The organism is Micromonospora luteifusca, assembly GCF_016907275.1.
Classification (GTDB): Bacteria; Actinomycetota; Actinomycetes; order Mycobacteriales; family Micromonosporaceae; genus Micromonospora; species Micromonospora luteifusca.
Window position 1 is genome coordinate 4,633,920 of record NZ_JAFBBP010000001.1, and the last position, 57,671, is coordinate 4,691,590.

Annotated in this window: 49 protein-coding genes (2 of these 49 cut by a window edge); 33 read left to right on the top strand and 16 right to left on the bottom strand. The window is 72.0% G+C overall.

Annotation, left to right across the window (positions count from 1 at the left end; all coding sequences use genetic code 11):
• Positions 1 to 1,052 carry the 3' portion of an MFS transporter gene (locus JOD64_RS21190; RefSeq protein ID WP_204943801.1) on the top strand. Its footprint begins 172 nt before the window's first position, so 1,052 of the gene's 1,224 nt are visible here — the last part of the coding sequence; the start codon falls outside the window, past its left edge; its stop codon occupies positions 1,050 to 1,052.
• Between the two features lie 57 nt (positions 1,053 to 1,109).
• Positions 1,110 to 1,949, top strand: coding sequence for a GNAT family N-acetyltransferase (locus tag JOD64_RS21195; RefSeq protein WP_204943802.1), 840 nt, complete (start codon positions 1,110 to 1,112; stop codon positions 1,947 to 1,949).
• A 184-nt stretch (positions 1,950 to 2,133) separates the two neighbouring features.
• On the opposite strand, the gene JOD64_RS21200 is transcribed toward JOD64_RS21195, so the two are convergent.
• Complete coding sequence (locus tag JOD64_RS21200; protein ID WP_204943803.1) at positions 2,134 to 2,721, bottom strand: hypothetical protein; 588 nt, start codon at positions 2,719 to 2,721, stop codon at positions 2,134 to 2,136.
• Positions 2,722 to 3,840: 1,119 nt separating this feature from the next.
• Here JOD64_RS21200 and JOD64_RS21205 point away from each other — a divergent pair.
• Positions 3,841 to 7,356 carry an ATP-binding cassette domain-containing protein gene (locus JOD64_RS21205; protein ID WP_204943804.1) on the top strand — a complete coding sequence of 1,172 codons (3,516 nt, stop codon included), beginning with the start codon at positions 3,841 to 3,843 and terminating at the stop codon, positions 7,354 to 7,356.
• A 47-nt stretch (positions 7,357 to 7,403) separates the two neighbouring features.
• Here the strand turns inward: JOD64_RS21205 and JOD64_RS21210 are convergent, their stop codons facing one another.
• The 4 genes from JOD64_RS21210 to JOD64_RS21225 all read right to left on the bottom strand — a co-directional run bounded on the left by JOD64_RS21210 (position 7,404) and on the right by JOD64_RS21225 (position 11,682).
• Entirely contained in the window at positions 7,404 to 8,471 is a 1,068-nt protein-coding gene (locus tag JOD64_RS21210) for an NADH:flavin oxidoreductase/NADH oxidase (RefSeq protein ID WP_204943805.1), read from the bottom strand.
• Between the two features lie 72 nt (positions 8,472 to 8,543).
• A complete protein-coding gene (locus JOD64_RS21215) occupies positions 8,544 to 9,836 on the bottom strand; it encodes a dicarboxylate/amino acid:cation symporter (protein ID WP_204946171.1) in 1,293 nt (430 codons plus the stop codon).
• Between the two features lie 198 nt (positions 9,837 to 10,034).
• On the bottom strand, positions 10,035 to 10,724 hold the full coding sequence (locus JOD64_RS21220; protein ID WP_204943806.1) for a DUF998 domain-containing protein: 690 nt from the start codon (positions 10,722 to 10,724) through the stop codon (positions 10,035 to 10,037).
• Positions 10,717 to 11,682 carry a glutathione S-transferase family protein gene (locus tag JOD64_RS21225; protein WP_204943807.1) on the bottom strand — a complete coding sequence of 322 codons (966 nt, stop codon included), beginning with the start codon at positions 11,680 to 11,682 and terminating at the stop codon, positions 10,717 to 10,719. Before JOD64_RS21225 ends, JOD64_RS21220 begins: the two co-directional genes overlap by 8 nt.
• Positions 11,683 to 11,788: 106 nt before the next feature.
• Between JOD64_RS21225 and pcaF the strand changes: the two genes are divergently transcribed.
• The 11 genes from pcaF (at position 11,789) to JOD64_RS21280 (ending at position 27,658) form a co-directional block, all read left to right on the top strand.
• The gene (pcaF, locus tag JOD64_RS21230) at positions 11,789 to 12,994 is read left to right on the top strand and encodes a 3-oxoadipyl-CoA thiolase (protein ID WP_204943808.1); all 1,206 of its coding nucleotides are present in this window, start codon (positions 11,789 to 11,791) and stop codon (positions 12,992 to 12,994) included.
• A 110-nt stretch (positions 12,995 to 13,104) separates the two neighbouring features.
• The gene (locus JOD64_RS21235; RefSeq protein ID WP_204943809.1) at positions 13,105 to 13,917 is read left to right on the top strand and encodes an SAM-dependent methyltransferase; all 813 of its coding nucleotides are present in this window, start codon (positions 13,105 to 13,107) and stop codon (positions 13,915 to 13,917) included.
• A gap of 5 nt (positions 13,918 to 13,922) precedes the next feature.
• A complete protein-coding gene (locus tag JOD64_RS21240) occupies positions 13,923 to 16,115 on the top strand; it encodes a putative bifunctional diguanylate cyclase/phosphodiesterase (protein ID WP_204943810.1) in 2,193 nt (730 codons plus the stop codon).
• Positions 16,116 to 16,170: 55 nt separating this feature from the next.
• On the top strand, positions 16,171 to 16,671 hold the full coding sequence (locus JOD64_RS21245) for a DUF456 domain-containing protein (RefSeq protein ID WP_204943811.1): 501 nt from the start codon (positions 16,171 to 16,173) through the stop codon (positions 16,669 to 16,671).
• 317 nt (positions 16,672 to 16,988) lie between these two features.
• Positions 16,989 to 18,575, top strand: coding sequence for an amino acid permease (locus JOD64_RS21250; RefSeq protein WP_204943812.1), 1,587 nt, complete (start codon positions 16,989 to 16,991; stop codon positions 18,573 to 18,575).
• A gap of 105 nt (positions 18,576 to 18,680) precedes the next feature.
• Complete coding sequence (locus JOD64_RS21255) at positions 18,681 to 20,045, top strand: glutamine synthetase family protein (protein WP_275581576.1); 1,365 nt, start codon at positions 18,681 to 18,683, stop codon at positions 20,043 to 20,045.
• A 108-nt stretch (positions 20,046 to 20,153) separates the two neighbouring features.
• Positions 20,154 to 21,509 (top strand): aldehyde dehydrogenase family protein, encoded by a 1,356-nt coding sequence (locus JOD64_RS21260; RefSeq protein ID WP_204943813.1) that lies wholly within the window; start codon positions 20,154 to 20,156, stop codon positions 21,507 to 21,509.
• Positions 21,510 to 21,514: 5 nt separating this feature from the next.
• On the top strand, positions 21,515 to 22,282 hold the full coding sequence (locus JOD64_RS21265; RefSeq protein WP_204943814.1) for a 3-oxoacyl-ACP reductase: 768 nt from the start codon (positions 21,515 to 21,517) through the stop codon (positions 22,280 to 22,282).
• Positions 22,283 to 22,444: 162 nt separating this feature from the next.
• The gene (locus tag JOD64_RS21270) at positions 22,445 to 23,206 is read left to right on the top strand and encodes a gamma-glutamyl-gamma-aminobutyrate hydrolase family protein (protein ID WP_307813539.1); all 762 of its coding nucleotides are present in this window, start codon (positions 22,445 to 22,447) and stop codon (positions 23,204 to 23,206) included.
• A gap of 47 nt (positions 23,207 to 23,253) precedes the next feature.
• Positions 23,254 to 23,805: a pyridoxamine 5'-phosphate oxidase family protein gene (locus tag JOD64_RS21275; RefSeq protein WP_204943815.1), complete on the top strand. Its 552-nt coding sequence runs from the start codon at positions 23,254 to 23,256 to the stop codon at positions 23,803 to 23,805.
• A gap of 193 nt (positions 23,806 to 23,998) precedes the next feature.
• On the top strand, positions 23,999 to 27,658 hold the full coding sequence (locus JOD64_RS21280; RefSeq protein ID WP_204943816.1) for a SpoIIE family protein phosphatase: 3,660 nt from the start codon (positions 23,999 to 24,001) through the stop codon (positions 27,656 to 27,658).
• A gap of 27 nt (positions 27,659 to 27,685) precedes the next feature.
• On the opposite strand, the gene JOD64_RS21285 is transcribed toward JOD64_RS21280, so the two are convergent.
• Positions 27,686 to 28,000, bottom strand: a complete 315-nt coding sequence (locus JOD64_RS21285; protein WP_204943817.1) for an STAS domain-containing protein — start codon at positions 27,998 to 28,000, stop codon at positions 27,686 to 27,688.
• 95 nt (positions 28,001 to 28,095) lie between these two features.
• Between JOD64_RS21285 and map the strand changes: the two genes are divergently transcribed.
• Together map and JOD64_RS21295 are read left to right on the top strand one after the other, a co-directional pair.
• Positions 28,096 to 28,953, top strand: a complete 858-nt coding sequence (gene map / locus JOD64_RS21290) for a type I methionyl aminopeptidase (RefSeq protein WP_204943818.1) — start codon at positions 28,096 to 28,098, stop codon at positions 28,951 to 28,953.
• Positions 28,950 to 29,663, top strand: a complete 714-nt coding sequence (locus JOD64_RS21295; protein WP_204943819.1) for a VIT1/CCC1 transporter family protein — start codon at positions 28,950 to 28,952, stop codon at positions 29,661 to 29,663. Before map ends, JOD64_RS21295 begins: the two co-directional genes overlap by 4 nt.
• Before the next feature lie 6 nt (positions 29,664 to 29,669).
• On the opposite strand, the gene JOD64_RS21300 is transcribed toward JOD64_RS21295, so the two are convergent.
• The 7 genes from JOD64_RS21300 to JOD64_RS21330 all read right to left on the bottom strand — a co-directional run bounded on the left by JOD64_RS21300 (position 29,670) and on the right by JOD64_RS21330 (position 36,288).
• Positions 29,670 to 30,350, bottom strand: a complete 681-nt coding sequence (locus JOD64_RS21300) for a nucleotidyltransferase domain-containing protein (protein WP_204946174.1) — start codon at positions 30,348 to 30,350, stop codon at positions 29,670 to 29,672.
• A gap of 270 nt (positions 30,351 to 30,620) precedes the next feature.
• A complete protein-coding gene (locus tag JOD64_RS21305; protein ID WP_204943820.1) occupies positions 30,621 to 31,121 on the bottom strand; it encodes a nitroreductase family deazaflavin-dependent oxidoreductase in 501 nt (166 codons plus the stop codon).
• Between the two features lie 42 nt (positions 31,122 to 31,163).
• A complete protein-coding gene (locus JOD64_RS21310) occupies positions 31,164 to 33,944 on the bottom strand; it encodes an FtsX-like permease family protein (RefSeq protein ID WP_307813541.1) in 2,781 nt (926 codons plus the stop codon).
• A complete protein-coding gene (locus JOD64_RS21315; RefSeq protein WP_372434174.1) occupies positions 33,941 to 34,675 on the bottom strand; it encodes an ABC transporter ATP-binding protein in 735 nt (244 codons plus the stop codon). Before JOD64_RS21315 ends, JOD64_RS21310 begins: the two co-directional genes overlap by 4 nt.
• Positions 34,672 to 35,274 carry a PadR family transcriptional regulator gene (locus tag JOD64_RS21320; RefSeq protein WP_204943822.1) on the bottom strand — a complete coding sequence of 201 codons (603 nt, stop codon included), beginning with the start codon at positions 35,272 to 35,274 and terminating at the stop codon, positions 34,672 to 34,674. Before JOD64_RS21320 ends, JOD64_RS21315 begins: the two co-directional genes overlap by 4 nt.
• A 52-nt stretch (positions 35,275 to 35,326) precedes the next feature.
• Positions 35,327 to 35,764: a ferritin-like domain-containing protein gene (locus JOD64_RS21325; protein WP_204943823.1), complete on the bottom strand. Its 438-nt coding sequence runs from the start codon at positions 35,762 to 35,764 to the stop codon at positions 35,327 to 35,329.
• Positions 35,761 to 36,288, bottom strand: a complete 528-nt coding sequence (locus JOD64_RS21330; RefSeq protein ID WP_239559608.1) for a hypothetical protein — start codon at positions 36,286 to 36,288, stop codon at positions 35,761 to 35,763. Before JOD64_RS21330 ends, JOD64_RS21325 begins: the two co-directional genes overlap by 4 nt.
• A gap of 154 nt (positions 36,289 to 36,442) precedes the next feature.
• Here JOD64_RS21330 and rimP point away from each other — a divergent pair, with 154 nt between their 5' ends.
• The 10 genes from rimP to JOD64_RS21380 all read left to right on the top strand — a co-directional run bounded on the left by rimP (position 36,443) and on the right by JOD64_RS21380 (position 46,293).
• Positions 36,443 to 37,132 (top strand): ribosome maturation factor RimP, encoded by a 690-nt coding sequence (gene rimP, locus JOD64_RS21335; protein WP_204943824.1) that lies wholly within the window; start codon positions 36,443 to 36,445, stop codon positions 37,130 to 37,132.
• Positions 37,129 to 38,172 carry a transcription termination factor NusA gene (gene nusA, locus JOD64_RS21340; RefSeq protein ID WP_110566126.1) on the top strand — a complete coding sequence of 348 codons (1,044 nt, stop codon included), beginning with the start codon at positions 37,129 to 37,131 and terminating at the stop codon, positions 38,170 to 38,172. The genes rimP and nusA overlap by 4 nt, the downstream gene beginning before the upstream one ends.
• A 16-nt stretch (positions 38,173 to 38,188) precedes the next feature.
• The gene (locus tag JOD64_RS21345) at positions 38,189 to 38,521 is read left to right on the top strand and encodes a YlxR family protein (RefSeq protein WP_204943825.1); all 333 of its coding nucleotides are present in this window, start codon (positions 38,189 to 38,191) and stop codon (positions 38,519 to 38,521) included.
• A 93-nt stretch (positions 38,522 to 38,614) separates the two neighbouring features.
• Positions 38,615 to 41,638 carry a translation initiation factor IF-2 gene (gene infB, locus JOD64_RS21350; protein WP_204943826.1) on the top strand — a complete coding sequence of 1,008 codons (3,024 nt, stop codon included), beginning with the start codon at positions 38,615 to 38,617 and terminating at the stop codon, positions 41,636 to 41,638.
• A 90-nt stretch (positions 41,639 to 41,728) separates the two neighbouring features.
• On the top strand, positions 41,729 to 42,025 hold the full coding sequence (locus tag JOD64_RS21355; RefSeq protein WP_110566129.1) for a DUF503 domain-containing protein: 297 nt from the start codon (positions 41,729 to 41,731) through the stop codon (positions 42,023 to 42,025).
• Positions 42,026 to 42,151: 126 nt separating this feature from the next.
• Positions 42,152 to 42,652: a 30S ribosome-binding factor RbfA gene (rbfA, locus tag JOD64_RS21360; RefSeq protein WP_204943827.1), complete on the top strand. Its 501-nt coding sequence runs from the start codon at positions 42,152 to 42,154 to the stop codon at positions 42,650 to 42,652.
• The gene (locus tag JOD64_RS21365) at positions 42,649 to 43,707 is read left to right on the top strand and encodes a DHH family phosphoesterase (RefSeq protein WP_204943828.1); all 1,059 of its coding nucleotides are present in this window, start codon (positions 42,649 to 42,651) and stop codon (positions 43,705 to 43,707) included. The genes rbfA and JOD64_RS21365 overlap by 4 nt, the downstream gene beginning before the upstream one ends.
• A gap of 108 nt (positions 43,708 to 43,815) precedes the next feature.
• Positions 43,816 to 44,223 (top strand): hypothetical protein, encoded by a 408-nt coding sequence (locus JOD64_RS21370; RefSeq protein ID WP_184182526.1) that lies wholly within the window; start codon positions 43,816 to 43,818, stop codon positions 44,221 to 44,223.
• Positions 44,223 to 44,432, top strand: a complete 210-nt coding sequence (locus JOD64_RS21375; protein WP_203151123.1) for a DUF6186 family protein — start codon at positions 44,223 to 44,225, stop codon at positions 44,430 to 44,432. Before JOD64_RS21370 ends, JOD64_RS21375 begins: the two co-directional genes overlap by 1 nt.
• 547 nt (positions 44,433 to 44,979) lie before the next feature.
• On the top strand, positions 44,980 to 46,293 hold the full coding sequence (locus JOD64_RS21380) for an MATE family efflux transporter (RefSeq protein WP_204943829.1): 1,314 nt from the start codon (positions 44,980 to 44,982) through the stop codon (positions 46,291 to 46,293).
• A gap of 17 nt (positions 46,294 to 46,310) precedes the next feature.
• On the opposite strand, the gene JOD64_RS21385 is transcribed toward JOD64_RS21380, so the two are convergent.
• Together JOD64_RS21385 and JOD64_RS21390 are read right to left on the bottom strand one after the other, a co-directional pair.
• Positions 46,311 to 47,315, bottom strand: a complete 1,005-nt coding sequence (locus tag JOD64_RS21385; RefSeq protein WP_204943830.1) for a hypothetical protein — start codon at positions 47,313 to 47,315, stop codon at positions 46,311 to 46,313.
• Positions 47,316 to 47,325: 10 nt separating this feature from the next.
• Positions 47,326 to 47,628 carry a hypothetical protein gene (locus tag JOD64_RS21390; protein WP_204943831.1) on the bottom strand — a complete coding sequence of 101 codons (303 nt, stop codon included), beginning with the start codon at positions 47,626 to 47,628 and terminating at the stop codon, positions 47,326 to 47,328.
• 199 nt (positions 47,629 to 47,827) lie between these two features.
• Between JOD64_RS21390 and truB the strand changes: the two genes are divergently transcribed.
• The 7 genes from truB (at position 47,828) to JOD64_RS21425 (ending at position 55,705) form a co-directional block, all read left to right on the top strand.
• Complete coding sequence (truB, locus tag JOD64_RS21395) at positions 47,828 to 48,712, top strand: tRNA pseudouridine(55) synthase TruB (protein ID WP_204943832.1); 885 nt, start codon at positions 47,828 to 47,830, stop codon at positions 48,710 to 48,712.
• Positions 48,713 to 48,788: 76 nt separating this feature from the next.
• Positions 48,789 to 49,718 (top strand): bifunctional riboflavin kinase/FAD synthetase, encoded by a 930-nt coding sequence (locus tag JOD64_RS21400; RefSeq protein WP_204943833.1) that lies wholly within the window; start codon positions 48,789 to 48,791, stop codon positions 49,716 to 49,718.
• Between the two features lie 199 nt (positions 49,719 to 49,917).
• Complete coding sequence (gene rpsO, locus JOD64_RS21405) at positions 49,918 to 50,187, top strand: 30S ribosomal protein S15 (RefSeq protein WP_204943834.1); 270 nt, start codon at positions 49,918 to 49,920, stop codon at positions 50,185 to 50,187.
• Between the two features lie 226 nt (positions 50,188 to 50,413).
• Positions 50,414 to 52,807 (top strand): polyribonucleotide nucleotidyltransferase, encoded by a 2,394-nt coding sequence (locus tag JOD64_RS21410; protein WP_204943835.1) that lies wholly within the window; start codon positions 50,414 to 50,416, stop codon positions 52,805 to 52,807.
• Between the two features lie 47 nt (positions 52,808 to 52,854).
• Positions 52,855 to 54,249, top strand: a complete 1,395-nt coding sequence (locus JOD64_RS21415; RefSeq protein WP_204943836.1) for a M16 family metallopeptidase — start codon at positions 52,855 to 52,857, stop codon at positions 54,247 to 54,249.
• A gap of 107 nt (positions 54,250 to 54,356) precedes the next feature.
• Positions 54,357 to 55,124 carry a 4-hydroxy-tetrahydrodipicolinate reductase gene (dapB, locus tag JOD64_RS21420; RefSeq protein WP_204943837.1) on the top strand — a complete coding sequence of 256 codons (768 nt, stop codon included), beginning with the start codon at positions 54,357 to 54,359 and terminating at the stop codon, positions 55,122 to 55,124.
• Between the two features lie 110 nt (positions 55,125 to 55,234).
• Positions 55,235 to 55,705: a GNAT family N-acetyltransferase gene (locus tag JOD64_RS21425; RefSeq protein ID WP_204943838.1), complete on the top strand. Its 471-nt coding sequence runs from the start codon at positions 55,235 to 55,237 to the stop codon at positions 55,703 to 55,705.
• 254 nt (positions 55,706 to 55,959) lie between these two features.
• Here the strand turns inward: JOD64_RS21425 and JOD64_RS33535 are convergent, their stop codons facing one another.
• Positions 55,960 to 57,671, bottom strand: partial view of an amylo-alpha-1,6-glucosidase gene (locus JOD64_RS33535; RefSeq protein ID WP_204943839.1) — the 3' portion only. Its footprint extends 391 nt past the window's final position; only the last 1,712 of its 2,103 coding nucleotides appear in the window; the start codon falls outside the window, past its right edge; the stop codon is at positions 55,960 to 55,962.

Genomic DNA, 57,671 nt, shown 5'->3' on the forward strand with positions numbered 1-57,671 from the left:
TCCTGGCCAGCACACCGAGCGGCTACCTGGCCGATCGCGTCGGCCCACGCGGCGTCCAGGTCGGGGCGCTGTTCGCCGCGGGCATGATGACCATCGGTCTGATCGCCGTCCGGTCGTTCCCCACGTTCGTGCTGGTGGGTGCCGTCACCGCGCTCGCCGATGCGATCGAGCGCGGCGCCCGGGGCGCGCTCATCGCCGGAGCGATCCCGGCCGACCAGCGGGTACGCACCCGCGCCTACCTGCGGGCCACCACCAACGTCGGAATCTCCGTCGGTGCTGTCCTCGGCGGCTTCGCCATCGCCGCCGACTCCCGAACCGGGTACGTCGCGCTGATCCTCACCGCGGCGGCGGCGTCACTGACCGCAGCGGCGATCTTCCTCCGACTGCCCACCATCGCCCCGGTCGCCGCCCCCACGCACGGCCCCCGGCTGATCGCCCTGCGGGACCGCCCGTTCCTCGCCTTCACCCTGGTCGACGGGCTGATGTCGATGCACTTCAGCCTGCTCACCATCGCCCTGCCGCTGTGGATCGCCGGTCACACCCGGGCACCCGTCTGGATGATCTCCGCGTTGACCCTGGTCAACACCGTGCTGGTGGTGCTCCTACAGGTCCGCGCCACGCGTACCGCCGCCACCCTGCTCGGAGCCGCCCGCGCCGCCCGTCGAGCGGGAGTGGCCATCGCCCTGGCCTGCGTACTCTTCGCTGCCAGTGGCGCACTACCAACCGCCGGCGCTGTGGGCCTGCTCGGTATCGGGTCGCTCGCCCACGTGATCGGGGAGCTGTGGCACTCTGCTGCTGGCTGGGGGATCTCCTTCGGGCTGGCGCCAGCGGACGCCCAGGGGCAGTACCAGGGGGCGTACGGCATGGGCTACGAACTGGGCAAGATGCTCGCGCCGGTCGTGGTGACCACCCTCGCGCTCGGTTGGGGCGTACCGGGCTGGCTGGTGCTCGGTGCCCTGTTCCTCCTGCTCGGGGCACTGGTGCCCCCGGTTGTCCGCTGGGCCGGGCGGACCCGGCCGGTCAGCGAGCCCGCAGAACCGGTGACCGTCTGACGGCGGCATCGTCACTCGACCGGCGGAGCGGGGGGTCGATCTGGCAGGCTGGTAGTCGTGCTGACGGTGCCGGTACGGCAACTCGGGGAATCGGAGCGCCGCGCGGTCGAGCGACTACTCGACCACGACCCGTTCGCGGGCGCGCAGGTCGCCGAGCGGATCGCCGCGCGCGGACTCTCCTGGTGGCGGGCCGAGGGCAGGGTCCTGGGGTACGGCACCCGGCGCAACCTGGAATCACTCTGCTGGCTCGGCGGCAACCTGACCCCGGTGCTGGCGACCGACGCTGCGGTGGCCGCCTTCGCCGACCTGCTCGCGGGCGAGGAGCGGCTCTGCTCGTCCATCGTCGGCCGGGCGGACGCCGTCCTCGGGCTGTGGGACCGGCTCTCCGACACTTGGGGGCCAGCCCGAGACGTCCGTCCCAACCAGCCACTGCTGGCCGCCGACGCCCTGCCATCCGTACCTGCCGACCCGGAGGTACGCCGGGTCCGCCCCGGCGAGGTCGATCGGCTCTTCCCCGCAGCGGTGGCCATGTACACCGAAGAAGTCGGCGTCTCCCCGTTGGCCGAGGACGCCGGGCGCAGCTACCGCCGACGGGTCAACGACCTGGTCCGGTCCGGCCGGGCGTACGCCCGCTTCGTCGACGGCAAGGTCGTGTTCAAGGCCGAGCTGGCCGTGGTCACCAAACGGACGGCACAGGTCCAGGGCGTCTGGGTGGCACCGGAATGGCGGGGCCGAGGGATCGCCACCGCCGCCATGGCAGCCGTGGTCCGCGACGCGCTGCTGCGAGTAGCCCCCACCGTCAGCCTGTACGTCAACGACTTCAACCTCCCGGCCCGCCGCGTCTACGAGCGCTGCGGCTTCCAACCGATCGGCACTCTCGCCACGGTCCTGTTCTGACCGTTGGTTGTCGGTTCTGGGTCGTTGGTCGTTGGTCGTTGGTCGCTGGTCGCTGGTCGGTTGCCTTGCGCGGGCGGGTCGGGCGGCGCTGGCGCGGTTGCCGGGTGTGGGTATGCCGATGGCCGGCACCCCGGGTTGGGGGTGCCGGCCATCGGTCGGGTTTGCCGTTCGGGTGGTGCGGTGGTCAGCTGTTCCAGTGCTGGCCGACGAGGTCGGCGGCCTGCTGCTCCCACTGGGCGTAGGCGTCCGGGTACGCGGAGACCTGGACGGTCTGCGCGGCCTGGGTCAGGGGCATGTCCTGCCACCCGTCGATCTGCCGCAGGCCCTTGAGGAACGCGGTGGTGGAGTAGGCGGGGTCGGTGATCTGTTCCGGGGTGCCCCAACCCGAGCTGGGGCGCTGCTGGAACAGGCCCAGCGAGTCGTGGTCGTTCATGTCGCCGAGGTGGCCCAGGTTCTCCAGCTTCGACTCCTGCAGGCTGGTGGCGATGGAGATGACCGCGGCGCGCTCCGGGAGACCGGCCTTCTTCGTGGCGGCGATGATCGCCTTGGCGTTGGCGGTCTGCTCGTCGTTGAGGGTGATGCGGGACTGGTCGCCCTGGGTGCCGTGCGGGATCAGCTTGGCGGTGTCGGGCTTGTCGGCCTGCACGGCCACGGCGACGGGCTTGGCATCCACAGCCGGGTTGGCGTGGGCGGCGATCGGACCGGCGAACACACCACCGGCGAACGCGAGACCGGCAACAGACAGGACGCTCTTACGCATGATCGTGTTCATGGGGGTAGCTCCTTCGGGGGTAGGAACACCCGCACACCGATAAGGGGAAGGTGTGCCGGGTGTGAGCACCTCGTCCGGCGCTGCAACAAACGCGGGGAAAGTCTTCAAGGGGGTCGGCGCCTAGCGATGGCGCCGTGATCGGCGGCCTACAAGCGGGGGGCTTGCGGCGCCGGGTCCGGGTGTAACGACCCGGGGTCCGGTGTCATTCCCGGCGGGTGGGCCACGAACGGAGGGGTCTCGTGGCGCTGGGCCGGCGGCTTGCAAGCGAGGGCTTGTGGCGCCGGGTCCATGTGTAACGAGCCGGGGGCCGGGGTCATTCCCGGGGTGGGCCACGAGCGGGAGGCTTGCGGCGGGTCCAGGTGTAACGGCCCGGGGTCCGGGGTCATTCCCGGCGGGTGGGCCACGAACGGAGGGGTCTCGTGGCGCCGGGTCTGTGTGTAACGACCGGGGGTCCGGGGTCATTCCGGGGGCGGCCCGTCCATCGGCACCTCGTCGAGGCGGTGGCCGGGCGGTCGTTCGTGGGGACTGTAACGACCGGGCGGGGGCCGGCATTCCAACCCCGCGGCCAGCACCCCAAACCACGGGGCCAGCCGGTGGTGCTGCGATCGTCAGGGTATGTAACGACCCCGACCCGGCCATGATTCCGGGCCACGGGTGCGCCCGGCCACAGGCCAGAGAGCCCCAGACCGGACAAAGCGCCCACGATCCCATCCGGCTTGGCGTCAGACCGCCCGTTGCGGGGCTGATCGACTCGACATCGCCGATGTGGGGGTATCCGGGCGGCGGGATACCGCCATGTCGGGGATATGGAGTTGATCACGAAAACACCGGATGCATTATTGTGCGCGGAGGCGGGCAAATCGGACTTGGATCCGGATGTCGGGCGTGAGGTGTCGCGGGTCGGGAGGTCGGTCACCGGTCTGCTGCGGGGATCTGGGCGGTCGCTCCCGGGAAGGGTGCGACTGGCTCACCGAGGACGTGCCTACGTGGCCCCAGTGTCGGGGTCCGGGTTGTCTGACGCTGACGGATACCCTGCTCAGGGCCCGGAAAATCGGTTGAGATAACGGGTCGGCGCCGGCAGGCTGAATTCTCCGCCACCCCACGTCCGGAGGACTTTTCATGCGCCTGCTCCGTGACCTGTGGGGCACCTCGCCACGCCGTATGACGGTCGTGGCAATCCTGATCGTGCTCGGTGCCGCCGGCCAGGCGGGCGCGTCGGCGCTGGCCGGTCCCGTGCTGCTGCACCGCTCGACCGGGTTCTTCGCGGTCCTGGCCGCGGCGCTGGTCGCCATGGTGCTCACCGACTTCGCGGTGAGTCTGCTGATGGCCGGCCTGACCGCCGACTGGTCCGCGGCCGTACGGCGGCGGCTCTGCCGGGTGGCCCTCGGGCAGGACCTGCCCACGTTGGAGACCACTCCCGTGGGCGAGTTGCTCGACCGCATCGACGGTGACGTCTACCAGGTGGCCGCCGCGGTCCGAAACCAGGGCACACGGCTCGCCCAGGGGCTCTGCGTGGGCGTGCTGTCGGTGGCCGTCGCGTTGTTCGTCTGGTGGCCGGCGGGGATCGCGATGCTGCTGCTGACCGTGGCCCTCGCGGTGGGTTTGCGCCGGCCGACCGCCCGCATCGTTCCGGCCCGGATGGCCGAGGAGGAGGCCTGGTCGGACCTGGCCGCCGTGATGGAGGAGGCGGTGCACGGTCAGGACGACGTGCGTACCAGCCTGGCCCGGCCGTACGTGCTGCGGCTCTACGCCCGGCGGGCCGCTGCCGTCCTGTCCCGTGGCAAACGGGTCTGGGTGATGTCCGCCCAGGTGACCACGATCGCCGCCGCGACCATCCGGGGCGGCATCGGTGCGGTGGTGCTCGGCGGCGCGTGGGCACTGGTCAACGGCCAGATCGACGCCGCCCGGTTGACCGCGGTTTGGTTGCTCGCGCTGGCCTTCGGCGCCACCGTCGAACACGTGAGCCGGATGGTTCCGGAGCTGCAGTACGCGCTCGGCGCGTGGGGTCGGGTGCTGCTGCTGGAGGACGCCCGGCAGGAACCCACCGGTGGAGCCAGCCCGACCGACGGCGACCTGCGCATCCGCGACCTCACCTTCGACTACCAGGTGAGCGGGCCGGAGAGCGGGCGGGGACACGCGCTGCGCGGGGTCAGCCTCACCTTTGCGCGGGGTCGTTCCTACGCGCTCATCGGGCGGACCGGCTCGGGCAAGTCGACCCTGGCGAAGGTGCTGACCCGGGCCGTCGACGTGCCGGCCGGCTCGGTCTTCCTCGGTGGCACCGACCTGTGCGACCTCGACGTCGAGCAGCTTCGCCGGTGGGTGGCCCTGGTGCCCCAGCGCACCGAGATCCTGGCCGGCACGCTCGCCGAGAACGTCGCCCTCTTCGACCCGGCGCTGCTCGACGCCGCCGAACGGGCGCTGGACGAGTTGGGCCTCGCCGGTTGGATCGCCGAACTGCCCGACGGGCTGGCGACCCGCCTGGGGGAGGGCGGGCACGTGCTCTCCGCCGGTCAGGAGCAGTTGGTGGCGTTCGCCCGCATCCTGGTCCGGGACCCGCACGTGGTGATCCTCGACGAGGCCACCGCACGACTGGACCCGGTCACCGAGGCGCGGGTGCAGCGAGCCACCGAACGGCTGCTGCGCGACCGGATCGGCATCGTCATCGCGCACCGGCTCTCCTCGGTACGCCGCTGCGACGAGGTGGTGGTACTGGCCGACGGCACGGTGGTCGAGGCCGGTCCGCTGGACGCGTCTGCCCGCTTCGCTGAGCTGTTGGCGACCAGCCACGCGGCCGCGTACGCTGCCGTGCCGCAGGCAGCCCGCGCTGGCGGCGGCACGGACCTGCTGACCGGCCCGGGCCCGGCGGACACCTGGCCCGCCGACGGGCGGGCCGAGCCGGCGGTGGTGGACGAAGCCGTCGTGCCCGTGAAGGCCGACCCGCCGCCCCTGCCGCCGGCCCCGCCAGCCCGCACGTTCCGTGAGATCGTCCGGCTCTGCCGCAACGACCCCCGGTACGGGTTGGGGGCGATGGCCCTGTTCCTCATGATGATTCTGCTCGGGCTGGACGGCCCGGTGTTGCCGTGGCTCTGGGCGGATCTGGTCGACGGCGTCGGTGACCCGTACCTACCGGCGTGGGGGATCGTGGCCGGGCTGCTGCTCACGCTGCCGGTGCCGTATTACACCGGCATCTGGTTTCCACAGTGGTGGGTGCGGCAGATGCTGCGGATCAGCCTGCGTCTGGTGCACGGCCAGACCGGGCCGCGCCGGGTCAGCTCACACACCCCGGCCGAGGTGGTGGCGCAGGGCGGCGACACCGAGCGGGTGGTCCAACTCGCCGACAACGTGTTCGACCAGTCCGCCGCGGTGATCATGGCGGTTGCCATGACGGTGGTCTCCGGCAGCGTCGTGCCAGCGTTGTTCTTCGTCGGCACGATGGTGGTCTCCGGGTTGGCCGCGAGCCTGTTCGGGCCGAGGTTGGAGCGTTCGGCACGGGCGACCGTGTCCGCGCGGGCCGCCTTCGCCACCGCGCTGGTGTCCGTGCTGTCCTCGGCCCGGACGGTGAAGCTCGCCGGTGCGAGCGCGGCCGTGCTGCGTCACCTCGCCGACCTGGACGTGTTGCGCAGTGACCGCCAGCGCCGGGAGATCTCGGTGCAGGTGTGGTCGCGTTCCACGCCGTCGCTGGCCAGCGGTCTGTTGCCGATCGGCGCGTGGGCGCTCTACCTGAACGGCTCGCTCTCCGCCGGGGCGGTGCTGGTGGCCGTGTCCACGCTGGGCGCGGCCCGCTGGTTCGCCTGGACCACCGCCTCGCTGATCTCCCAGCTGCCCTCGGCGCGGGTCTGGACGCGGCGCACGGCGGCGATGACCGGAGTGGGCGCGTACTCCGCGGCGGTTTCGGCGGTGGACCTGGCCGCCGGGACGGCGCCCGCGCCGACGCCACCACCGCGGCATCCGCTGCGCCGGCTGGAACTGCGCGGCTTCGGGGTGGTGCACTCCGACGGCATGGTGGCCGTCCGTGACGTGGACCTGACCGTGCAGCGGGGGCAGTTGGTGCTTGTCGTCGGGCCGGTGGGATCGGGCAAGTCCTCGTTGCTGCGGGCGTTGGCGGGGATCGTGCACCACACCGGCGAGCTGACCTGGAACGGCGACCCGGTCACCGAGCCGGAGCTGTTCCTGCGCCCCAACCAGGTCGGTTACGTCGGCCAGTTGCCTCGGGTGCTCTCCGGCACGGTGGCCGACAACATCGCGCTGGGCCACCAGGTGGACGCGGCCGGGGCGGTCAGCACCGCCCAGCTCGACCATGACCTGGCGGCTGCCGGCGGTGGGTTGGGTCTGCTCATCGGGCACAAGGGCACCCGGCTCTCCGGCGGGCAGTTGCAGCGGTTGGCGTTGGCTCGGGCGTTGGCCCCGCGTACCGAACTGTTGGTCGCCGACGACGTGTCGTCGGCGCTGGACGTCACCACCGAGCTGGCGCTGTGGCAGGCGTTGCGCGGGCACGGGGTGACCGTGGTCGGTTCCACCGCGAAGCGTGCCGCGCTGGTCCGCGCCGACCACGTGGTGGTGCTGCTCGGCGGCACGGTGGCGGCCCAGGGCACCTGGCAGGACCTGGAGGGCCGCTGGTCACACCTGGCGGGCTGACGGTCGGGCGGCTGCCGCACTGCGCAGCCGCCCGACCGACCCGGAGATCAGGCCGCGCGGGCGTACTGGGCGGGGCCGGAGTACGCGACGCCGAGCTTGGCGGCGGCCCGGCGCGGCCAGTACGGGTCGCGCAGCAGCTCCCGGCCGAGCAGCACCAGATCGGCCTCGCCGCTGGCGACGATCTGCTCGGCGTGCTCCGGTTCGACGATCAGGCCCACCGCGCCGGTGGGCACGCCCGCCTCGCGGCGGATCTGGGCGGCCAGCGGCACCTGGTAGCCGGGGCCGAGCGGAACGCGCTGGTCCACGCTCATTCCACCGGACGACGTGTCGACCAGGTCGACGCCGACACCGGCCAGCTCGCCGGCGAGCACCACGCTGTCCTCGATCGTCCAACCGCCCTCGACCCAGTCGGTGGCGGAGATCCGGGTCAGCACCGGCACGTCCTCGCCGACCGCGGCGCGCACCGCGCGGGCCACCTCCAGGGTGAGCCGCATCCGGGCGGTCCGGTCGCCGCCGTACGAGTCGGTGCGGTGGTTGGTCAGCGGCGAGAGGAACTCGTTGAGCAGGTAGCCGTGGGCGGCGTGGATCTCCACGGCGGCGAAGCCGGCGGCCAGCGCGCGTTCGGCGGCGGTCGCGAACGCCTCGACCACACCGGCGAGGCCGACCTCGTCGAGGGTGGTCGGCGTCCGGTAGCCGGCGGTGAACGGCTCCGAACCGGGGGCGAGTGGCGTCCAGCCACCCTCGGCGTCCGGCACACCGCCGCGCTCCGCTGCCCACGGCCGGTAGGTGGACGCCTTGAAACCGGCGTGCGCGAGCTGCACGGCCGGCACCGCGCCGTGGGCGGCGACGAACGCGGTCACCGGTCGCCACGCGTCGACGTGCGCGTCGGACCACAGCCCGGTGTCCTGCGGGCTGATCCGGCCCTCGGGAAGCACCGCGGTCGCCTCGGACAGCACCAGACCGGCACCGCCGACCGCGCGGCTGCCCAGGTGGATCAGGTGCCAGTCGGTGGGCAGGCCGTCCGGCCCGGCAGAGTACTGGCACATGGGTGCCATGGCGATCCGGTTGGGCAGGGTGACCGCGCGCAGCGCCAGCGGTGTGAACAGAGAACTCATCCGGTGATCCTCTCGGAAACGGAGACTGGCCCCTCCGGGGGGGAGGGGCCAGTCTCTGTCGCGGTGAACTGGTCAGGCAGGCACGGGACTGAGCTCGGGCCGGGTCTCCGCGACCGGCTCCGGCTCGGTCAGGTCGCGCTGACCGGCGGACTCGTACGCGACCCGGTCGAGCGTGCCCTCGCGGGCGGACACCACGATCGGCACCAGCGCCTGTCCGGCCACGTTCGTGGCGGTGCGCATCATGTCCAGGATCGGGTCGATGGCCAGCAGCAGACCGGCACCCGCCAGCGGCAGGCCCAACGTGCTGAGGGTCAGGGTGAGCATCACGGTCGCGCCGGTCAGACCAGCGGTCGCCGCCGAGCCCACCACCGAGACGAACGCGATCAGCAGGTAGTCGCCGATGCCGAGGTGCACGCCGAAGACCTGGGCCACGAAGATCGCGGCCAGCGCCGGGTAGATGGCGGCGCAACCGTCCATCTTCGTGGTCGCGCCGAAGGGCACCGCGAACGACGCGTACTCGCGGGGCACGCCGAGCCGCTCGACGGAGCGCTGGGTCACCGGCATGGTGCCGACCGAGGAGCGGGACACGAAGGCCAGCTCGATCGCCGGCCAGGCGCCGGCGAAGAAGCGCAGCGGGTTGAGGCGGCCGGCGAAGATCAGCACCAGCGGGTAGAGCACGAACAGCACGATGGCGCAGCCGATGTAGACGGCGGTGGTGAACTTCGCGAGGGGGGCCAGCAGGTCCCAGCCGTACGAGGCGACGGCGTTGCCGATCAGGCCGAGGGTGCCGATCGGGGCGAGGCGGATGACCCACCAGAGCGCCTTCTGGACGATCGCCAGCAGGGAGCGGTTCAGCGCCACGAACGGCTCGGCGGCCTCACCGACCAGCAGGGCCGCGGCACCGAATACGAGAGCGAGGAAGACGATCTGGAGGACTTTGCCATCGGCGAACGCGCCGACCGGGTTGGTGGGCACGATGCCGGTGAGGAAGTCGGTCCACGAGCCGGTGGTCTTCGGCGGCGCCGCGCCACCCAGGTCGAGAGTCACTCCCTTACCCGGGTTGACGACCAGACCGAGGACGATGCCGATGCTCACCGAGATCAACGCGGTGATGCCGAACCACATCAGGGTCTTGAGCGCGAGCCGGGCGGCGTTGGCCACGCCGCGCAGGCTGACGACGCTGACCACGATGGCGGTGAAGACCAGCGGCGGCACGGCCAGCTTGAGCAGCTGGATGAAGAGGTTGCCGACAGTGTGCAGGGTGGTGGTCAGCCAGCTCACGTCGTTGGTGCGGGCCAGGAAGCCCAGCGCGACGCCGAGCACGAGGCCGAGCAGGATCTGCACGGAGAAGGGGATCTTGCGCAGGCTGAAAGGCATGGATGTATCCAATTGTCCGGTCTGATCAGGGCAGGCGTGGGAAACGCGGCTAGCCCGGACAGATGCCGCTAGCCTGCAGTCGGAGATCGACATACAGGCGGACGGTGAGGCCCCAGACATTGGTCATCGCTCGCCGACACTACGCCGGCTGTGGTGGATCGCAAGGAATGCAACGCGTGAGGCTCCTTACAGACCGTCCAGCCGAACCCTGGAAGGGGGCCGCCGGTCCAGGGCGAGAGTGGTGGCGGTCACGAGGCCCCAGACGACGGCCAGCGCGAGGATCAGCCGCTCCAACACGCCCACCACCGCGCCCCGGCCGACGACGAGCATGGCCAGGCCGACCGTCGCGCAGAGCGGCAGGGCCAACGCGGCGGCCACGCGGGCCAGCCAGCGCACCGCCGGACCGGCCGGCCCGGAGACGGCGAGCGTGATCATCGCGAAGACCACCGCCGCGGTCGCCGCGATGCTCGCGCCGCCGTGCACCAGATCCGCCGCCGTGGCCCGCTCGAACGGCGGCAGCGGGCAGCCGGCAGAGCAGGTCACCGCCCCGGACACGGCGGTGAACACGGCAGCGGTGGCGAGCAGCGCCGGCGTCGCCGTCCACACCCCGGGCGGCAGCGCCGCACCGACCAGCAGCAACGCGGCAGCCAGAGCGAGGATCCCGATCCGGTACGTCGCGGCGTGCCCACTGCCGGCAATGCCCGCCTCGCTGACGTACCCGGTGAACCCTGGACCGGGACCGGCGACCACGGCGACGATCACCGCCACCGCACCGGCCAGCGCGCAGCCGGCGGCGGCGGACCCGGCGACCCGGCGAGCGACGTCCGAGCGGGCCTTCGGCGTGGTCGCCGTGCCGCGCGGACCCGGCTCAGCCACGCCCGTGCGGCGTGCTCCAGCCGGACTCGTCAGGCCCGAGCGGCACGATGGCGCTCGGGTTGATCTGCCGATGGGTGCCGTAGTAGTGCCGCTTGATGTGGTCGAAGTCCACCGTCTCGCCGAAGCCCGGGGTCTGGAACAGGTCCCGGGCGTACGCCCAGAGCACCGGCATCTCGGTCAGCTTGTTGCGGTTGCACTTGAAGTGCCCGTGGTACGCGGCGTCGAAGCGGACGAGCGTGGTGAACAGTCGCACGTCGGCCTCGGTGATCGAGTCGCCCAGCAGGTAGCGCTGCCCGGCCAGCCGCTCGGACAGCGCGTCCAGTCGGGCGAAGAGAGCTCGGAACGCCTCGTCGTACGCCTCCTGTGAAGTGGCGAACCCACACCGGTAGACGCCGTTGTTGACGTCGGTGTGGATCTCGGCCATCAGCGCGTCCATCTCGGGGCGCAGCGCGACCGGGTACAGATCCGGCGCGTCGGGCGCGTGCAGCCGCCGCCACTCGGTGGAGAAATCGAGGGTGAGCTGCGGGTAGTCGTTGGTGACGACCCGGCCGGTCAGGGTGTCGACCAGCGCCGGCACGGTCACCCGGCCGGTGTAGTCCGGGTCGGTGGCCAGGTACGCCTCGGAGAGGAAGCTCACGCCGAGGACCGGGTCGAAGCCGTCCGGGTCGAGGGCGAACGCCCAGCCCCGTTCGTCCCGGATCGGGTCGACGGTGCCCAGCGAGATCGCGTCGTCCAGACCGAGCAGGCCGCGCACGATCCTCGCCCGGTGCGCCCACGGGCAGGCGCGGCACCAGATCAGCCGGTACCGGCCGGCCTCCAACGGCCAGCGGCCCTGCTCGTCCGGCCCGCCACCGGGCGGCGAGGTCGAGTCGGCGGTGACCCGACCGGTGAACCGGTTGGGCTGGCGGACGAACGCGCCACCGCCGCTGGTCTCTGCGCTGAACTGGGCCCGGGTCATGCCGCCAACCTATCGGCTGCGAGCGCGGATATCCTGGCCCCTGGCAGCCCCCGCGACCCGGTGGGCGGCCCCCACCCCCGCCGTCTGCACCCCCTAAGGACTCGCGATGACCGTGGCATATCTGGTGGCCGGCGTCCGCACCCCGATCGGCCGGTACGCGGGCGCGCTGGCCGGCGTCCGCCCCGACGACCTGGCCGGGCACGTGATCCGCGAGTTGGTCGCCCGCCACCCGTCGGTGGACTGGGCGCGCGTGGACGACGTCGTGCTCGGCTGCGCCAACCAGGCCGGCGAGGACAACCGCAACGTGGCCCGGATGGCGGCGCTCCTGGCCGGCCTGCCCGAGGAGGTGCCGGGCAGCACGGTCAACCGGCTCTGCGGCTCCGGGCTGGACGCCCTCGCCACCGCGGCCCGGTCGATCGTGGCCGGGGACGCGGAGCTGGTGATCGCCGGCGGGGTGGAGAGCATGAGCCGGGCGCCGTTCGTCATGCCGAAGGCGACGTCGGCGTACTCCCGTTCGGCCGAGGTGTACGACACCACCCTGGGCTGGCGGCTGGTCAACCCGTTGATGGCCGACGGGTGGGGGGTCGACTCGATGCCGGAGACGGCGGAGAACGTCGCCGCCGAGTACGGCGTGAGCCGGGCCGACCAGGACGCCTTCGCGTACCGCTCTCAGCAGCGCGCGGCCAAGGCGCAGGCCGACGGCCGGTTCGCCGAGGAGATCGTGGCGGTGTCCGTGCCGGCCGGTCGTCGAGAGACCCGGTTGGTCGAGGTCGACGAGCACCCGCGGGAGACCACGCTTGCGAAGCTGGCCGCGCTGCCCACCCCGTTCCGCGACGGCGGCACGGTGACCGCGGGCAACTCCTCGGGCGTCAATGACGGCGCGGTCGCGCTGCTGGTCGCCAGCGAGGCGGCGGTGCATCGCTACGGCCTCACCCCGCTGGCCCGGATCAGCGGCGCGGCGGCGGCCGGCGTGCCGCCCCGGATCATGGGGATCGGCCCGGTGCCGGCCACCCGCAAGCTGCTCGACCGGCTCGGTGTCGAGTTGAGCGCGGTGGACGTGGTGGAACTCAACGAGGCGTTCGCCGCGCAGTCCGTGGCGGTGCTGCGTGAGCTGGGCCTGCCGGTGGACGCCGAACACGTCAACCCGAACGGTGGCGCCATCGCGCTGGGGCACCCGCTCGGTGCCAGCGGCGCGCGGCTGGCGCTGACCGCCGCGCTGGAGCTGCGCCGTCGCGGAGGCCGCCGGGCTCTGGCCACCATGTGCATCGGCGTCGGTCAAGGCATCTCCCTGTTACTGGAGTCAGCCGCCTAGAGTGGTCCACACCACACGACCCGCGGGTCGACCGGTGCTCATGCGTGCCCTCGGTGCGCCCCGACGCCGGTGTCGGCCCGCGCCGCGGCGATGAACTGGGGAGCAAGCTGATGCCCGACGGACTGCCGACCGAGATCGATCTGACCAGGCCGAGCGCGGCCCGGGTGTACGACTATTTCCTGGGCGGGGCGCACAACTTCGAGATCGACCGGCAGTTGGCCGAGCAGATCGCCCGGATGACCCCGAATCTCGCCGCCACCATGCGCTCCGGCCGTGAGTTCCTCCGTCGGGCGGTGCGGGTGCTGCTCGACGCCGGCATCGACCAGTTTCTCGACATCGGTTCCGGAATTCCGACCGTGGGCAACGTGCACGAGGTCGCGCAGGGGCTGAACCCCAAGGCCCGGGTGGTGTATGTCGACATCGACCCGGTGGCGGTCGCGCACAGCCGGGAGTTGCTCGCCGGAAACGAGCTGACCGGTGTCATCCACGCCGACCTGCGGGAGCCGGAGAAGATCCTCGCCGAGACCCGGCAGCTCGGGCTGATCGACTTCAACCGGCCGATGGGCATCCTGTTGGCCGGGGTGGTGCACTTCATCCCGGACGGCGACCGGCCGGAGGAGATCCTGGCCAGCCTGCGGGCCGCTGCCGCACCCGGCAGTTACCTGGTCGTCTCGCACTCCACCTTCGAGGACCAACCGCAGGAGATGCTGGACGCCCAGCGGCTGTCCGCGCGGACGGCCACCGAGATAACGCTGCGCTCCCGCGCCCAGGTCACCGGCTTCTTCGGCGACTGGACGGTCCTCGAGCCGGGCGTGGTGCACATGCCGCTCTGGCGTCCTGACTCGCCGTCCGACGTGGACGACCACCCGGAGCGGTTCGGCGCCTTCTGCGGTGTCGCCCGGTACGACCAGTCCGCCGGCTGATCGGAATGGCCGCCGCCCCGGACCCCGCCGGGGTCGGTGCTGGCCGGGACCCCGCCGGGGTCGACGCCGGCCGGGCCGACGCCCAGGGGTACGCCGCCGACTGGGCCCGCGCGGTACGCCGTCTCGGGTTCGTGCCGCTCAGCGTGGCCGAGACCGAGCGGCTGCTGCTGGCGTACACGATCCGGCTGGCACAGGTGGTGCGGGCGGAGCCGTTCAGCGCCCGCCCTGCCGAGGACGTCGGGCGGGCGCTGGTGCAGGCGCACCTCACCGAGCCGCAGGCCCTGGCCTGGACGCTGCACGCCCTCGGTGCGGACTTCGCGCGCAGGGTGCTGGCCCCCGCCGACCGGCCGGCGGACCTCGCGGAACGGATCGCGGCCGTGCAGGGCGGGCTGGCCGCCGGGTTTGCCCGCGCGCTGCGCGACCGCACCTTCAGCCAGCAGGAGCGGATCACCCGGTCCGCCTGGAAGGCGCGCGATGAGGTCGAGCAGGCGCTGCGCGACAGCGAGGCCCGGTTCCGGGCGATCTTCAGCGGTGCCGCGATCGGAATCGGCATCGCCGGCGTGGACGGCCGGATCATCGATGTCAACCAGGCCTTCGCGGACATGCTCGGATACTCGATCGAGGAGTTGCGCGGCGCCAACGTGGCGGCGCTGTTCCACGCCGACGACGCCGCCGGGATGTGGGAGCTCTACCGGGCGCTGATCGAGGGCAAGCACGACGCGGCCCGGGTGGAGAAGCGCTACCACCGCAAGGACGGCGCGATGGTGTGGACGGACCTGGCCGTCTCGCTGATCCGGCACGGCGACGGTCGGCCACGGTTCACCGTCGCGATGATCAAGGACATCACCCAGCGGTACGCACTCCAGCAGCGGCTGCGCTTCCAGGCGCTGCACGACCCGCTGACCGGGCTACCCAACCGGACGCTGTTCTTCGAGACGCTGGGTCAGGTCCTGGACACCGCAGCCGCCGGACACCGGGTCGGGGTGTGCTTCCTCGACCTGGACGGCTTCAAGGCCATCAACGACAGCCTCGGCCACGACCTCGGCGACCAACTGCTGGTGAAGATCGGCCAGCGGCTGGCCGCCTGCGTGGCCGACCACGGCCATCTGGTCGCCCGGATGGGTGGCGACGAGTTCGTGATCCTCCTCGACGGAGGGGACGACATCGACGACGCGGTGGCCGTCGCGGAGGCCGCGCTGGCCGCCGTCGCGGCCCCTGTGCACGTCGGTGAACACCAGTTGGCAGTGTCGGCCAGTGTGGGCATCGTGCAGTGCCCGGCCGAGGAGACCACCGCGTCCGAGCTGATGAAGGCCGCCGACAGCACGCTCTACTGGGCCAAGGGTGCGGGCCGGGGTCAGTGGGCGGTCTACGACCCGGAGCGCGGCGCTCGCGACATCGCCCGGTCGGCGCTGGTCGCCGGGCTGCCGGCCGCACTCGACCGGGGCGAGTTCGTGGTGCACTACCAGCCGATCGTGTCGCTGCTGGAGGGCAACATGCTCGCGGTGGAGGCGCTGGTCCGGTGGGAGCACCCGGAGCTGGGCCTGATCGGGCCGGACCGGTTCATCGGCCTGGCCGAGGAGACCGGCCTGATCGTCCGGCTCGGCGAGTGGGTGCTGCGGCGGGCCTGTCAGGACGCCGAGCAGTGGCGGCGGGAGTTCCCCGACTCCAAGCTGGTGGTCAGCGTGAACCTGGCCGCGCGGCAGGCCGACGACCCGGCCATCGTGGACACCGTGGCCGACGCGCTGCACACCAGCGGGCTGCCCGCGGAACTGCTCCAACTGGAGCTGACCGAGAGTGCCGTGATGGGCAGCGCCGGTGAGCCCCTGCGCAGCCTGCACCGGCTCGCCGCGCTCGGCGTCCGGCTGGCCGTTGACGATTTCGGCACCGGTTACTCGAACCTCGCGTACCTGCGGCGACTGCCGATCCATTCCCTGAAGCTCGCCGGCCCGTTCGTCGAGGGCATCCGCGCCGACGGGACCGACGTCGCCGCCGACCACCGCGACGAACGGATCGTCGACGCGTTGGTCCGGTTGGCGCACGCCCTGGAGTTGTGGGTCACCGCCGAGGCGGTGGAGACCGGGGTGCAGGCGGAACGGTTGCGCGCGTTGCGTTGCGACACCGGGCAGGGTCGGTACTTCGGCGCCCCGGCCCCGGCCGACGCGATCACCGCCCGGCTGCGCGGCGAGGGGGTGGCGTGAACGGGGGTTCGGTGCGGCTCGGGCAGTCCCGACGGTGGCGACGGGAGGCGGCGGCGTGAGCCTGAACGACTCGCAGACGGTGGTGACGGTGGTGGCCGGGCTGGCCATCCTGGCCGGTCTGGCCGGCGTGGTCGTGCCCGGGCTGCCGGCGCTGCCGCTGTGCTGGGGTGGCGTGCTCGTCTGGGCCATCTTCGGCGGTGCGGGTGCGGGTGGCTGGGCTGTTTTCGCCGCCGCCACGCTGGTCGCCGCAGGTGGCACTGTGATCAAGTACGCGTGGCCCGGGCGGAACCTGAAGCGCACGGGTGTGCCGACGTCCACGTTGCTCGCCGGTGGGGTGCTCGGCATCGTCGGGTTCTTCGTGGTGCCGGTCGTCGGGCTGGTGCTCGGCTTCGTCGCCGGGGTGTGGGCGGCGGAGCGCCTGCGGTTGGGCAGCAACCAGCTCGCCTGGCCGTCCACCGTGCAGGCGCTCAAAGCCGCCGGCCTGTCGATGCTGGTGGAGTTCGGCGCAGGCCTGATAGTCGCGGCCCTCTGGCTAACCGGCCTCCTCCTAACCTGACCCCCCGCCCCGGGGGGGGGAGGGGCGGGGCGGGAGAGGGGAGGGTGGGGGCGCGGGGCACTTTGGGGTACGGGCTTGCCGTACGGAGAGAGAGGCGTGCCCCGCGCCGCCGCGGTTCGGGCGGTCCGAGCGCCCGAGGGTGGCCCGTCGAGATCGGGCTTGGTCACGGGGTCAAGGATGGGGCCCGGGTCGGCTCGATGGCAACGTAATTAGCCGCGACGGCGGTGAGATTCCCACCGTCATCGTATTGACCACCTTGATCGGCCGGGACGACACTTTGCGCACTCGCACGCGGAACCACCTCAGGGAGGTGTGCAGTGGCAACGACCCCCGTGCCAACCGCCGAGCAACCGATGGACGACGACGCCCGACGGCTCGCCGAACTCGGCTACAAACAGGAGTTGCGCCGCAAGTGGAGCGGCTTCTCCAACTTCGCCATCTCGTTCTCGATCATCTCGATCCTGGCCGGCTGCTTCACCACCTTCGGTCAGGCGTGGAACAACGGCGGGCCGGTCGCCATCTCCTGGGGCTGGCCGCTGATCTCGCTGTTCATCCTGATCATCGGCTTCTGCATGGCGGAGCTGGTGTCGGCGTACCCGACCGCGGGCGGGATCTACTGGTGGGCGGCCACCATGGGTCGCCCGGTGCACGGGTGGTTCACCGGCTGGCTGAACCTGATCGGGCTGGTGGCGGTCACCGCCTCGGTCGACTACGGCTGCGCGACGTTTCTCAACCTCACCCTGTCGGCGCTCTTCGACGGCTGGGCCGGGACACTGCGTCAGGCATTCGTCCTGTTCGTGATCATCCTGGCGCTGCACGGAATGATCAACATCTTCGGGCACCGGATCATCGACGTACTCCAGAACGTCTCGGTCTGGTGGCACGTGGCCGGCGCGGCCGTCGTGGTGGCCATCCTGGTCTTCGTGCCGGACAACCACCAGAGTTTCCAGTTCGTGTTCACCGAGCGGTTCAACAACTCCGGCTTCGGTGACGGGGACATCGGCGGGCTGACGTTCTGGTTCTACGTGTTGCCGCTGGGCTTCCTGCTGACCCAGTACACGATCACCGGCTTCGACGCCTGCGCACACGTCTCCGAGGAGACCCGGGGCGCCTCGCAGGCCGCCGCCCGCGGGCTCTGGCAGTCGATCTTCTACTCGGCGATCGGTGGCTGGATCCTGCTGCTGGCGTTCCTCTTCGCGGCCACCGACGTCGAGGCGGTCAACGCCGCGGGCGGGTTCTCCGGTGCCATCTTCGAGTCCGCGCTGACCCCGGTCTTCTTCAAGGTCGTCATCATCATCTCCACCATCGGCCAGTTCTTCTGCGGAATGAGTTGCGTGACGTCGATGAGCCGCATGGCGTACGCGTTCAGCCGCGACCGGGCGGTGCCCGGCTGGCGGCTCTGGTCGAAGGTCGACCGCAACGGCACCCCGGTCAACGCGATCATCGGCGCCACCCTGGCGGGCCTCGTGCTCACCCTGCCGGCCCTCTACGAGAGCTCGGCCGGCATCCCGATCGCCTTCTACGCGGTGGTCTCCGTCGCGGTGCTCGGGCTCTACCTGTCCTTCCTCATCCCGATCGCGCTACGACTACGGATGGGTGACAGGTTCGTTCCGGGGCCGTGGACGCTGGGGCGGAAGTACAAACTGCTCGGCTGGATCGCGGTCGTCGAGATCGCGGTCATCGCGGTCTACTTCGTGCTGCCGATCGTGCCCGCCGGGGTGCCCGGCAACGACGGGTTCACCTGGTCGGCCGTCAACTACGCGCCGCTGGCTGTCGGCGGGGTGCTGCTGGTGGTCGCCGTCTGGTGGTATGCCTCGGCTCGCAGGTGGTTCACCGGCCCGGTCCGTACCGTCGAGGAGCCGGCCGCCAGGTCAGAGCCTGTGGCGGTCGACGGGTCCGATTGACCCGTGCCCGGCCGGGGTCAGGGCTGCGTGGTTTGCCGTCGGCTGGGCCGGGGGCATTGACGGTGATCCGGATTACCAGTAGACCTTGGTGATGGAGGCCCGCTGATGAGCAGAACGCCGTTTTCGCTGGAAGAGTTGCGGGTCGCCGTCCAGGCCGGTGAGATCGACACCGTGGTGCTGGCCCTCGTCGACATGCAGGGCCGCCTGCAGGGCAAACGGTTCCACGCGCCCTACTTCCTCGACGAGGTGGCCGTCAACGGCAGCGAGGGTTGCAACTATCTGCTCGCCGTCGACGTCGACATGAACACCGTCGACGGGTACGCGATGTCGAGCTGGGAGCGCGGCTACGGCGACTTCGCGATGGTGCCGGATTTCGGCACGTTGCGCCGGATGCCCTGGCAACCGGGCTCCGCGTTGCTGCTGGCCGACCTGGCCTGGCTCGACGGGTCGGGTGACGTGGTCGCCTCACCCCGGCAGATCCTGCGTCGGCAGCTGGACCGGCTGGCCGAGCACGGGCTGACCGCGTACGCCGGCACCGAACTGGAGTTCGTGCTGTTCCGCGACTCGTACGAGGATGCCTGGCGGCGCGGCTACCGCGACCTCACCCCGGCCAACCAGTACAACGTGGATTACTCGCTGCTCGGCACCGCCCGGGTGGAGCCGCTACTGCGCCGGATCCGCACCGAGATGGCCGGCGCCGGGCTCACGCCGGAGAGCGCCAAGGGTGAGTGCAACCTCGGCCAGCACGAGATCGCCTTCCGCTACGACGAGGCGGTCGCCTGCGCCGACCACCACGTGATCTACAAGAACGGGGCCAAGGAGATCGCCGCCCAGGAGGGCATGGCGATCACCTTCATGGCCAAGCCGAACGAGCGGGAGGGCAACTCCTGCCACATCCACTTCTCGCTGCGCGACACCACTGGGGCCTCGGCGATGCTCGGCGACGGGCCGGCGCACCTGTCGCAGACCGGGCAGCGGGTGCTCGCCGGGCTGCTCGCCACCATGCGGGAGTTCAGCCTGCTCTTCGCGCCGAACATCAACTCCTACAAGCGCTACCAGCCGGGCTCGTTCGCTCCGACCGCGCTGCGCTGGGGTGTGGACAACCGCACCTGCGCGTTGCGGGTGGTGGGGCACGGGCAGGGCATGCGGGTGGAGAACCGGGTGCCCGGCGCTGACGTCAACCCGTACCTGGCGATCGCCGGGCTGGTCGCGGGCGCGCTGCACGGCATCGGCGGGGAGCTCGACCTGGGGGAGGAGTGCACCGGCAACGCGTACGACGACCCGGAGGCCGAGCGGGTCCCCGGCACCCTGCGCGACGCACTGGCCCTGTGGGAGGGCTCCACGGTGGCCAGGGAGGCGTTCGGCCCCGAGGTGGTGGCCCACTACGCCAACCAGGCGAAGGTGGAACTAGCGGCCTTCGACGCCGCGGTGACGGACTGGGAGCTGACCCGTGGCTTCGAACGCCTCTAGAACCCCCACCTCCGCGATCTTGCACTTTGTGTCGTCGATCTGTGGGGAATCGTCGCCCATGTCGGGGCAGCAACTGCAAGATCGCGCGGAGGAAGGGCGGGTCAGGGCGTGACTGTCGTGGTGGATCCGGCTTCCGGGGTTGGGTTTCGGGACGTTCTGGGGGCCTCTGTTGACGAGGTCGACGCGGCGATCGCGCGAGCCGCGAAAGCCTTCGAGACGTGGCGGGGCGTGGCCCCGGGGGATCGGGCGCGACTCCTGCGGCGGTTCGCCGCTGTCGTCGACGCGCATCTGGACGAGCTGGCCGCGCTGGAGGTCCGCAACGCAGGTCACACCATCGGCAACGCCCGGTGGGAGGCCGGCAACGTCCGCGACGTCCTGGATTACTACGCCGGGGCGCCGGAGCGGCTGACCGGAAGGCAGATCCCGGTGCCCGGCGGGCTGGACGTCACCTTCCACGAGCCACTCGGCGTGGTCGGGGTGATCGTGCCGTGGAACTTCCCGATGCCGATCGCCGCCTGGGGGTTCGTCCCGGCCCTCGCTGCCGGCAACACCGTGGTGCTCAAACCCGCCGAGTTGACCCCGCTCACCGCGCTGCGGCTGGCCGAGTTGGCCGGCGAGGCGGGCCTGCCCGCCGACGTGTTCATCGTCGTACCGGGTGAGGGTGGGGTGGTAGGGGAGCGGTTCGTCAGCCACCCGGCGGTTCGCAAGATCTGCTTCACCGGCTCCACCGAGGTCGGCACCCGGATCATGGCTGGCTGCGCCGCCCAGGTGAAGCGACTCACCCTGGAGTTGGGCGGCAAGAGCGCGAACATCGTGTTCGCCGACGCCGACCTGGAACGCGCCGCCGCGACCGCGCCGGGCGCGGTCTTCGACAACGCCGGCCAGGACTGCTGCGCACGGTCGCGGATCCTGGTCCAACGTCCGGTGTACGACCGCTTCCTGGCACTACTCGAACCAGCGGTACGCGCGGTGCGGGTGGAGGACCCGTCCCGGGAGACCGCCGAGATGGGCCCCCTGATCTCCGCGGCTCACCGGGACCGGGTCGCCGGCTACCTGGCCGACGCGACGGTCGCCTTCACCGGCTCGTGCCCCGACGGCCCCGGCTTCTGGCACGCGCCCACGGTGCTGCTGGCCGACTCGCCGGCCGACCGGCACTGGCGGGAGGAGGTCTTCGGCCCGGTGGTCTCGGTGCTGCCGTTCGACGACGAGGCCGACGCGGTCCGGCTCGCCAACGACACCGAGTACGGGCTCTCCGGCTCGATCTGGACCCGGGACGTGGGTCGCGCCCTCCGCCTGGCCCGCGCCGTCGAGTCGGGCAACCTCAGCGTCAACTCGCACTCGTCGGTGCGCTACTGGACCCCGTTCGGCGGGATGAAGCGCTCCGGGCTCGGCCGCGAACTGGGCCCGGACGCGCTGCACTCCTTCACGGACGTCAAGAACGTGTTCATCGCGACGGAGGAGTGACGCCAGTGCAGGGTCGTTTGCAGGACCGGGTGGCCGTGGTCACCGGGGCGGGCAGCGGGATCGGGTTGGCCACCGTGCGGCGATTCGCCGCCGAGGGGGCCCGGGTGGTCTGCGTGGACATCGACACGGCCGCCGGCGAGAAGGCCGCCGAGGAGTGCGGCGGCGAGTTCGTGGCCACCGACGTCGCCGACGAATCAGCGGTACGCGACCTGTTCGACGGGGTGGCCGACCGGCACGGGCGGGTCGACATCGCGTTCAACAACGCCGGCATCTCCCCACCGGACGACGACTCCATCCTGGACACCGGTCTCGACGCCTGGGAACGGGTGCTGCGGGTCAACACCACGAGCGTCTACCTCTGCTGCAAGTACGCCATACCGCACATGCGCCGTCAGGGCAGAGGGTCGATCATCAACACCGCCTCGTTCGTGGCGTTGATGGGTGCCGCCACGTCACAGATCGCGTACACCGCCAGCAAGGGCGGCGTGCTGGCGATGACCCGGGAGCTGGGCGTGCAGTTCGCCCGCGAGGGCATCCGGGTCAACGCGCTCTGCCCCGGCCCGGTGGCCACCCCATTGCTGCTGGAACTGTTCGCCGCCGACCCGGAGCGGGCGGCCCGTCGACTGGTGCACGTGCCGATGGGTCGGTTCGGGCAACCGGAGGAGATCGCCGCCGCGGTGGCGTTCCTGGCCAGCGACGACGCCTCGTTCATGACCGCCGCGCAGTTCGTGGTCGACGGCGGCATCACGGGCGCGTACGTCACCCCGCTGTGAGCGCGAGAAGTGAGCCGGTTCTGCGAGCCCCGCAGTCGCGAACGGTGCCGGCCCTGTGAGCGCGAGAAGTGAGCCGGTTCTGCGAGCCCCGCAGTCGCGAACGGTGCCGGCCCTGTGAGCGCGAGGAGTGAGCCGGTTCTGCGAGCCCCGCAGTCGCGAACGGTGCCGGTCCTGAGGCGCCGGCCGCTGATCGGGATCAGCGCGTACGTCGAGCCCGCCGACTGGGCGGTCTGGCGGGGCGTGCCGGCGGTGCTGGTGCCCGAGGCGTATGTGCGGGCGGTCACGGTCGCGGGGGGCCGGGCGGTGGTCCTGCCGCCGGACGACGAGGACGGCGACGTGCTGGCCGTCCTCGACGGGCTGCTCCTGGCCGGTGGCGCCGATGTGGGCCCGGGACGGTACGGGCAGCCACCGCACCCGCGGACCGAGGACCGGCCGGACCGGGATGCCGGTGAGCTGACCCTGCTGGCCGCCGCGCTCGCCGCAGAGCTGCCGCTGCTGGGCGTGTGCCGGGGTATGCAACTGCTCGCCGTGGCCTACGGCGGCACCCTGCACCAGCACCTGCCCGACGTGGTCGGTCACGACGAGCACCGTCCGGCGCCCGGCGTCTACGGCTCCCACGCGGTGCGGTTCGCGGCGGGCAGCCTCGCGGCGACGGTGTTGGCCGGGGTGCACCGGGTCAACTCGTACCACCACCAGGCGGTCGCCGATGCGGGCCGGCTCGCCGTCACCGGTTGGGCCGAGGACGGCGTGATCGAGGCGGTGGAGGACCGGGCCCTGCCGTTCGTGCTCGGCGTGCAGTGGCATCCGGAAAACGAGCCGGACCCGCGTCCCATCACGGCGCTGGTCGAGGCGGCTGCTCGGCGCCCGCCGGTCGTCGCGGCCCGGGACGAAGCCGTACGTCTCGCCCGGCGTCACCGAGTGTGACGCACATCGCACCCGCTGGGTGGGCGGGCCGGTGGGAGGATCGCCGCATGGGGAAGGTCTATCCGGAGATCGACGGTCGACTGCGCGACTTCATCCTGGGCCAGCCGGTCTTCTTCGTGGCCACCGCGCCGTCCGGCGCCGAGGGGCACGTCAATGTCTCACCGAAGGGCATGCGGGGCACGTTCGTGCTTCTCAACCCGCACCGCGTGGCCTACCTCGACTATCACGGCAGCGGGGCGGAGACCATCGCCCACCTGCGGGACAACGGTCGGATCACGGTGATGTTCTGTGCCTTCGACGGGCCACCGAAGATCGTCCGGTTGCAGGGCCGGGGCAGCAGCGTCGCGGTGACCGAGGAGACCTTCGCCGAGCGGATCGCCGAGTTTCCCGCACCGCCGGACGTGCACGCCGTCCGGGCTGTGATCACCGTCGAGGTGGACCGGGTCAGCGACTCCTGCGGCTACGGCGTGCCACTGATGGACTTCCGCGCCGAACGCGACCTGTTGCTCACCGCGCACTCCCGACGTACCGCCGACGACCTGGCGGTCTATCGGGCCACCAGGAACGCGGCGAGCATCGACGGACTGCCGGTCTTCTGACCTGTCATGGTGCACCGGCGACCGCTGCTCGACACCGGTGCGCACCCGCACTGTCCGGTGCCCGACTGCCCAGGCGTACGTAACCAGCGTCCAGCGCTCGCGATGCGTTACGTTGCGGGTCCGCCGGGGTACAAGTCGAAGCACAGCGGGTGAAGATCAACGGTCGCGGGGTACGGCCGGAGCGGGAGGCTGCATGAGCTCGGCCCAGGGGGGTGCGGACTTCGGGCATTCCGTCGCGCCCGGCCGGGAGACCCCCCCGATGCTGGCGGCCGCGTTCGCGGCCGGTGGCGAGATGGGCGGACGGCTCAGCCGCTTCGACTGGTCCACCGGCCCGCTGGGCGAGCCCGGTCGTTGGCCGACGGCGCTCTCCAACGCGGTCGGCATGATGCTCGCTTCCAGCGCGCAGATCGTCATGTTCTGGGGCGACGAGCAGCTCGCCTTCTACAACGACGCCTACCGGCCGACCATCGGCAGCAAACATCCGGAGGTGCTCGGCCAGCCGGCCCGTCAGCACTGGGCGGAGACCTGGGCGGTGCTCGGCCCGCTGCTCGACGGCGTCCGGAGCACCGGACGCTCCTATCGTGGCGACGACCACCCTTTCCTGCTGGACCGGCACGGCTTTGTCGAACAGACCTACTTCAACGTCTCGTACGACCCGATCCGGGGTGACGACGGCTCGGTCGGTGGCGTCTACTGCATCGTCAACGAGACCACCGGGCGGGTGCTCGGCGAGCGCCGGCTGCGGGCACTGGCCGAACTGGGTGCCGAACTGAGCGACATGGGCAGTGCGGTCGAGCTCGGTCGGGCCACCGCCGGGGTGCTCGGCCGGCACCGTGAGGACGTGCCCTTCGCGTTGATCTACCTGGCCGACGAGAACGGTCGTCTCAACCTGGCCGGGTCCACCGGCACCGCCCCGGCCGCCGTCGGCGACAGTGCCGAGCTGCTCGCCCGGGCTACCGTCGACGCCGCGTCCGCCACTGTCGACGTCGCCGACCTGCTCGACCCGCCGCCGGTCGACGCCGCCGACCAGGCCCTCGTGCTGCCCCTCATGGCGAGCAACCACAGGGTCGGCGCGCTGGTCGTCGGCGTGGCCCGCCAGTTGCCGCTCAACGACGACTACCGCAACTTCCTCGAGTTGGTCGCCGCCCAGATCTCCCGTGCGGTCGGCACGCAGCGGGCCTACGAGCATGAGCGGGCCCGCGCCGTCGAGCTGGCCGCGCTGGATCTGGCGAAGACCAACTTCTTCGCCAACGTCAGCCACGAGTTCCGCACGCCGCTGACCCTGGTGCTCGGCCCGCTGGAGGACATGCTGGCCGACCCGGCACTACCCGCGGACGAGACCGACCGGCTCACCATGATGCACCGCAACGCGCTGCGCCTGCTCAAACTGGTCAACACCGTGCTGGACTTCTCCCGCTTGGAGTCCGGTCGGCTCGCCGCCCGCTACCAGCCCACCGACCTCGCCGGCTACACCGCCCGGCTGGCCAGCACCTTTCGCTCGGCCACCGACCGGGCCGGGTTGCGGCTGGTGGTGGACTGTCCGCCGCTGCCGGCGCCGGTCTTCGTCGACCGGGACATGTGGGAGAAGATCGTCCTCAATCTGGTGTCGAACGCGGTCAAGTTCACGTTCGACGGTGAGATCCGGGTGCGGGTCCGGGCCGTCGACGGCGTGGCCCGGCTGGAGGTGACGGACACCGGTATCGGGATCGTGCCGGACGAGCTGCCGTACGTCTTCGAACGGTTCCACCGGGTGCCCGGGGTGCGTGCGCGCACGCACGAGGGCACCGGCATCGGCCTGGCTCTGGTCCGGGAGCTGGTCGAGATGCACGGCGGCGAGGTCGGGCTGACCAGTCAGGTCGACGAGGGCAGCACCTTCACGGTGACCGTGCCGTTCGGGTCGGCCCACCTGCCCACGGACCGGGTGGCGGCGTTCGGCCCGCTGCCCGCGGACGAGCCCGAGCAGGCCCGGCTCTACGTGGCGGAGACCGCGCTGTGGACCGGTGTCGAGCCGGCACCCGAGTTCGACGGCCGGTCGATGAAGGGCGTGCCGGCCGGTCGGATCCTCGTCGTCGACGACAATGTGGACCTGCGCGAGCACGTCACCCGGCTGCTCTCCCCAACCTGGGAAGTGGTCACCGCGAGCGACGGGTTGGTCGCCCTGCAACTGGCCCGTGAGGGCGGGTTCGATCTGGTGCTCACCGACGTCATGATGCCCCGGCTGGACGGCTTCGGGCTGGTGAGCGCGCTGCGAGCGGACCCGCGTACCCGGCATGTGCCGATCGTGATGCTCTCGGCCCGGGCCGGCTCCGCGGAGGCCGTCGCCGGCCTCGCCGCCGGTGCCGACGACTACCTCACCAAGCCCTTCTCCGGCCAGGAGTTGATCGCCCGGGTCCGGGCCAACGTCGAGCTGGGCCAGCTCCGTGGGCAGATCATCCGTCGGCTCCGGGCACTGGCCGACGCGGCGGTGGCCGTGAACACCGCCCGCTCCACCGGCGACGTGCTCCAGGTCGCCGCCCGGCACGCGCTGAGCCTCGCCGAGGCCGCGCGGGTGGTGGTCACCGCGTCCGGGGCCCGGTCGGAGGCGGACGGCGGCGGCGCCACCGCCACCGATCCGTCCTTCGTCGCCGAGCTGACCGGCACCACCGGCGACGCGCTCGGCGAGATGCGGGTCTGGCGGCCGGCCGGCGACGACGCGCAGGCCGACGAGGCGGCGTTGACCCAGCTGGCCCGTCTGGTCGGGGTGCGCCTGGAGAACGCCCAGCTCTACGAGGCCGAACACCGCATCGCCACCACGCTGCAGCACAGCCTGCTGCCACGGTCGCTCCCGCAGTTGCCCGGAGCGGTGTTGGCCAGCCGCTACCTGCCCGGCAGCGCCGACGTCGAGGTTGGCGGCGACTGGTACGACGCGATCGTCCTCTCCGACGACGACCTGGTGCTGGTCATCGGGGACGTGGTCGGCAAGGGCGTCCAGGCCGCCGCGGCGATGGGGCAACTGCGCAACGCGCTGCGGGCGTACCTGCTGGAGGGCTACGACCCGGGTGAGTCGCTGACCCGGCTCAACCGGCTGGTCGGGTCCACCGAACACGGCTCCTTCGCAACGGTGGTCTGTCTGCTGTTCAACCCGCGCACCGGCCGGCTGCGGTACGCGAGTGCCGGTCACCCGTCCCCGCTGCTGATCACAGGAGGTGACGTGGCGTTCCTGCACGACCGTGCGCTCGGCCCACCGATCGGCGCCATCCCGGGCGCGACGTACGAAGCGGTCGAGGGGGAGTTGGCCGCCGGCAGCCGACTGCTGCTCTACACCGACGGGCTGATCGAGGACCGTCAGGTCGGCATCGACGTCGCGCTGGCCCAACTGCGCGTCGACGCGGCGACCCCCGGTGAGCACGTGGCTGACCTGATCGACGCGGTCGTCGAGCGGATCGACGCGCGACCGCGCCGCGACGACGTGGCGCTGCTCGCCCTCGAGGCGGCCGAGCTGAACCGTTTCGCGTTGCGGCTACCGGCGGACCCGACCCGGCTGAGCGTGCTGCGCAAGCGCCTGGAGGACTTCCTGGTCGCGCACGCGGTCGACGAGACGGACGTGTTCGACCTGACCGTCGCGGTCTCCGAGGCCGCGGCGAACGCCATCGAGCATCCGGTCCACCCCGCCGAGGCCGTGATCAGCGTGGAGGTGGCCATCGAGGATCGGACGGTGACGGCCACCGTGCGCGACAGCGGGCAGTGGCGTGAGTCGACCGGCGCCGGATTCCGCGGGCGTGGCCTGGCCCTGATCAGGGCGTTGGGCGACCTGACGGTGCAGCGTACCGATGAGGGCACCGAGGTGACGCTGCGCCGGCAGCTGCGGGGCTGACCGCGCGCCCGACGGCGTCGGAGCGGCTCAGGCCGGGCCGAGCCAGCTCTGCTCGCCCAGGCCGGAGATCTCCAGCACCCGGCGGACCTGCCGCGACGGCAGGACGGTGAGCACGCCCGGAAATTGCTGGGCGAGCCGGACCAGGGCGTGGATGGCGGCCGAGTCGAAGAAGGTGACGGCACTCAGATCGAGGGTGATCCGCTTGGCGGGCTCGCGGAGCGCGGTCTGGAGCATGGTGTCGGCGGTCGCCATGTCGACCTCACCGGCCACCCTCACCTGGAGGTGGTCGCCGTCGATCTCCGCGCTGGCAGAGAAGACGGGCGGTGCTCCCCCTTGATCCACGCTGCCACCATGGCACAGCCGACCTGGCAGGGCAACAACCCCTCCGGAGCGCCCGTGGCGCGGGTCACCAGCGGCCCCGGCGATAGGCTGGTGTCATGACCGTCCGTCCGCCTCTGACGCCAGGCGCGCTCTCCCCGATGCGACCGGTGCCACCCCAGATCGCCCGACCGGAGTACGTGGGCAAGAAGCGCCCACAGGAGTGGCGCGGCTCGCACGTGCAGACGCCGGAAACCATCGAGAAGATGCGGATCGCGAGCCGGCTCGCCGCCCAGGCGACCCAGCTCGCCGGCGAGCACTGCAAGCCCGGAGTGACCACCGACGAGATCGACAAGGTGGTGCACGAGTTCCTCTGCGACCACGGCGCGTACCCGTCGACGCTGGGCTACAAGGGCTTCCCCAAGTCCTGCTGCACCAGCCTCAACGAGGTCGTCTGCCACGGCATCCCGGACTCCACCGTCCTGACCGACGGCGACATCATCAACGTCGACGTGACCGCGTACATCGGCGGGGTGCACGGTGACACCGATGCCACCTTCTGCGTCGGCGAGGTCAGCGAGGAGGCCCGGCTGCTGGTCGAGCGGACCCACGAGGCCATGATGCGCGGCATCCGCGCGGTCGCCCCGGGTCGGCAGATCAACGTGGTGGGCCGGGTCATCGAGTCGTACGCCAAGCGGTTCGGCTACGGCGTGGTCCGCGACTTCACCGGCCACGGCATCGGCGAGACCTTCCACAGCGGGCTCTACGTGCCGCACTACGACAGCCCGCGCCCCACGGACATCATGGAGCCGGGGATGACGTTCACCATCGAGCCGATGATCACGCTCGGCACCTACCAGTACGACATGTGGGACGACGGGTGGACCGTGGTCACGAAGGACCGGAAGTGGACAGCCCAGTTCGAGCACACCATCGTGGTGACTGACGATGGTCACGAAATCCTGACCCTGCCGTGACGGAAACCCCGGCGGCGCTGCGCGAGGCGCACCACGCGGACGTCTCGGGCGGCTGGCTGCGCCCGGCCGTCTTCGGCGCGATGGACGGACTGGTCACCAACATCGCCCTGATCGCCGGTGTCGGCGGTGGCGGGGTGTCGCCACGCAGCATCGTGCTCACCGGCACGGCCGGGCTGGTGGCCGGTGCGATCTCGATGGGGCTCGGCGAGTACACCAGCGTGCGCTCCGCCAACGAGCAGGTCGCCGCCGAGGTGGCCAAGGAGCGCCGGGAGCTGGAGCGGCACCCCGAGGCGGAGGCCCGGGAGCTGGCCGACGCCTGGGTCGCGCGAGGCCTGCCGCGGGACCTCGCCACCCAGGTCGCCGAGGCGGTGCGGCGCGACCCGGAGGAGGCGCTGCGGGTGCACGTCCGCGAGGAGTTGGGCGTCGACCCCGACGACCAGCCCAGCCCCTGGGCCGCGGCGATCTCGTCGTTCCTGTTCTTCTCGGTAGGCGCGTTGGTCCCGCTGCTGACGTACCTGTTCGGCGCCACCGAGCTGTGGCTGGCACTCGCCGTCGGTGGGCTCGGCCTGTTCGCCGCCGGTGCGGTGGTAGCTCGCTTCACCCAGCGGCCCTGGTGGACCAGCGGGCTGCGCCAACTGCTGCTCGGCGCGGCGGCGGCCGGCGCCACCTACCTGATCGGGTCGCTGATCGGCGTACAGAGCGGGCTGTGACACCGCTCAAAGGGTGAGCAGCTCGTCGACCGTGCCGTCGACCGCCCGACCCCGGGCGGCCAACTCCTCGGCCTGCCGGCCCAGCACCACACCCACCTCGGTCATGTCCGCGCCGGCCAACCCGGTGCGCCGTACCGCGTCCCCGGGGTCCCGGAAGTACGTGCGGCTCAGCAGTCCGGACACCGTGGCCGCCGCCAGCCGGGCCTCACCGAGCATCAGCAGGGCCTGGTCGGTCTCGTACCACTCGGCGAGCCGGGCGGCCCGGGCGTGCGCCGCGCTGCCCCGATACCAGGCCTGCCGGGCCGCGGTGCTGAACTCCGCCGGCCGGGCCCGGGCCAGCCGACCGAGATGCTCGTCGCGCAGCGTCCGCAACCAGCCGGTCGGATCGTGCAACGCCTGGGTGGTGACATACCGGTCCGCGGTCAACGGCCACAACGGGGAGAGCACCCGGGCCTGCGCCAGATAGTCCTCGGCGGAGGCCACGGTCAGGTCGACCAGCACCCCGTCCACCCGCCGGGTCGCCGGTCGCGGACCCGAACCGGGCCGGTAGGTGACCACCAGCAGACCCGCCTCGCGGTCCCCACCGCCGTCATCGTCGCCATGAGCCAGCGGCCCATGCACCGCGACCGCGAGCACATCGGCCGGGAACCGCCGCTGAACCGCCTCGGCGACCCGTTCCGCGACCATCCAGCGTGGATCGTCGAAACCTCGGCCGACACCGGCCTCTCCGCTGCTCGCGCTCACGGCAGTGCCTTTGTTCGCGACTGCGGGGCTTGCAACCCCGGCTCACTCCTCGCGCTCACGGTGCCGGCTTTTGTTCGCGACTGCGGGGCTCGCAACCCCGGCTCACTCCTCGCGCTCACGGTGCCGGCTTTTGTTCGCGGCTGCGGGGCTCGCAACCCCGGCTCACTCCTCGCGCTCACGGGTAACCCGCCTTTTGTTGGCGACCGGGCCAGCCTAGCCAGCCGACGGCGGACCGGCCGGCGCGCCGCGCCCGGTCGGCACGAGCCGGAAGATGCGGATCTCCCGGCCGCCGGCCCGCTGCACGTACGTGCGGTACGCGGGCCATTCGGTGACAAGTAGCTGCCACAACCGGTCCCGTTCGGTGCCGGTGGCCGGTTCGGCCCGCACCGGGACCCGCCGACCCTTGACGTACACCTCCGCGGCGGGATCGGCCAGCAGATTCATCGCCCAGCCGGGGTGCTGGGTCTGCCCCCAGTTGGACCCGATCACCACGTACGCGTCGTCGTCGGGCACGTAGAGCAGCGGATTGCTGCGTGGCTTGCCGGAGCGGCGACCGGTCGTGGTGATCACCAGGGACGGGATCAGGCCGAGCGCGACCACCCGGCCCCGGGTGAGTCGACCGACCACCCGGTCGGCGGGGACCAGCAGACGTGCGGCGGCGCCGAACCAGCGATGATGACCGACTCGACGGGTGAGGGTTCCCAGCACTGACACGCGGATCAGTGTGGCGGCTGCCAGCCCGGTATGCCACCGGCGTCAGTCGAGCTGCCGCTCGATCGGCAGTCGGGCGCGGGTGAACAGGCCCGCCCCGAGCATCGACACCACCGGCACCAGCACCAGGACCCCGAGCGCGGGCCACGGCACCAGATAGGGGTACGGATCGGGGACCGGCCAGCTGGTCGCGTACTGCCGGTTGACCGAGAACAGCACGATCGCGGCGGTGCCCAGCCCGGCCACGATGCCGAGCACCGAACCCAGCCCGGCGATGACCCCGGCCTGGCAGATCGCCAACATCCGGCGTACCGCCGGTGCCGCGCCGACGGCCGCGAGGGTGGTCAGCTCGGCGCGTCCCTCAGCGGCGGCGAGCGCGGTGGCGATCCCGGCCGCACCCATCGTGATCACCCCGGCGGCCGCCGCGAGCAGCAGGAGCAGCGGTGAGATGTCGCGGGGGCCACCGCCGTACTCCACATGTAACGAGAACGTGCCGAAGTTCCGCAACGCGGCGGTGAACCGTTCCTGCCGATGCCGGTCCGGCGTTGTCGAGGTGCCGATCACCCAGCCGGACGGTGACCAACTCAGGCCGAGTTGCCGGGCCGCGGACGGTGAGAGCAACAGGTGGGGCTGGCCGATCGGTGCCGGCAGCGCGTACCCGGGGAGGTCGGCGGCAGCGGATGGCCGATCCGTCCCGGAACCCGCCTGGTTCACCCGTACGGTCACCAGGCCGTCGTGCAGGTAGCGCGGGTCGGTCACCACCACGCCCCCGGCGCGCAGCACCGCCGTGGCGGCTGCGGTGGCGGCCGGGTCCGCGCCGGTGATCAGCGGCAACGAGCTTCCGTCGTCCACCCCGGTCTGCACGTAGGCGTCGTAGTAGTCCGTCTCGCGGATCCGGCAGCGCGGGTCGGCCCGAGCCTGCCGGCGGTGCGTCGCGGAGAGGTTGTCCCCGGGCTGCCAGGGGCAGGTCTGCTCCGGCGGCAGCGCCGGCGCGACTTCGCAGTAGCCCGTGCCGGGCGGCGCGCAGGCGACCGTGTGCAGCGGGGCGACCGCGTCGGTACCCAACTGGTCCCGGGCCGCGGTGGCGACCTGGGCCAGCGTGGGCTGCCGAGCCGGATCGTGGGCGTAGACCAGCATGTGGCCCGCCGGCAGCATCGGCTGGTAGGCGCGCGCCTCGCGTGCTCCGTTGCTCGCCAGGTACCCGCCGAGCGCCACACTGCTGGCGACGGCGGCCATCACGGCGCAGATGGCGGGTGCGGCGGATGCCCGGTTCCGGCTGGCGTCGCGCAACGCGATGCGCGGCGCCAACGGCAACACCCGGCCGAGCCGGGCGAGTGCGCCGATCAGCGTGGGTGTGCAGCACACCAGGCCCAACTCGCCGAGGATCAGACCGGTGAGGATCACCGCCGGGGAGGTGCGGGCGGCCCCGAAGGCCGCCAGACCCGCCCCGCCGGCCACCAGCGACAGCCCGAAGGCCAACCAACGGGTCCGGGACGCCGGTGGGGTACGTCGACCGGCGAGCCCGGCGCTGACGTCCTGCCGGGCGGCGGTCCAGGCCGGTGCCAGCGCGGCGAGCACCCCGGCCAGCACCGCGACCCCGCCGAGCAGCACCAGCGCGGCCGGCCAGCAGCGGTACCCACCGAAGCGGGCGCCGAAGACGTACTGCTCCACCAGCGGACGACCGACGAACGCCGCGCCGACGCCGACCAGCAGGCCAGCGGCGGCGCCCAGCACACCCAGCACCACGCCGTCCGCCAGCACGACCCGACGAAGCTGGGCGGCGTCCCCGCCGGCCACCGCGACGAGCGCCAGATCCCGGCGGCGGCGACGGACGCCGACCGCGAAGGCCGGCCCGACCAGCAGCACCACCTCCAGCAGCCCGAGGCCGGCGATCAGCACTCCGATGCTCAGGTCGTTGGTGGCGCTCGGGTCGAAGGAGCCGAGCCACATCCGCGTCCGTTCGGCCGTCGAGTCGACCGGAGGGCGGGTGGCCACCACCACGCCCTGGTCGTTGAGTCGGGACACCAGTGCGGCATCGACGGTGCCGGGCACGTCCGCCAGCCAGATGCTCTCCGGCCCGGGACCGCTCCGTGGCGCGGCCCCCGGGTGCAGCGCCACCACCGTGCCGAGATCGTCGGGAAACTCGACCACCCCGACCACGGTGTACGCCCGGCTCCCGTCCGCGAGGGCCACGGCGTGACCGAGGCGCAGGTCCAGGCGCCGTAGCGCCGCGGGGCTCACCGCGACCTCGCCGGGCTGCTGCGGTGCCCGGCCGGCCCGGAACCGCACCAGTCCACGGGCCAACGGGTCGCCGAGGTCCAGCACCCGCCCCTCCACGTCCTCGTCGCGGTGCGGACCGCGGAGCATCAGCGGGATTCGGCGAACCTCGGTGGCCCGGCTGCCCGGCCCGAGCAGCGCGGTCACCTGAGCGGCGGTGACCTGGGCGGTGCGTTGCCGCTCACCCTCTCGCGTGTACCAGCTCTCACCCCACTCGTCCTGTCCCACCGGTGCGTCGCCGACCCAGCGCAGCTCCGCGTCGGCCACCCCGAGCCGGCGGTCCATCCGTTCCTGCGGGGTCAGCTCGGCCATGTCGTAGCTGGCCGCCAGGAAGGCCAGCGCGGCCACCGGGAGGGCGATCATCGCGAGCACCAGGGCGGTCCTTCGCCGGGCCCGTCGGGACTCCCGCCGGGCGATCCGCAACGCCGCCCGCCAGGAGCCGGTCAGCTCGGCGATCCGCCGCCGGCCGACGCGGGCGGGTGACGCGATCGGCGGCGCCACGGCGGTGTCGGCCCGGCCCGGGGCCGGCTTCGTACGGCGGGTGGTCACCGCTCGCTGCCGGACAGCAGCTGTTCGACGCTGCCCAGGGGGGCCGTTGTGTCGACCAGCACGCCGTCGCGGAGGAACACCACCCGGTCGGCCCAGCCGGCGTGTCGCGCCTCGTGCGTGACCAGCACCCCGGCGGCACCCGCGTCGATCCGGCGGCGCAGGAGGTGCAGCACCGCCTCGCCGGTCTGCGAGTCCAGTGCCCCGGTGGGCTCGTCGGCGAGCACCAGCCGCCGCTCGCCGACGAGCGCGCGGGCGATGGCCACCCGCTGCTGCTGCCCGCCGGAGAGCTGGTCGGGGAAGCGGTCACCCAGCGCGGGCAGGCCGACCTCGGTGAGCGCGGCCAGGGCCAGCGCGCGGGCCCGGCGTCCGCTGGCGCCGTCGAGCTCCAGTGGGAGCGCCACGTTCTCCAGTGCGCTGAGGCTGCCCAGCAGGTTGAGTTGCTGGAAGATGTAGCCGATCCGGCGGCGGCGCAGCTGGGCCAGCCCGCGACGGTCCAACTCCCCCAGCGGTTGGCCCTCGACCCGGACCTCGCCGCCGGTCGGGCGGTCCAGCCCACCGGCGAGGGCCAGCAACGTCGACTTGCCGGAGCCGGACGGGCCCATCACGGCGACCAGTTCGCCGGGCCGAACGACCAGGCTGACGCCGCGCAACGCCTGGACCGCCGCGGGTCCGGTCCCGTGGGTGCGGTGGACGGCGCGTAGCTCCAGCACCGCGTCGTCCGATCCGCTCACCGTCGTGCCTCCTCGCCGGCCCATCGCGCCGCGTCCAGCGCGTCGGCGTCCGCCGGGAGGGGAGGGGGAGGGCCCGGGTCGCTGGGCTGGTGCCGGACCAGACTGGTCTCGCAGTGGTCCAGCCAGCGCACCTCAGCCTCGGCCTGGAACACCATCGAGTCCAGCACCAGGCGCCAGGGAAGGTCCTGCGGTCGGTTGCTGCCGTACTTCAACCTGGTCAGCTCCTGCAGCGCCCGGATCGTCGCGCTGCGCTGGGCCTGCACCACCGAGCGGACGTCCACCCCGGGTGTGGTCAGCGCCAACGCCAGCTTGATCGCCAGCTCGTCACGGGGTCGGTCGGTACGGCTGACCGGAGTGGTGAACCACAGCGTCAGATCCGCCCGGCCGGCGTCGGTGATCTCGTACGGGCGCTGCCCGGCCTCACTCTCCGGCAGCGGGCGCACCAGACCGTCCCGTTCCAACCGGGACAATGTGGTGTAGACCTGCCCGATGTTCAGCGGCCAGGTCGAGCCGGTCGACTCCTCGAACGCGGCCCGCAGCTGGTAGCCGTACATCTGGCCCCGTTCGAGCAGGGCGAGCAAGCCGTGACGGATGGACATGGCAACGGAGTATGCATACCTGGTATGCGCACCGCAACCGGAGCGGGCCGGTTCAGGTCGGACGACCGGGAAACGGGACAGTCAGCGGGGTCAGCCCGGCCATCTTGCGCCACCGGGTGGCCCGTACCGCGTACTCGACGAGGGCAGCCAGCGCCTGGTCCCGGTCGGCGCCGGTGGTGGACGCCAGCGCTGCCCGCCAGTGCGCGGCCGTGCGCTCCTCCACCTCCGCGGCGAGTCGTAGCGCGCTGGCCCGGTCCGTGACCGGGAACGGCAGCGCGTACCCGGCGCGGTCCGGCGGCACGACGCCACCGGCCGTACTCAGCTGCACCACCAGCGTGTCGCGTCGGCTTCGGTGGGCGGCCTCGGCCTGTTGCGCGGCGTCCCGCGCCGCCCCGGTGAGCCGGACGCCGATCCGCCCGTAGGCGTAGATGGCCGCGTACTCGGCGGACAGGGCGGCGGCGAGCGCCTCCCCGGCGGACGGCTGCCTCACTTCAGTGCCTCCTGGTGGGTGGCTCGGGCCGCGGTGATCGACCCGAGCAGTGCGGCCCGTTCCGCGGGTGCCGCCGCGCAGGCGGCGGTGGCGGACTGCTGGGCGGTCTTCTCGAGCCTGCGCAGGGCGGCGAGCGCACCTGCCGGGTCGGTGGCCGGCTCGGCGCTGGGGGCGGCGGCGACCGTCGACGGCAGGGCGACGCCGATCACCCGGGCCAGCTCGGTGGCGTGTGCGGTGTGCGCCTCGGCGATCGGGCCGAGCCGGTCGGCCAGTTCGGGATGCGCGGTCGCGCTCGTCCGGTACGCGGCGGCCAGCGCGAGTGACTCGTCGACCATCGGCCGTAGCGGGTCCGGTGGTGGCGCTGGTTGGTCGTCACGGTCGAAAAGATCACAGCCGGTCAACGGCACCGCGGCGCCGCCGAGCGCCAGCAGTGCCCCGGCGCGCAGGAGCTTTCGCCGGGAATGTCCGGATGCTTGGTCGCGCTGTGTCGTTCTGCCGGTCCCCACCGGACAAGTCAACACCATCCGCGCCGGTGCGGGGGCCACCGACGTCGGTGCGCCGCCCGGTCCGCCGCCGGGCAGGCGCGTTACGCTCTGCGCAGCCACCGGCGCGTCCGCTCCGGTGGCGTGCCGGCATGGCGGGAAGACCGATCGCCGTCGACCAGAGAGAGGTGCGGAGATGACGCAGCGTGGCCGTGCCACCAGCTCGACAGGTCGACCCCGCGATGGTGCGGGCCCCCGCGGCGGTGATCTCGCCGCGCGGCGTGCCCGGCTGCGGACCGTGATCGAGCCCGTGGTCAACGATGCCGGCTACGACCTGGAGGACCTGTCGGTTTCTCGGGCTGGCCGCCGGCACGTGGTGCGGGTGATGGTGGACAAGGACGGCGGGATCGACCTGGACGCGGTCGCGGACGTCTCCCGTGCGGTGTCGACCGCGCTGGACGCCGCGGAGGAGACCGGTGGCGACATCGTCGCCGGGGAATACCAGCTCGAGGTCAGCTCGCCGGGCGTCGACCGGCCACTCACCCTGCCCCGCCACTGGCGGCGCAACGTGAGTCGGCTGGTCAAGGTCACTGTCCGGGGCGCGACCTCGCTGCCCGGCCAGCGTGGTGAGCAGCCCGCCGGTGACCGTCAGCTGACCGGTCGGGTGGTCGCGGCCGATGACGAGGGCGTGCAGCTGGAGACCGAGAGTGGTCGCGCTTCCCTGGCGTACGCCCAGCTCGGCCCGGGTCGCGTGCAGGTCGAGTTCACCCGGCTCGCCGAACTCGGCGAGCCGGACGAAGAGTTCGACGACGCGGACGATTCAGACGAGATCGACGATTCAGACGACATCGACGACGAAGATGATGTGGAGGACGAGGAGAGGTGAACATCGACCTCGCGGCGCTGCGCGCACTCGAGCGCGAGCGGGAGATCCCGTTCGACACGATTCTCGCGGCGATCGAGACCGCGCTGCTGACCGCCTACCGGCACACCGACGGCGCAGAACCGCACGCCCGGGTGGAGATCGACCGCAAGTCGGGCGCCGCCCTGGTGTACGCGCAGGAGATGGACTCCGACGGCAGCCTGGTGCGGGAGTGGGACGACACCCCGCACGACTTCGGTCGGATCGCCGCCATGACCGCCAAGCAGGTGATCCTCCAGCGCCTGCGGGAGGCCACCGACGAGGTGCACTTCGGTGAGTACGTGGGTCGCGAGGGCGACCTGGTCACCGGCGTGGTGCAGGCGCACGAGACGCGCACCGAGAAGGGCATCGTCAGCGTCGACCTCGGCAAGCTGGAGGGCGTGCTGCCGCAGTCCGAGCAGGTGCCCGGCGAGCGGTACGCGCACGGCGAGCGGGTCCGCTGCGTCGTGGTGCACGTCGCCAAGGGCATGCGCGGCCCGCAGATCACCCTGTCCCGGTCGCACCCGGCGCTGGTCAAGAAGCTGTTCGCGCTGGAGGTGCCGGAGATCGCCGACGGCACGGTGGAGATCGGCGCGATCGCCCGTGAGGCAGGTCACCGCACGAAGATCGCCGTACGCTCCACCACCCCCGGAGTGAACGCCAAGGGCGCCTGCATCGGCCCGATGGGCCAGCGGGTGCGCGCCGTGATGAGTGAGCTGCACGGTGAGAAGATCGACATTATCGACTGGTCGGACGACCCGGCCACCTTCGTCGGCAACGCGTTGTCGCCGGCCAAGGCGCTGCGGGTCGAGGTGGTCGACCTGGCTGGTCGAGCCGCCCGGGTGACCGTTCCGGACTTCCAGTTGTCGCTCGCGATCGGTCGGGAGGGGCAGAATGCCCGACTCGCGGCCCGACTGACCGGTTGGCGGATCGACATTCGGTCCGACGCGGAGCAGACCGCCCCGGCCGCGCGTGAGGCAGCTGATCACGTGCGGGAGCCGGGCGGCGCGATCTCGGGCAGCTAGGGGTAGACTTCCTCCAGTGGTACGACGCGCAACGCCGGAACGCACCTGTGTGGGTTGTCGGCAACGTGCGCCGGCCAGCGAATTGCTGCGGGTCATCGCGGTCAGGGACGAGGCTGGTCTCAGTCTCCGGCCTGATCCGCGCCGCAGGCTGCCGGGTCGGGGAGCGAACATGCACCCGGATCCGGCCTGCTTCGCGCTGGCGGTGCGTCGCCGCGCCTTCGGGCGCGCGCTGCGCATCACCGAGGTTCTCGACCACGGTTTGCTGGCAGAGCACGTCGATGCGCCAACCACTACGTCCGGTCAGCCCGACCGGGCGAGGGTCGCTAGCAGGGTAGGACGACCGACATGAGCACACGATGAAGTCCCTGAAATGACCAGGCTTCAAGTGCACGAGTGAGGTCGCTGCGGGTGCTGCCCGCACGACCTCGGAGTGAGGAGTGCAGTGGCAGGCAAGGCCCGCGTACACGAGCTTGCAAAAGAGCTCGGGGTCGAGAGTAAGACCGTTCTCGCCAAGCTGAAGGAAATGGGCGAGTTCGTGAAGTCCGCGTCCAGCACCGTCGAGGCGCCCGTCGCCCGGCGGCTGCGTAACGCATTCGTCGCGTCCGCCGGTGCTCCGGCACCGGCCGCCCCGTCGGCGCCTGCGTCGACGCCGGCTTCGAATCCGACCCCGACGCTGTCCCCGACCCCGGGCGCGCCCCGGGTCTCGGCCAAGCCGATGCCGCCTCGGCGGCCGGCCGCGCCGGCACCCGGTCCGAAGCCCAAGGGTCCGGTGCCCGGTGCGCCGCAACCGGCGGCCCCGGTCGCCAAGCCGGCGAGTGCCCACGACATCGAGGTGGCGGCCGCGGAGGCGCGTGCCGCCGCGCTGAAGGCTGAGCAGGAGGCCGCGGTCAAGGCCGCGCAGGCCGCCCGCCAGCAGCAGCGGGACAACCCCGTTCGCCGGGAGCCTCCGGCAGAGGGCAACCGCCCCGGTCCCGGCCCTCGGCCGGGTCCCGCCGCGATGCCCCCCCGTCCCGGTTCACCGGCTGCTCGTCCGAGCACGCCGGCTCCGGGTCCGGGTGCCCGGCCGGGCGGTCGCCCGCCGGCGCGCGGCGCCGGTAACAACCCGTTCGGCATCCAGGGTGGCCAGCAGCAGCGGCCCCCGGCCGCCGGCGCGGGTGGCCCTCGGCCCAACACCCCGGCGGGCATGCCGCCGCGGCCGAGCCCGAACTCCATGCCGCCGCGGCCCAGCCCGGCGTCCATGCCGAGTCAGCGTCCGGCTGCCGGTCGCCCCGGTCCCGGTGGCGCTGGTCGCCCCGGTGGCGGTGGCGCTGGTCGTCCCGGTGGCGGCGGCGGTGGTTTCCGTGGCGGTCCCGGCGGTGGCGCCGGTGGCGGTGGCGGTTACCGCGGCGGCCCTGGTGGCGGCGCGGGTGCCGGCGGTGGCGGTGGCTACCGTGGCGGTCCCGGCGGCGGTGGCGGTGCTCCCGGTGGCGGTTTCCGTCCGGGTGCTCCGTCCGGCGGCGGCGGTCGTCCGGGTGCGGGTGGTCGTGGCCGTGGCGGCGGCGCCGCGGGTGCCTTCGGGCGTCCGGGTGGCCGGCCGACGCGCGGTCGCAAGTCCAAGAAGCAGCGCAGACAGGAGTTCGACAACCTGTCGGCTCCGACCATGAGCTCGGGTGCTCCCCGGGGTCAGGGTCAGGTCGTCCGGCTTTCCCGTGGCGCCTCTCTGTCCGACTTCGCCGACAAGATCAACGCCAACCCGGGTTCGCTGGTCCAGGAGATGTTCAACCTGGGCGAGATGGTCACCGCGACCCAGTCCTGCTCTGACGACACCCTGCAGCTGCTGGGTGAGCACCTGGGCTTCGACATCCAGATCGTCAGCCCGGAGGACGAGGACCGCGAGCTGCTCGCGCAGTTCAACATCGACCTCGACGCGGAGGTGGCCGAGGAGCGTCTGGTCAGCCGTGCGCCGGTGGTGACCGTCATGGGTCACGTCGACCACGGTAAGACCAAGCTGCTCGACGCGATCCGTAAGGCGAACGTCGTTGCCGGTGAGGCGGGTGGCATCACCCAGCACATCGGTGCGTACCAGGTGCACGTTCCGCACGATGGTGTGGACCGCGCGGTGACCTTCATCGACACCCCGGGTCACGAGGCGTTCACCGCCATGCGTGCTCGTGGTGCCCAGGTGACGGACATCGTGATCCTGGTGGTCGCGGCCGACGACGGCGTGATGCCGCAGACCATCGAGGCGTTGAACCACGCCAAGGCGGCCGACGTGCCGATCGTGGTCGCGGTCAACAAGGTCGACAAGCCCGAGGCGAACCCGGACAAGGTCCGCCAGCAGCTCACCGAGTACGGCCTGGTCGCCGAGGAGTACGGCGGCGAGACCATGTTCGTCAACGTGGCAGCCAAGCCGGGCATCGGCATCGAGGAGTTGCTCGAGGCTGTCCTGCTGACCGCCGACGCGTCGCTGGAGCTGACCGCTCCGATCGACGGGCCGGCGCAGGGTGTGGCCATCGAGGCGCACCTGGACAAGGGTCGCGGTGCGGTGGCGACGGTGCTCGTGCAGAAGGGCACCCTGCGGGCAGGCGACTCGATCGTCGCCGGCGGGGCGCACGGCCGGGTCCGGGCCATGCTCGACGAGAACGGCAACCAGCTCTCCGAGGCTGGGCCGGCCCGTCCGGTCATGGTTCTGGGTCTGACCGCGCCGCCCGGTGCGGGTGACACGTTCCTCGCCGCGGCGGATGACCGCACGGTGCGGCAGATCGCCGAGCAGCGGCAGGCACGGCGGCGGGCGGCGGCATTCGCCAACTCCCGTGGTCGGGCCACCCTTGAGACGCTCATGGAGCAGCTCAAGGAGGGCGAGAAGACGTCGCTCAACCTCATCCTCAAGGGCGATGTCTCTGGTTCTGTGGAGGCCCTGGAGGACGCGCTGTTCAACCTCGACATTCCCGAGGAGGTCCAGCTCAAGGTCCTCGACCGGGGTGTCGGCGCGATCACCGAGAGCAACGTCATGCTCGCGAGTGCCTCGTCCGAGCCGGTCACGATCATCGGCTTCAACGTGCGGGCCTCGAACAAGGTCCGTGAGATGGCCGACCGCGAGGGCGTGGAGATCCGGTACTACACCGTCATCTACCAGGCCATCGAGGAGATCGAGGCAGCGCTCAAGGGCCTGCTCAAGCCGGAGTACGAGGAGGTCGAGCTGGGCAGCGCGGAGATCCGCGACGTCTTCCGCTCGTCCAAGATCGGCAACATCTCCGGTTGTATCGTCCGGTCGGGCATCATCCGACGCAACGCGAAGGCTCGCCTGCTTCGGGACGGGACGGTCGTGGCGGACAACCTCACGATCACCTCGCTCAAGCGGTTCAAGGACGACGCCACCGAGGTCCGCGAGGGCTTCGAGTGTGGTCTGACCCTGGGTGGTTACAACAACGTCCAGGTCGGCGACGTCATCGAGACCTTCGAGATGCGGGAGAAGGTTCGCGCCTGATCCGGCAGTGACACGCTGATCAAGGGGTTTACGCCGAATGGCGTAAACCCCTTGATCATGCGGGGCGGGTTGGCGGTATCGTCCGAGGCGATGTTCACCGGAACCGCGGTCTTCGACCTGCTGCTGCCGGGCGACTCACGGTCGCTCAAAGCCAAGAGATCATATGTACGGCCGATCGTGGCGGCGCTGCGCCGCTTCGAGGTGTCGGCCGCCGAGGTGGGTGCGCTCGACCTGCATGGTCGAGCGCAGATAGCGGTGGCCGTGGTGGCCGCCGAGACGGGGCACGTCCGCGAGGTGCTCGACTCCTGTGAGCGTCTGGTGGCCGGCCGCCCCGAGGTCGAGTTGCTGTCGGTGCGGCGGCGGCTGTACGGCGTGGACGACGACTGACCACGGTGCCGGCTGTGCCGGGCGACCGGTGCGGCCGCGAAGGTAATGTTCGAGATGTTGGCCGGTCGGCCGGCGACCTCCGGGTCGTCGGGTCGGCCGGGAGCAGGACGCCGTGGAGGTGGCGAGATGTCTGATCCGGCCAAGGTACGCCGGCACGCGGAACGGGTGCGTGAGCTGGTCGCGTCGGTGGTGCGGAGCCAGATCAAGGACCCGCGGCTCGGGATGATCACCATCACCGACGCCCGGATCACCGCGGACCTGCGTGACGCGACGGTCTTCTACACCGTGCTCGGTGACGCGGTGGCCCAGGCGGACACCGCCGCGGCGCTGGAGAGCGCCAAGGGGCTGTTGCGCAGCACGGTCGGCAAGGCGCTCGGGTTGCGGCACTCGCCGACCCTCACGTTCGTCCTGGACGACGTGCAGGACCAGGTCAAGCACATCGACGACCTGCTCGCCGCCGCCCGCAACGCCGACGCCGAGGTGCAGCGGCTCGCCGCCCAGGCGGAGTACGCGGGCGAAGCGCAGCCGTACCGGGTGGATGACGAGACGGATGAGGCCGACGAGACGGCCGAGGCCGAGGAGGCCACTGGCGCCGAGGGCACCCCGCGGGGTGGGGAAACGCGGTGACCAGCACCGCCAGCGTCCCGCTCGCCGGGGCGGCCGGGTTTGCTCCCGCCGAGACGGACTGGGCCGCGGCCGAGGCGCTGGTGCGGGCTCTCCCGCCGAGCGGTCGGGTGCTGCTGATCTGTCACGTCAACCCGGACGGCGACGCGCTGGGCAGCATGCTCGGCTTCGGTCTGGGGCTGCGGCAGTTCGGCGTACGCGAGGTGCAGGCGACTTTTCCCGGGCCGCCGGAGGTGCCCGAGCCGTTCCGGGGGCTGCCCGGGCTCGATCTGCTGGTTCCGGCGAGCGCTGCGGACCCGGCACCTGACCTGGTGATCTGCTTCGACGCGGCGAGCGAGTCACGCCTCGGTGAGCTGGCCGGGCGGTTGTCGTCCGCTCCTGCGGCGCTGGTGCTCGATCACCACGCCTCCAACCTCGGCTTCGGCACGGTCAACCTGGTCGACCCGGGTGCCGCGGCGACCTCGGTGGTGGCTGAGCAACTGCTGGCCCGGCTCGGGGTCGTGGTGGATCCGGCCATCGCCGAGTGCCTCTACGTGGCCCTGACCACGGATACTGGTTCGTTCCGGTTCGAGGCGACCACCCCGGCGGTCCACCAGATGGCCGCCCGGTTGCTGGCGACCGGCATCTCGCCCGGTGACATCTCCCGGCGGGTCTTCGACACCCGGCCCTTCGGTGCGGTGCGTCTCTTCGGTGAGGTGCTCGGCCGAGCGCAGTTGGAGCCGGCCGCTGCTGGTGGCCGAGGGCTGGTCTGGACCTTTGCCACCCTGGACGACCTGGCCCGGCACGACCAGCGGCCGTACGTGCTGGAGGCGCTGATCGACTCGGTGCGGTGCACCGCCGAGGCGGATGTGAGCTGCGTGTTGAAGCAGACCACGCCCGGCGAGTGGGCGGTGTCGATGCGCAGCAAGGGCGCGGTGGACGTCAGCCGGGTCGCGGTGACGCTCGGCGGTGGTGGTCACCGGTTCGCGGCCGGGTTCACCGGTCGGGGCAGCGCCGAGCAGGTGGTCGAGTCGATCCGCGGCCAACTGGGCGCCGCACTGATCCGCCCCGGCGGCTGACACCGGCGAACGTAATCGTCGCCGTCGATCGATTGGCCGAGAAGATCAGGGTCAGTTCCGGGGAGTGTTGGTCTTCCCGCGCTCCGTGAGACCGGGAAGAATTGCGGGATGGAGCAGCCGCACGACCTCACCGTGGAGGCCCCCCGCGCCTGGGATCGGCCCGCCGTCTCCGTTCCCGTCCTCGTCTGCCTGTCGCTAGTCGGTGGTCGGTTCGTGTCGTTCTCCACCGAGGCGAATCTGTTCACCCTTGGCACCGGCGGGGTGCTGATCTGGCTCGGTCTGAGCAATCGGGTGCCCCGCCGACCGGCGCCGCGCCGGCTGGGCGCGGGGGCGGTCTGGTGGGCGGTGCCGGTGGTGGTCTTCGGGGTCTTCGAGGGCGTGACCTTCGTGCTGGCGGCTGGCGATGAGTTCCCCACCTTCTCCCGACTGGCCGATCCTCTCCTGGAAGATCACCTGACCCGGTCGGCGGCGTGGTTCGCCTGGCTGGCCGCCTTCTGGGGGCTGGTGCGGCGATGATGCGAGCGCTCGCGATCGGCGGCTTTCTCACCGCGCTGGCCCTCTTCGCGGTGGTGGAGTGGATGGCCCGGCGGGAGGGCTCCCGGATCCCCACCCTGGGCGAGGTCTGCGCGTACGTGATGCGCTACGAGGTTGGCCCGGTGCCGGTGGGCCGGATCGGTCTGTTCGGGTTCTGGTGGTGGCTGGGCTGGCACTTCCTGGCCCGCTGAACCGGGTTGCCGCCTGTCCATATGGCGGGAACCGTAAGCAGCATGTGGACCTGAACGATAACTTGGGAGACGGGCCGGTGCCGCGTGGCGGCGCAGGTCATGGGTGGTGGTGCCACACCTCGTGCCGCCTCCCTCCAGGGTCGGACCGACCCGGGCTCACGCTGCCCAGCCGGCTGCTCCGGTAACCCCGGACTGCCGTGGGGCGCTCAGCACGACCGCCCGCGAGGGCCGCCGCGTGCCGGCGGCTCGCGCCCTGGAAGGAGCGCCACCATGCCGAACAAGCCCAAGCCCGAGACCACCGACGACGCCCGCGAGCAGGCCCGCCGCGCCCTGCAGACGTCGATGGACACCCGTCAGTGATCCGACCCGTCCGGCGGTGACGTCGCCGACGGCCTCCGTCGACCGCGTCGCCGCCTGACCGGCCACCCCGCCCGGGCGGACAGGCCCACCGGTCCGTCAACCGTTGGCCGGGGCAACCCCAGAGTCGCCCCGGTAAGTGCTGCCGGCTCTTGCGATCCTTACTCCGGCCGTGACAGGATCGCCGACGATGAACACCAGCACCCTCGTCGCGTCCCCCCGGCGGATCGCCAGCCTCGCCCTACCGGCTCTCGTGGTGCTCGCCGCCGAGCCGCTCTACGTGCTTGTCGACACAGCCGTGGTCGGTCACCTCGGCCGGGTGCCACTCGCCGCGCTCGCCGTCGGCGGCACGGTGATGACCCTCACCGCATGGGTCGGCACCGTGGTCGCGTACGGCACCACCGGGCGCGCGGCCCGCCGCTTCGGCGCAGGCGACCGCGCCGCCGCGGTGGCCGAGGGCGTCCAGTCGTCCTGGCTGGCGTTCGGTGTCGGCCTGCTGATCGCGATCGGCATGCAGTTCGGCGGGGGCGCGCTCGCGCGTACCCTCGTCGGTGGAACTGGCGACGTGGCCGACGCCGCCGCGCACTGGCTGCGGATCGCGGCCCTCGGCGCCCCCGGCCTGTTGCTCGCCGCCGCCGGCAACGGCTGGCTGCGCGGTGTGCAGGACACTCGCCGACCGCTGGTCTTCGTGCTCGGCCCCAACCTGCTCTCCGCGCTGCTCTGCCCGCTGCTGGTCTACCCCGGCGGGCTGGGCCTGGTCGGTTCGGCGGTGGCCAATGTCGTCGCGCAGACGCTCTGCGGGACGCTCTTCGCCGCGGCGCTGGTCGCCGAGCGGGTGTCGCTGCGGCCCCGGCCCCGCGTGATCCGCCAGCAGTTGGTGCTCAGCCGGGACCTGCTGATCCGAGGGGTGGCGTTCCAGGCCAGCTTCCTCTCCGCGACAGCCGTCGCCGCCCGCTTCGGCGCCGCCGCCGTCGGTGCCCACCAGATCGCCCTGCAACTCTGGTTCTTCACCGCGTTGGTGCTCGACGCCCTAGCGATCGCCGCGCAGTCCCTGGTCGGCGCCGCGCTCGGCGCCGGCGACGACGCGGGCGCCCGGGCGCTGGCCCGCCGGATCGGGCTGCTCGGCGGCGTCTGCGGCGTCGGCTTCGCGCTGGTCGTCGCCGCCGGCGCCGGCGTCGTGCCGTCGTGGTTCAGCTCCGATGCGGGGGTACGCGCACAGGCCATGACGGCCTGGCCGTGGTTCGTCGCCATGCTGCCACTGGCCGGGGTGGTGTTCGCCCTCGACGGCGTGCTGATCGGCGCGGGCGACGTGCGGTACCTGCGCAACCTCACCATCGTGGCGGCGCTCGGGGGCTTCCTGCCGGCCATCTGGCTGACCTACGGGTTCGACCTCGGGCTGGGCGGCATCTGGGCCGGGCTCACCCTGTTCGTGGTGATCCGGCTGGTCGCGCTGCTGCTGCGTCTGCGCAACGGCAGTTGGGCGGTGACCGGCGCGGTCCGCTGACGCCGCCGCCCCGCCGGTCAGCAGCGCGTGGTCGTCGGCGCGGGCGCCTCGAGGTCGAAGATCGTGCCCGGGTCACCCGCGGGAATCCGGTCCCGGTGCACGTCGGCCACCCAGAACTGCTCGTGTACCCAACCGTCCCGCAGCGCGTCACAGTCCGCGTTCCAGGTCACGGCATCTGCCGAGGTGATCCAGAGGCCTCGGGCGGAGGCCGGCACGTCGTCCGGGTGCGGCACCTGCCACACCACGCGGTCGCGCAGCGCCACCACGCTGGCACCGGCGGGCGCCCGCAGGTCCACGTCGAACGGGTACGCCCAGACGAACTCCGTGGAGACCTCCAGTACCCGGATGCCGTTCGCCTTGGTGGCCCGGTAGCTGATCCGGCCGTCGGCGCGGGCACCAGGCTCCCACTCCGACGGCGACGCCATCCGGGTCGCGTACCGCAGGAAGCTGTTGTTGGAGAAGTCCGCCCGGATCTGCTCGCGGGTGTCCGGGGCGAGCAACGCGAGGAACGGCTCCGGGTCGCCCATGAACATCGAGATGTCGATCCGGCTCTCGACCAGTGCCTTGCGCACCGATTCCAGCGCGGTCCGCACCTGGGTCTCGGTGAACGGCCCGGTCCCCTTGGCCGCCGGCATCCGCACGGCCTCCTCGGCTGGCGCGAAGGAGGCCGCGGGCGACCCGGCGAACAGGTCCCGTGGCTCGCCGACCCTGCTCAGCGGTGGCGTCGGGCTCGCTGTGGGGCTCGCCGAGGCGGACGCGCCGCCACCACCGGTGATCCGGCCGACAAGCACCACGCCGCCGACGACCATCAGCAGTGCCAGCACCAGCCCGAGGCCGACCAGCAGTGCCCCGTTGTGCCGGGCCGAGAAGAAGCGGACGCGGTCCCATCCGGTGGGTTGGTGCTCGGTCTGCGAGGACCGCATCCACTCCGGTAGCTGCACCGGGTTGACCTGCGCGACCGCGGCCGGTGGCGGCTCGACCGGGTCCGTCGGCGTGGGCTCGTTCGGCGACGTGTGTTCCATCGTTCCTCCGTCAGTATTCGCCGCTGGTGGCCAGCGCAAGCAGGTAGTAGGCGCCGGTCACCAACACGGTCCCGAGGACGGCGGCCACGACGAACGACAGCACGGCGACGAGGTTCGGATGCGATTCGCTCCACCGGGTCCGGTCGCGCCAGTGCCACACGGCCCGGCGCACGGTCCGCAGCGCCGGCCAGCTCTCGATCAGGTCGTCGACGTAGCGCGCCGGGGTCCATCGCCTCGGCGCCGGATGCCGCATCCACTCCGGCAGGTCGACCCTCGCGCGGTGGTGATGGGCCGGACGGCGGTCGGGGCTCATCGGCGGTCCGATCTTGGGTCGACGGCAGCGGGCGGATGATCTTCGCACCCGCAGGGGTCGGCCGGATGCCCTGCCTGACAAACCGCCTGATCGACGCCTCGTCCCGACAAAGCCGCTCAGCCCGCAGGGCGGAGGCTCGGGTCACGCCGGGCGTGCCCAGGCACTGCGGGGTACGGGCCATCTGGCAGGCTTGGCCGACGTGAGCACCGATGGTCTGATCGTGGTCGACAAGCCCGGCGGCATGACGTCGCACGACGTGGTGGCGCGGATCCGCCGACTGGCGAAGACCCGGCGGGTCGGTCACGGCGGCACCCTCGACCCGATGGCCACCGGTGTGCTGGTGATCGGCGTGGGCCGGGCCACCCGCCTGCTGACGTACGTCATCGGCGCGGGCAAGAGCTACACCGGCACCATCCGGCTCGGTCAGGCCACGGTCACCGACGACGCCGAGGGCGACGTGATCGCCACCGCGCCGACCGGCCAGGTCACCGACGAGGCGATCCGGTCGGCGCTGGGCGCGCTGAGCGGCGAGGTCGACCAGGTGCCGAGCGCGGTCAGCGCCATCAAGATCGACGGGCAGCGGGCGTACAAGCGGGTCCGCGACGGAGAGAGCGTCGAACTGCCCGCCCGGCGGGTCACCATCTCCCGGCTGGACGTGCTGGCCATCCGCCGCACCGAGCCGGACGTGGTGGACGTGGACGTCGACGTGACCTGCTCCTCCGGCACGTACATCCGGGCCATCGCCCGGGACGCGGGCCTGGCGCTCGGTGTCGGTGGGCACCTGACGGCGTTGCGGCGGACCGCGGTGGGTGGCTTCGCCCTCGCCGAGGCGGCGACCCTCGACGAGTTGGAGCAGCGCGCCCCGGACGTGGTGAACCTGCCGCTGGACGCGGCGGCCGACCGGTTCTTCCCGCGCCGGGAGGCCACGCCCGACGAGGCCCGGGTGCTCGCCCACGGCGGCCCGCTCGACCCGGCGGGACTCACCGGCCCGTACGCCGTCTTCGGACCGACGGGCGGGCTCATCGCTATCGTCAGCGAGCGGGACGGACGGGCTCGCGCGGAGATCGTGCTCGCCCCGGCCTGACGGCGGGGCGCAGGTCCGTCGGCCCAGGGCCGACGGTGTCGACCCGCCGGCCGGTGGGACAGCAGGGAGGAACGGCATGCAGCGGTGGCGGGGGTACGACGCGGCGCCCGGTGGGTGGGGGCGCTCGGTCGTCACCATCGGTGTCTTCGACGGCGTACACAAGGGGCACCAGGCGACCATCGGACACGCCGTGGCCCGGGCCCGGGAACTGGGAGTGCAGTCGGTGGTGGTCACCTTCGACCCGCACCCGGCCGAGGTGGTTCGCCCCGGTTCGCATCCGGCGGTGCTCACCGAGCCGGCCCGCAAGGCGGAGCTGATCGAGGCGCTCGGCGTGGACGTGCTCTGCGTGGTGCCGTTCACGCCGGAATTCTCCCGGCTGCCGGCCGAGCAGTTCGTGCACGACGTCCTGGTCGAGCACCTGCACGGCGCGTTGGTGGTGGTCGGCGGCAACTTCCGCTTCGGGCACCGGGCGGCCGGCGACGTGGCACTGCTGGAGCGCCTCGGTCAGACCTTCGGCTTCAGCGTCGAGGGCAGCCCGCTGGTCGCCGAGGACGGCACCGTCTTCTCCTCCACGTACATCCGCTCCTGCGTCGACGCGGGTGACGTCGGCGCGGCCGCCGCCGCGCTGGGCCGCCCACACCGGCTGGAGGGCGTCGTGGTCCGTGGCGACCAGCGGGGACGGGAGCTGGGCTTCCCCACCGCCAACCTGCTCTGCCACCGCTACGCGGCGGTCCCGGCCGACGGGGTGTACGCGGCCCGGCTGATCCGTCGCGGGCAGCACGAGCCGCTGATGGCCGCGGTGTCGGTGGGCACCAACCCGACCTTCTCCGGCCGGGAGCGGCGGGTGGAGGCGTACGCGCTCGACTTCTCCGGCGACCTCTACGGCGAGCGGCTGGCCCTGGACTTCGTGGCCCACCTGCGCGGTCAGATCCGGTACGACTCGATCGAGCCGTTGATCGCCCAGATGGACCAGGACGTCGCGCGTACCCGAAGCGCTCTGGCCTGATCATCGCGGGGGTGACGTGGCCCCTCCGAGGCCCTTGGCCGGGTGTTACCGGCGAGTGCTGGTAGTCTTGCCGAGACGTCGGGTGACCGGCGTGGGGCCTCGCGTGCCTGCTCGACGCCGCGGGTGCGAGGTACCGGTCCGTTCCCGGTCCACCGGGACGACGGACACCTACTGATCAACCCACCGAAACAGGGAGAACATGGCGCTCGATCAAGAAGCCAAGGCCAGCATCCGTGCCGAGTACGCGACCGTCGAGGGCGACACCGGTTCGCCGGAGGTCCAGGTCGCGGTCCTCACCAAGCGGATCGCCGAGCTGACCGAGCACCTGAAGGTGCACAAGCACGACCACCACAGCCGTCGTGGTCTGCTGCTGCTGGTCGGCCGGCGCCGTCGGCTGCTCAACTACGTCCAGAAGAAGGACATTGCCCGCTACCGGTCGCTCATCGAGCGGCTCGGCCTGCGCCGGTGACGTGACGGGGGAGTGGCCGAGGAGGCTGCTCCCCCGTACGGCGTCCCACCTGAAGAAAACGGGCCGCGCGACCACCCGAGAGGGAGCCGGTCAGCGTACCGGTCTCCGGTAGTGGCCCCCGGGAACCCGGCATTCTGCCGACCACCCGGGCGCTTCGATCGAAGACCGGCCGGCTGAGCAGCTCCCCGATGTCGTGGGCCCACGACGCGAAGGAGCACGACAGCACATGACCGAGACCAAACTCGGCACCGAATCCCGTACCGCCGTGATCGACAACGGGTCCTTCGGCACCCGCGAGATCACCTTCTCCACCGGTCGGCTGGCTCGCCAGGCCGCCGGTTCCGTCATCGCCCAGCTGGGCGAGACGGTCGTTCTCTCCGCCACCACGGCCGGTAAGCACCCGAAGGAGCAGTTCGACTTCTTCCCGCTGACCGTCGACGTCGAGGAGCGGATGTACGCCGCGGGCCGCATCCCCGGCTCGTTCTTCCGCCGTGAGGGGCGGCCGAGCGAGGACGCGATCCTCACCTGCCGCCTGATCGACCGGCCGCTGCGCCCGTCCTTCGTCAAGGGCCTGCGCAACGAGGTCCAGGTCGTCGAGACCATCCTCGCGCTCGACCCGCAGCACCCGTACGACGTCGTGGCGATCAACGCCGCCTCGATGTCGACCAAGCTCTCCGGCCTGCCGTTCTCCGGCCCGATCGGTGCGACCCGCGTCGCACACATCGACGGCCAGTGGGTTGCCTTCCCGACCCTGGAGGAGCTGGCCCGGGCCACCTTCGACATGGTCGTGGCCGGCCGCACGCTCGAAGACGGCGACGTCGCGATCATGATGGTCGAGGCCGAGGCCACCCCGAACGCCGTCGCCCTGATCTCGGCCGGCGCCACCGCGCCGACCGAGGAGGTCGTGGCCAGCGGCCTGGAGGCCGCCAAGCCGGCGATCCGTGAGCTGTGCCGCGCGCAGAGCGAGCTGGCCGAGGTTGCCGCCAAGCCGGTCAGCGAGTTCCCGGTCTTCCTGGACTACCAGGACGACGTGTACGACGCCGTCGCCGAGCTGGCCCGCACCGAGGTGGCCGAGGCGATCACCATCGCCGGCAAGGCCGACCGCGAGGAGGCCCTGGACCGGGTCAAGGCCCGCGTCGCCGAGGAGCTGGGTGGTCGGTTCGAGGGCCGGGAGAAGGAGCTCAGCGCTGCCTTCCGGTCGGTGACCAAGTCCGAGGTGCGCAACCGCGTGCTGCGCGAGCAGGTCCGCATGGACGGACGTGGCCCGCGTGACATCCGGGCGCTGACCGCCGAGGTCGGCGTGCTGCCCCGGGTGCACGGTTCGGCGCTGTTCGAGCGGGGCGAGACCCAGATCCTGGGCGTCACCACGCTGAACATGCTCCGCATGGAGCAGATGGTGGACACGCTGTCCCCCGAGAACCGCAAGCGCTACATGCACAACTACAACTTCCCGCCGTACTCGACCGGTGAGACCGGCCGGGTCGGCTCGCCGAAGCGTCGCGAGATCGGCCACGGTGCTCTCGCCGAGCGTGCGCTGATCCCGGTGCTGCCGTCGCGCGAGGAGTTCCCGTACGCCATCCGGCAGGTGTCGGAGGCGCTCGGCTCCAACGGCTCGACCTCGATGGGTTCGGTCTGCGCGTCGACGCTGGGCCTGCTCTCCGCGGGTGTCCCGCTGAAGGCGCCGGTCGCCGGCATCGCGATGGGGCTCATCTCCGACGAGGTGGACGGCAAGACCCAGTACGTGACGCTGACCGACATCCTCGGTGCCGAGGACGCGTTCGGTGACATGGACTTCAAGGTCGCCGGCACGCCGGAGTTCGTCACCGCGCTCCAGCTCGACACCAAGCTCAACGGCATCCCGTCGGACGTGCTCGCCGCCGCGCTGCAGCAGGCGAACGAGGCCCGGCAGGTCATCCTCGGGGTCATGAAGGCGGCGATCGAGGCTCCGGCCGAGATGTCGGACTACGCCCCGCGGGTCACCACCGTCAAGATCCCGGTGGACAAGATCGGCATGGTGATCGGCCCGAAGGGTCAGACCATCAACGCGATCCAGGACGAGACCGGCGCCGAGATCTCCATCGAGGACGACGGCACGATCTACGTCGGCGCCACCAACGGCCCGTCGGCCCAGGCGGCTGTCGACCGGATCAACGGGATCGCCAACCCGACTCTGCCCAAGCAGGGCGAGCGCTTCCTCGGCACGGTGGTCAAGACCGCCGCGTTCGGCGCGTTCATCTCCCTGCTGCCGGGCCGCGACGGCCTGCTGCACATCTCCAAGGTGGGCGACGGCAAGCGGGTCGAGCGCGTCGAGGACTTCCTCAACGTCGGCGACCGGGTCGAGGTCGAGATCGCGGACATCGACGCCCGCGGCAAGATCTACCTCGACAAGGTCCGCCCGGAGGGCGCCGAGGCGCCGGCCGCCGGTGAGGCCGCCGGTGGCGACCGGCCGGCTGGTCGGGACCGGGGCGACCGGGGCCCGCGTGACCGCGGTGACCGCGGCGGCGACCGGGGCGCACGTGGCCCGGAGCGCGGCAACGGTGGCGGCGAGGGCGGCAACGGCGGCGGCGGCGAGGGTGGCGAGGGCGGCGAGCGTCCGCGCCGCCGGACCCGGCACAGCTGATCGTCGTACATCGCATCACCCACCCCTCGTCGAACCGGGAGCACTACGTGAGTCGGGCCTTCAGCGCGCCGTTTCCACCGGATCGACGGGGGGTGGCCTCTCGGGACACCGGGGCGGGCCGCTCCGGCGGCGCCGCTCGCGCGGTGACCCGGACGCTCAGCGACGACCCGCTGGGCGGCACGGTACGACGTACCGTGCTGCCCAGCGGCCTGCGCGTCCTCACCGAGGCGATTCCGGCGATGCGCAGCGTCTCGTTCGGCATCTGGGTGGCGGTCGGCTCGCGCGACGAGACCGGCCCGCAGGCCGGTGCCGCGCACTTCCTTGAGCACCTGCTCTTCAAGGGCACCAACAAGCGCACCGCGCTGGAGATCTCTTCGCAGATCGAGGCGGTGGGTGGTGAGACCAACGCCTTCACCACGAAGGAATACACCTGCTACTACGCCCGCGTGCTGGACGAGGACCTGCCGCTGGCGATCGACGTGATGTGCGACCTGGTCGCCGACTCGTTGCTGGAGCCGGCCGACGTCGAGACCGAGCGTGGCGTGATCCTGGAAGAGATCGCCATGCACGACGACGAGCCCGGTGACGAGGTGCACGACCTCTTCGTCCAGGCCGTCTACGGCGATCACCCGCTGGGTCGGCTGATCTCCGGCACCGCGGACACCGTCACACCGATGACCCGGCCGCAGATCCAGAGCTTCTACCGGGATCGCTACACCGCACCGCAGATCGTCATCGCCGCCGCCGGCAACCTCGACCACGCCGCGGTGGTCAAGCTGGTCCGCCAGGCGGTGCGTGGCACCCCGCTGGACAGCGACCCGGCGACGCCGGCGCCGCACCGCGCGGCAACCCCGGCGGTACGCACCAAGCCGGCGACCACCCTGGTGGAGCCGAAGGAGACCGAGCAGGCGCACGTCATCCTCGGTTGCCCCGGCATCGACCGCCTCGACGATCGGCGTTTCGCCCTCGGGGTGCTCAACAACGTGCTCGGTGGTGGCATGTCCAGCCGCCTGTTCCAGGAGATCCGCGAGCAGCGTGGCCTGGCGTACTCGGTCTACTCCTACGCCAGCCAGTACGCCGACAGCGGCCTGTTCGCCGTCTACGCCGGCTGCGCGCCGGGCAAGGTGGACGAGGTGCTGGCCCTGACCCGCGCCGAACTGGCCCGGGTGGCCGCCGACGGGTTGACCGAAGCCGAGGTGGCCCGGGGCAAGGGGATGAGCAAGGGCTCGTTCGTGCTCGGCCTGGAGGACACCGGTTCGCGGATGAGCCGGCTGGCCAAGGGCGAGTTGCTCTACGGCGACCTGATGCCGGTGGACGAGCTGCTCCGCCGGGTCGACGAGGTGACCGTCGCGGACGTGAACACCCTTGCCGCCGAACTGCTGAGCCGGCCGATGTCGCTGGCCGTGGTCGGCCCGTTCGGCGCGAGCGACTTCACCGTCTGAGGGCTGCCGCCCGGCGCGGTCGGGCGTCCCGGCAGTGGCGTCCCGGCGGGTGGAGCGCACCTGATCCGGCCGGAAGGGCACGTCCCGATTGGGATAGGTTGTGCCCCGTGACTGACGAGCAGGACAAGACCCCGGCCGAGCCGCTGCGGGTCGGCGTGTTGGGTGCCCGTGGCCGGATGGGCATCGAGGTCTGCAAGGCGGTCGACGCCGCCGACGGCGTCGAACTGGTCGCCGCGATCGACCAGGGCGATGACCGCTCCGCCACCTCCGCCGCGCAGGTGGTCGTCGACTTCACCACGCCGGACGTCGTCATGGACAACCTGCAGTGGTGCATCGACCAGGGCATCAGCGCCGTTGTCGGCACGACCGGCTTCAGCGAGCAGCGGCTTGAGCAGGTGCGCGAGTGGCTGGCCCGCAAGCCCGAGGTGGGCGTGGTCATCGCCCCGAACTTCGGCATCGGCGCGGTGCTGATGATGCAGTTCGCCGCGCGGGCCGCCCGACACTTCGAGTCCGTCGAGATCATCGAGCAGCACCACCCGGCCAAGCTGGACGCCCCGAGCGGCACCGCCACGCACACCGCCCGGCAGATCGCCCGCGCCCGCGCCGAGGCCGGCCTCGGCCCGGTGCCGGACGCCACCAAGGACGAGGTGCCGGGCGCGCGCGGTGCCGAGATCGACGGGGTACGCGTCCACGCGGTACGTGCCACCGGGCTCGTCGCCCACCAGGAGGTGCTCTTCGGCGCCACCGGGGAGACCCTGACCATCCGGCACGACTCCTACGATCGGGCGTCGTTCATGCCGGGCGTCCTGCTGGCCGTCCGCGCGGTCCGCAACCGCCCCGGCCTCACCGTCGGCCTGGACGCCCTGCTCGACTGACCGGCCCATTCCTCCCACCCATCGCGGCACTGCAGATCTTGGACGGTTTCCGTTCCGCGCTGACGGAAGTATCCAAGGTCTGCAGGCGCGGGCCGGGTAGCATCCGCCGGATGATCGATGCGGGACACCTGGACCGGCGCGGGCGGCGAGTGACGCTGCGGCCGGTCGACGACGACAACTGGCGTGCGGTGGCCGACGTCGCCCCGCGTGATGACCAGCGCCGGTTCGTGGCCGCGTTGGGTGCGCGTTACCTGCTGCTCAGCAGCCGCTCCGAGGTGTGGACCTCGCTGGCCGTGTACGCCGACGAGACCGTCGTCGGCCACGTCATGTGGGGCGTGGACGACGACGGCTCGCACTGGATCGGCGGAATGCTCATCGACGCCGCCGAGCAGAAGCGCGGCGTAGGCAGAGCGACAGTGCGGACCCTGGCCGCCTGGCTGGGTGCCAAGGACGGCAACCCCCCGGTCCGCCTCTCGTACCACCCCGACAACCTCCAGGCCGCCGCCCTCTACACGTCCCTTGGCTTCCACCCCACCGGCGCAATGGACGACGAAGAACTGATAGCCGAACAAACCCTCTAGCCCCCGAGATCGACCAAGCCCTGTCCCCGTCCCGCGCGACTTGGCCGGGTCGGCTCGTCTTGGCCTAGCCCCACGCGTCCCAACCTGCCCTAGGCCGTTTCGTCCCGTCTTGGGGGCGTCTCCTCCCGGCCCGGCCGCTGCGGCCGGCGAATGATCCACTCCATGTCGCCGATATTGCGCTGTCCGGCCGTTGGGATACCGCCATGTCGCCGACATGGAGTCGATCACGATCGGCTGATCAGTGCGGGTTGGGGTTAGTGGGGTTGGGGGATTGGGTGGCGGCGTTGGGTGGGGAGGGTTGGGGTCAGGGGGGCGGGGAGGCCGGTTGCGGTGGCTTGGCCGGTGCGGTCGACCGCGACGTGGACCGGGGTGTTGGCGACGCGGAGGCCGTGGGCGCTGACTGCGCCTAGCTCGGCTCCGGCAAGCGGGGCCAGCCGGACCGTCCCGCCCGGCACGTCCGGGTAGAGGCCGGTCGCGGCCTGGAGCAGGAGCACCGCGCCCGCCGCGGCCCACGCCTGGGGCCGGCACGCGGCCGGGTACGGCACCGGACGGTTCACCAGCGCCCGGTCGTCGCCGCCGTACAGCTCCGGCATCCGGTAGTCGAACGCCTCGGCCGCGGTGAGCAGCCCGTCGGCCAGACCGAGCGCGGCCTCGCGGTGCCCGGCGCGGGCCAGCCCCCCGAGCACGATCGCGGTGTCATGGGTCCAGATCGAGCCACAGTGGTACGACAGCGGGCTGAAGCCGGCGTCGTCGCTGGACATGGTGCGTAGCCCGAACCCGGCGGCCATCGTGTCGGTGGTGAGCAGGTGTGCGACCTGGGCCTCCTCGTCGAGGTCGAGCAGGCCGGTGCCGAGCAGGTGGCCGATATTGCTGGTCAGCGAGTCGACCGGGCGCTTGTCGCGGTCGAGGGCCAGCGCGGGTTGCGGGCCGTGGCGACCGTCGACCCAGAAGCTTCTGCGGAACCGGCCGACCAGAGCGGCGGCGTGCTCGCGCCAGCGGTCGGCGTCCGGTCGCCCGAAGGCGTCCAGCAGGGCGGCGCCGTTCACGGCGGCTTCGTGCGCGTACCCCTGCACCTCGGCCAGCACGATCGGCGCGGTGGCCAGGGACCCGTCGTGGAAGCGGACGGCGTCGCCGGAGTCCTTCCAGCCCTGGTTGGACAGGCCGTGTCCGGTGGTGTCGACGTACTCGACCAGGCCGTCACCGTCCGGGTCGGCGTGCTCGCCGAGCCAGCGCAGCGCCGCCTCCAGGTGCGGCAGCAGGGGCTCGATCTGCTCGGCGGGCATTCCCCAACGCCATGCGTCGTGCAGCAGGTTGACCCAGAGCATGGTGGCGTCGACGGTGCCGTAGTACGCCGGTGGAAGGCGCAGCCCGTGGTCGGGCAGCGCTAGCTCATGGCGGCGAAGCTCGTGCAGGATCTTGCCAGGGGCCTCGCCGGTCGTCGGGTCGAAGCGGGTGCCCTGCCGGCGGGCCAGTACGCGCAGGGTGCCGGCGGCCAGGTCGGTGCCGAGCGGCAGCATCATCCGGGCGGCCCAGAGGCTGTCCCGGCCGAACAGGGTGAGGAACCAGGGCACCCCGGCGCCGAGGAACACGTCCCCGGGTGCGCCGGTCTCGGCCAGTCGGAGGCCGCGCAGGTCGTCCAGGCTGCGGTCGAGCAGTCGGACGAGGCGCCGGTCGTCGGCGGCCACCTCGGGTCGGGACCACTCGGGCTCGCCGACCGGGCCGACGACAACGGCGCGCGGGTCGTCGACGGTCAACTGCCAGCGCAGCACCATCTCGCCGCCGGGGGGCAGGTCGACCGGCCAGACCAGCCGGGGCGTGATGGCCCGCTCGCCGCCGGCGAGCACGTCGGCGCCCGGCGCGGTGACGGTGACGGTGATCCCGGTGCCTGACCAGGTGAGCATGCCCGGTTGGCCGGTCTTGGCCTCCAGCGCGGCGGCGGCGCCACCGGACTTGACGACCTCGATGG

What these genes read in the sequence shown, in the direction of transcription:
- JOD64_RS21200 (WP_204943803.1), bottom strand. Translation starts at nt 2,721, where the DNA reads ATGAACACGATCATGCGTAAGAGCGTCCTGTCTGTTGCCGGTCTCGCG.
- JOD64_RS21205 (WP_204943804.1), top strand. Translation starts at nt 3,841, where the DNA reads ATGCGCCTGCTCCGTGACCTGTGGGGCACCTCGCCACGCCGTATGACG.
- JOD64_RS21210 (WP_204943805.1), bottom strand. Translation starts at nt 8,471, where the DNA reads ATGAGTTCTCTGTTCACACCGCTGGCGCTGCGCGCGGTCACCCTGCCC.
- JOD64_RS21225 (WP_204943807.1), bottom strand. Translation starts at nt 11,682, where the DNA reads ATGACCCGGGCCCAGTTCAGCGCAGAGACCAGCGGCGGTGGCGCGTTC.
- pcaF (WP_204943808.1), top strand. Translation starts at nt 11,789, where the DNA reads ATGACCGTGGCATATCTGGTGGCCGGCGTCCGCACCCCGATCGGCCGG.
- JOD64_RS21235 (WP_204943809.1), top strand. Translation starts at nt 13,105, where the DNA reads ATGCCCGACGGACTGCCGACCGAGATCGATCTGACCAGGCCGAGCGCG.
- JOD64_RS21240 (WP_204943810.1), top strand. Translation starts at nt 13,923, where the DNA reads ATGGCCGCCGCCCCGGACCCCGCCGGGGTCGGTGCTGGCCGGGACCCC.
- JOD64_RS21255 (WP_275581576.1), top strand. Translation starts at nt 18,681, where the DNA reads ATGAGCAGAACGCCGTTTTCGCTGGAAGAGTTGCGGGTCGCCGTCCAG.
- JOD64_RS21275 (WP_204943815.1), top strand. Translation starts at nt 23,254, where the DNA reads ATGGGGAAGGTCTATCCGGAGATCGACGGTCGACTGCGCGACTTCATC.
- JOD64_RS21280 (WP_204943816.1), top strand. Translation starts at nt 23,999, where the DNA reads ATGAGCTCGGCCCAGGGGGGTGCGGACTTCGGGCATTCCGTCGCGCCC.
- map (WP_204943818.1), top strand. Translation starts at nt 28,096, where the DNA reads ATGACCGTCCGTCCGCCTCTGACGCCAGGCGCGCTCTCCCCGATGCGA.
- JOD64_RS21300 (WP_204946174.1), bottom strand. Translation starts at nt 30,350, where the DNA reads ATGGTCGCGGAACGGGTCGCCGAGGCGGTTCAGCGGCGGTTCCCGGCC.
- JOD64_RS21320 (WP_204943822.1), bottom strand. Translation starts at nt 35,274, where the DNA reads ATGTCCATCCGTCACGGCTTGCTCGCCCTGCTCGAACGGGGCCAGATG.
- JOD64_RS21330 (WP_239559608.1), bottom strand. Translation starts at nt 36,288, where the DNA reads ATGGTGTTGACTTGTCCGGTGGGGACCGGCAGAACGACACAGCGCGAC.
- rimP (WP_204943824.1), top strand. Translation starts at nt 36,443, where the DNA reads ATGACGCAGCGTGGCCGTGCCACCAGCTCGACAGGTCGACCCCGCGAT.
- JOD64_RS21355 (WP_110566129.1), top strand. Translation starts at nt 41,729, where the DNA reads ATGTTCACCGGAACCGCGGTCTTCGACCTGCTGCTGCCGGGCGACTCA.
- rbfA (WP_204943827.1), top strand. Translation starts at nt 42,152, where the DNA reads ATGTCTGATCCGGCCAAGGTACGCCGGCACGCGGAACGGGTGCGTGAG.
- JOD64_RS21370 (WP_184182526.1), top strand. Translation starts at nt 43,816, where the DNA reads ATGGAGCAGCCGCACGACCTCACCGTGGAGGCCCCCCGCGCCTGGGAT.
- JOD64_RS21375 (WP_203151123.1), top strand. Translation starts at nt 44,223, where the DNA reads ATGCGAGCGCTCGCGATCGGCGGCTTTCTCACCGCGCTGGCCCTCTTC.
- JOD64_RS21380 (WP_204943829.1), top strand. Translation starts at nt 44,980, where the DNA reads ATGAACACCAGCACCCTCGTCGCGTCCCCCCGGCGGATCGCCAGCCTC.
- JOD64_RS21385 (WP_204943830.1), bottom strand. Translation starts at nt 47,315, where the DNA reads ATGGAACACACGTCGCCGAACGAGCCCACGCCGACGGACCCGGTCGAG.
- JOD64_RS21390 (WP_204943831.1), bottom strand. Translation starts at nt 47,628, where the DNA reads ATGAGCCCCGACCGCCGTCCGGCCCATCACCACCGCGCGAGGGTCGAC.
- JOD64_RS21400 (WP_204943833.1), top strand. Translation starts at nt 48,789, where the DNA reads ATGCAGCGGTGGCGGGGGTACGACGCGGCGCCCGGTGGGTGGGGGCGC.
- rpsO (WP_204943834.1), top strand. Translation starts at nt 49,918, where the DNA reads ATGGCGCTCGATCAAGAAGCCAAGGCCAGCATCCGTGCCGAGTACGCG.
- JOD64_RS21410 (WP_204943835.1), top strand. Translation starts at nt 50,414, where the DNA reads ATGACCGAGACCAAACTCGGCACCGAATCCCGTACCGCCGTGATCGAC.
- JOD64_RS21425 (WP_204943838.1), top strand. Translation starts at nt 55,235, where the DNA reads ATGATCGATGCGGGACACCTGGACCGGCGCGGGCGGCGAGTGACGCTG.